Source organism: Pantoea sp. E956-1 (assembly GCF_982223955.1).
The window spans coordinates 1-57671 of record NZ_CEUYZP010000007.1 but is presented as its reverse complement, the minus strand read 5'-3'; the positions used below and the strand labels follow the sequence as shown (position 1 = coordinate 57671).

Here is a 57671-nt window from a genome sequence, read left to right as displayed (position 1 = left end):
CCTGAAGTTCCGCCTGTTCTATCTGGTTCGCCGGATAGCGCAGGGGTGTGTTGCACAGGTTTTTGCGACCCGTGGCGACCTGCATCACTACCAGCAGCGCCATCGGCGCGTACCCGGTTCCCTGCTCTATTTTCCCACCAGAATGCCCGCCGCAGCCGTTGAATCTGCGCCGTCGCAGCCTTTTACGCTGTTGCTGGGCAACTCGGGCGACCCGAGTAACCGGCATATCGAAGGTTTAAAAGCGATTCACGCGCAGTTTGGTGAGCAGGTGCGTATTGAGGTCCCATTGGGCTATCCGCCAGGCAATGAGGCTTACATCAGCCAGATTCAGGCTGCAGCCGATGCGCTGTTCCCGCAGGGGCAGGTAAATCTGATGCGTGAAAACCTGGCGTTTGATGATTACTTAGCCCTGCTGGCGCGCTGCCATGTCGGCTATTTTATGTTTGAACGTCAGCAAGGGGTGGGAACACTCTGTCTGCTGATCCAGGCCAACGTGCCGTTTGTCCTGACCCGCAAAAATCCATTCTGGCGTGATGTGGCAGAGCAGCAGCTTCCGGTATTGTTCAGCGAAGATACGCTGTCGCCTGCGGTGATCGCCGAGGCACGTCGTCAGCTGATGAGCTGTGATAAACAGGCTATCGCCTTTTTTGCGCCGGGTTATCTGGCGGGCTGGCGAGCCGCGTTACAGCTTAGCGAAGGGGAGTTGTCATGAGTCTTATGCAGTTTGGCGGCCTGCTGGTGGTCTATCTGCTGTCGCTGGTTTTTATTCTGACCCTGACCTGGCGGGAGTTTAAGCGCGTCCGTTTTAACTTCCATCTGTTCTTCACGTTGCTGTTCTTACTGACCTTTTACTTCGGCTTCCCGCTGACCTCCGTGCTGGTGTTTCGCTTTAATGTCGACGTGGTGCCGGTTGAGAACCTGCTGGAGGCGCTGCTGTCGGCCACGGCGTTTTACGCCATTTATTACGTCAGCTATAAAGTGCGGCTGAAACCCGCCAGTGCGTCTCCGGCGAAGCCCTGGCTGCAGATGAATCGCGTCGAAACCCATCTGACCTGCGTGATCCTGGCGCTGGTGGCGCTGGGTACGGTGACGGTGTTCTTTATTCATAACGGTTTTCTGCTGTTCCGCCTGACCGCCTATAACCAGATTTTCTCCAGTGAAGTGTCGGGTGTCGCGCTTAAGCGCTTCTTTTATTTCTTTATTCCGGCGATGCTGATCCCCTACTTTTTGCGTCCGACGCGCCGCAACTGGCTGCTGTTCCTGGTGGTGACCGTTGCCTTTGGTTTACTGACCTACGCGCTGGTGGGCGGCACCCGCGCCAATATCATTATTGCGTTTGCCCTGTTCCTGTTTATCGGGATTACGCGTGGCTGGATCACTTTGTGGATGCTGGCAACGGCGGGCGTGCTGGCGATTGCAGGAATGTTCTGGCTGGCACTGCGCCGCTATAACCTCGACGTGATGGGCGATGAAGCGTTTTATACCTTCCTTTATCTGACCCGTGATACCTTCTCGCCGTGGGAGAATCTCGCCTTGCTGCTGGATAATTACGCCAGAATTGAGTTTCAGGGGCTGGCGCCGCTGTGGCGTGATTTCTACGTTTTCATTCCGACCTGGCTCTGGCCGGATCGGCCGCTGGCGGTATTAAACAGTGCTAACTACTTTACCTGGGAAGTGCTGAACAACCATTCTGGCCTGGCGATTTCACCTACGCTGATAGGGTCGCTGGTAGTGATGGGTGGCGTCTGGGCGATTCCGATCGGTGCGGTCGCGGTAGGGATGATTATAAAAGCCTTTGATGCGATCTATCAGCGTGGCTGCCTTGAGACCAACCGGTACACCGGCGCCATCCTGCAAAGCTTCTGTTTTGGCGCGGTCTTTAACATGATCGTGCTGGCACGCGAAGGCCTTGATGCGTTCGGTTCACGCGTGGTGTTTTTCTGCATTATTTTTGCTGCCTGTCTGGGCATGGCTAAATTACTTTTCTGGTTACTGGATCGCGCAGGTTTAATTCGCGACCGCAGCAGGCGGGTGTTGCACAGCTCCCTCTGATTAACCTCTGGGATTGACGGAAGATATGACAAAGTTAACTGAGACGCCGCAGTACCGGATTCGCGGCGTTGAGTTGTATGGCTTCGAAAACATGCCGTCGGCGGTGAATTTTCTGATGCCGCCGCAGAGCGTTCGCAGCGGTATTTTAGTAGCGATCAATGCGGAGAAGATCCTGACCGCTGAGCGGGATGAGGGATTACGCACGCTGTTAGCGCAGGCGGAATATGCGTACGCCGATGGCATCAGCATTGTGCGCTCGATTCGTAAAAAGTATCCACACGCTTCGGTGCAGCGCATTGCGGGTGCAGATTTATGGGAAGCGCTGATGGAACGCGCCGGGCGGGAAGGAACGCCAGTGTTTCTTATCGGTGGGCGTCAGCAGGTGCTGGATGAAACCTGCGATAAGCTACGTCGTCAGTGGAATGTGAATATTGTCGGGGCGCAGGATGGCTATTTTGCGCCAGCCGATCAGGATGCGCTGTTTGCCCGGATTGCTGCCAGCGGCGCGAAGCTGGTGACTGTAGCGCTGGGGTCGCCGCGTCAGGAGCTATTGATGCTGGCGTGCCGTGCGCACTGGCCTGATGCGCTCTATATGGGCGTGGGTGGAACCTACGATGTTTTCACCGGCCATGTGAAGCGAGCGCCTGAGATCTGGCAGCGGCTGGGGCTGGAGTGGCTCTACCGTCTGATTCGGCAACCAGGCCGCCTGCGCAGGCAATTAAAACTGCTTAAATATTTGCGCTATCACTGGCGTGGCGATCTCTGATATTGCTGATAAATGCCGCATTTTTACGCGTTGAGAGAGAGGAAATGCACTATTTGTCGACAAAATGCACAAAGCGTAATCAAACGCGTCTTTTTATTTAAAAAGCACTAGACACGATGGGCGCTTATCTCTAGTATGCACATCCGCAACGGCGCTACGCGCCCGTAGCTCAGCTGGATAGAGCGCTGCCCTCCGGAGGCAGAGGTCTCAGGTTCGAATCCTGTCGGGCGCGCCATATCGTTTGTGCGCATGAGCTTCGGTGGTTGATTTACCGCGGTTGGCAGTAGAGATTTAAATGCTGCAGGTTTTTAACTTGTGACATTAAGTATTGTGGTGGCTATAGCTCAGTTGGTAGAGCCCTGGATTGTGATTCCAGTTGTCGTGGGTTCGAGTCCCATTAGCCACCCCAGATTTTGCTGGGAAACGCGAAGGTGGCGGAATTGGTAGACGCGCTAGCTTCAGGTGTTAGTGTCTTAACGGACGTGAGGGTTCAAGTCCCTCTCTTCGCACCAGGCAAAACAGTTAAAAAAATCGGCGAGTAGCGCAGCTTGGTAGCGCAACTGGTTTGGGACCAGTGGGTCGGAGGTTCGAATCCTCTCTCGCCGACCATTTTAGAAACCTGTCTGAAAAGACAGGTTTTTTTTCGTCTGTAGAAAGAGGATGAGGACCTCCGAAGGAGGTTTGAGCCGAGCGCAGCGAGACAACGTTGCTTCAGCAACGGCCCGAAGGGCGCTGCTCGCAGAGCAGAGTCATCCTCTCTCGCCGACCATTTTAGAAACCTGTCTGAAAAGACAGGTTTTTTTTCGTCTGCAGAAAAGAGGATGAGGATCTTTGCAGAAGGTTTAAGCCGGGGCGCATGCTGTGGAACAACGTAGCGGTGAGTTCGAGCCTCCGAAGGGAATACGGTCAGATCGGAAAGGCGCTAATGCCATCCATGGCCGCTCGGCCCACGCGATTACGCACCTCATCCCTGAGGTGCGCCCGTAAACGGGCCAACGCTTTGCGTTGTTCAAAAACGCTCCCGGCGTTTTTGTCCCTGGCGTGGGACGCTTTCCTCCTCTGACCGTATTCCCTGCGCATTGAGCATCTTCATTGCTGTAAACCCTAGCCCGCACAGCGCTGAGAGCAGGCAGCGTATGAGCTTATCCGTTGCAACCAGAGTTACTATGCTTTGATTCCGTTCGCAATATAAGCAGGAGCAACAGCGTCGTGAATTGCCGACAAATAAGTCATTGTTATTGTTGAATTCACAAAGAGATTGACCTTGCTGTCTCCATTCAGAGACAGAGAAAATGCCAGCTGTCGCCTGATACCGACATTTCCCGGCAGGCCTGTTGGATGAAGCTTTGGGCTAATTCTTTAACCTGCTGATTTATTGTGATTTTAAAGATAATTATAAACCTGGCACGGCTTGTGCAATACTTCTGCTGTAGATGCTCATTCCACCTCTTATGTCTGCTAATGCTACATAAACCTGGGAATGATGCAGAGCCAATTTTAGGTACCTGTTGTCTGCCTGCCTGTATCGCGTAAGCCTTACAGGGTTAACAGACACCACGTTGAGTCAGGTACCTCCCGGTTGTCTTACCGACCTGATCTTACACCTGCCAGTGGCAGGTGTTTTTTTTGCCTGCGGAAACGTGCTGGCAGATTGCGGGCACAAAAAAGCCGGGCAAGCCCGGCTTTATCAGGTATCAAAAGAGGATCAGGCGTTGGGATTGTTCTTCAATGTGAGTAACAACCCTTCACGACGCATCTTCGCTGCTTCTTCCGGGCGACGCAGGCGATCATAAACATCCGCCAGCCATGCATAATCAAACGCGTCAGGACGCTGTGCCAGCGCCTGCTGCAGTGCCTCAGCAGCCTGTTGCCATTCACCATGACGCATCAGCAGCTGTCCCAGCGTACTGTGCAGCAATGGCGTTGCGCCATGCTGTTTGATCTGCTGGCGTAATGCCTTCTCCAGCGCTTCCGGATTACCGCTTTTGATGCGAGGCATCAGCAGTACCAGACGATCGTCATAATGACGCTTGAGGCCCTCCAGCACAATCGACTGCGCGGTGTCGTGATCGTTGCATTCAATCAGATGATCCGCCATGGCCACCTGCAGGGTTGTGTCCTGACGAGTTTTGCGGCTCAGATTGTTCCACCAGCGCTTCAGCCCATCGCTGCCCTGGTCGGCCATTGCCTGATTCATCAGACCCAGCCAGGCCTGCTGCTGTAACGCATCACGATGCAGTTCATCGCCAACCTGCGCCTTCTGCATGGCGGGCAGAATATCCAGCAATGCACTCCAGGCACCAGTACGGACATACGCCTGTTCGGCCAGGCGCAGCACTTCAGGATGACGCGGTGCCACTTCCAGCAGACGGTCAATGCTATGACGCGCAGCATGATCTTCGTTACGTGCCAGCTGAATACGGGCGCGGGCAATTTCTACCGGAATAGTGTTGTTTTCCGACAGCTCTGCAGCACGTTCAAGATGCTGATTGGCTCGGATTTCATCACCACGCTGTTGCGCAGCTTCTGCTGCCAGCAGGTAGTTCGCCACCGGCACATCAGCATGATCGGCATCTTTAGAAAGCAGTTTTTCCACCTGACGGTGGTCGCCTTCTGCCAGCTTCATCAGCGCCGACTGGGTATGACGCTGGGCGCGACGGCGTTTACGTCCGGTAAACCAGCCACGGGTTCGCGCCCCGGTGTGCAGCACGCGGCGCAGCAGCCATTCCACGGCCAGAATCACCAGCAGGCTGAGGATGAGAATAATGACCAGGCCGGTGACGCTGGTTTCGATATTCCAGTTATCTGTCTGAATCAGCACGTAGCCCTGATGACCGGCAATCATCGGTCCCAGCACTACGCCAGCAATCAGCAGGATAAAGAGGATAAATACCTTAAGCATGCTTAGCCTCCCTGCTGATTAGCAGCGGCAGAAGGTTGTGCTAACAGATTCCGAACGCGGGTCTGCATCAGCTGTTCCAGCAACGGCTGACTTTCCAGGTTATCCGGCAGATCCATATTGATGTTCTGCTGGCTCAGCTCATCCAGCTGGGCAAGGAAGGCTTTAGTCGCGGCATCGTTGGTGTCGTACCAGGCCCGAACCCACGCGGACACGGTGTCGATAGATTGTTTATAAATCTCATCCTGATGGCGCGGTACTGCCTGAGCAGCAATCAGCAGACGCGAACGGATATTCTCACGCAGGTAAACATCCTGATTAGGTGCCAGCAACGGCTGTGCAGTGTTATCGCGGCGACGGATGGTTATAAAGTCATCCATGAAGTTATGCCAGCTTTTCACCAGATTCTGACGCCATTCGCGCACGGAACCGGAGAGTTCACCGCCGTCGCTGTCCATCGGCGCATCATCGCTGTCGTTATCGGCCAGGCGCAGATTATCGACGTTGTTTGACAGCTGATTCAGTTTGAGGATGACGCCATCATAATCGACCTGCGTAACAGAAGAGAGGTTACTGATATCCTGGGTCAGCGCACGACGCACATTCATGACGCTGGGATCGTTCATGTCGGCCAGACTGGCGTCGGCGCTTTTCAGCAGTGCAGCGGCGGTGGTAACATCCTGGTCACTCCAGAGTTTGCGACCAGCCAGTTTCACCAGATAGTCCGCCTGTGCCAGCAACCAGCTGCGCACGTCGTTACCAGAAATCACGGCCACTTTTTCACGCAGGGTTTCCAGCTCTTTTGCTGACGCGTTCTGCTGTGTCTGGGCTGTCTGCAGCGCGGTTTCAGCACCGCTCAGTTGCTGAGTCAGCTGCTGTTTGTCGCTGCTGGCCTGCTGTTGCAGCGCGCTTAATTGTTCGCTCAGCTTCTGATTGGTTTGTGCCTGTAAATCAGCCTGATGTTTCCCGTTAAGGTATAAACCCGCACCAATCGCCAGCGCAATGACAATCGCAACTGCACCCAACACCATGCCACCATTTTTCGCATTACGCGGTGGTGTGCTGTTGCTGGAAGGAGAGCGATCGACCGCTGGGGTGGTTTCTTCAACCATGGCGGAGGAGTCTTTTTGTTCCGTCATATGTGGCACATCCCATTGTTAAAGTTCAGCGTAACGCGCGCAGCAGCGCATCGTTATCGGCACCATCGGCTACCTGAATATCCTGCCAACCCAATCCTGCGGCCAGGGTAGCCAAACGTTCACTGACGACAACCAGTCGGCAGTTGAGCAGCCATTCCTCGCGATCAACTGCGGGGAACAGCGAAAAAAGCTGTTGTAACATTTCACCGCTGGTCACCACCAGCACGGAGACACCGCGATCGCGCCAGCGGCGTCCTTCAACGGGTCCATCATAATACTTCTGGCAGCGCTGATAACAGGCTGCAAACGATACCTCAGCACCTCGCCGGGTTAACGTCTGAGCCAGCAACTCGCGTCCGGGATCGCCACGCAGGATCAGCGCACGTTTACCGGTAACCTGCTGAAGGGTATTCAGCTGGATCAATTCTTCACTGGTTTCATGCGCATGAGGCCAGGTCACCTGCTGTCCGCTGGCGGTATGAAAGGCCAGTGCAGTGCTGCGACCAATTGCATAATAGTCCAGCTCAGCGGGCCATGCTGTGACGGTATGTTGTGCGTAATGTATAACCTGCTGAGAAAGGATAAAAACCAGGTCGCCAGGGCGAAGCGCAGCGAGCTTTTGTGGCAGAGAGGCGAGGTCAGCGCCCGGCGCAAATTCGATCAGCGGCAGGCTCCACGCCTGTTTACCAAGGGCATGCAGGCGTGACACCAGCTCTGCCGCTGCGGGTTCCGGGCGCGTCACCAGAATGGTCATGCCGGCGGCTGCCCCTGGTAAACTTCTTGCAGGATTTCACGCGCGCCGCCATTCAGCAGTTCATCGGCCAGTGAAATGCCCATCTGTTCAGCCTGAGCGCGGGGCCCCCGGCGTTCACCGCTGACCATGACCCGGCCATCCGGTGCGCCGACCATGCCGCGCAGCCAGAGGTCATCGCCTTCCAGTACCGCGAAACTGCCGATTGGCACCTGGCAGCCGCCTTCTAAACGGGTGTTCATGGCGCGCTCCGCACGGACACAGACTTCGGTGTCATCGTGATTCAGCGCCTGCAACAGGCTGATTAAGGTGGTGTCGTCCAGACGGCATTCAATGCCGACCGCACCCTGACCCACGGCGGGCAGGGAAACTTCGGCAGGCATCGCCTGACGAATGCGATCTTCCAGTCCCAGGCGTTTCAGCCCGGCGACAGCAAGAATAATCGCGTCATACTCTCCGGCATCGAGCTTGCCGAGGCGGGTACCGACATTGCCACGCAGCGAGCGGATTACCAGATCCGGACGGCGCGCACTAATCTGGCACTGACGGCGCAAGCTGGACGTGCCGACAATGGCGCCCTGTGGCAGCGCGTCGATGGAGTCATAATGATGAGAAACGAACGCATCGCGCGGATCGTCGCGCTCGCAGATGGTTACCAGGCCCAGACCTTCCGGGAAACTGACCGGCACATCCTTCATCGAGTGCACCGCCATATCGGCACGGCCATCCTGCATCGCCAGCTCAAGTTCTTTGACAAACAACCCTTTGCCACCCACTTTTGCCAGCGGCGTATCAAGGATAATGTCACCTTTCGTGACCATAGGCACCAGCTCAACGCGCAGTCCCGGATGGGCACTCATGAGGCGTTGCTGTACATAATGTGCCTGCCATAATGCGAGCGGGCTTTGTCTTGTAGCAATTCTGAAAATTTTGTCTAACATGCTGTTAACCATTTTTATCGTTCACTGAATATCCTATCATCTCTGGGTGAATACTGTCAGTTTCAACGGATTGAAAACGGCCTGTGCGCGGTTTCAGGCACGGTTTATCACGCCACAACGTGGGAACCAGTGCTGAAAAGGCGGGAAGCTGGTAAGAACGTGCTAAACTGTCAGGTAGCGCAACTTTCTTTACGGTCAATCTGGCGAGTGTTAGATTGATCACGTTTCCAGCAATTATCTGCCCATTTTTTACTCTATAAGCGGCAGAGTGTGGAAACAGGGTGCTTAAACACTGGGACAATCAGGCGAAACGTCTTGTACCTCTACATTGAGACACTGAAACAGAGACTGGATGCAATCAACCAGCTGCGCGTTGATCGTGCGCTGGCTGCCATGGGACCCGCTTTTCAGCGCGTCTACAGTCTGCTGCCAACCTTATTACATTATCAACATCCGCAGATGCCGGGTTACCTTGAAGGTAGCGTTCCACATGGCATCAGCTTCTTCACGCCTGATGAAAATCAGCGCCAGCTGCTGGCCGATCTCACCGGCGACAGCGACCTGCGCCATGCCGATGCGCCGAAAGGCGAAATGCCGATCACGGCGATCTATTCTATGGGCAGCACCTCATCTGTCGGCCAGAACAGCGTCTCGGATCTCGATATCTGGGTGTGTCATCAATCCTGGCTCGATAATGAAGAGCGTCTGAATCTGCAGCGCAAATGTACGCTGCTGCAGAAGTGGTGCGTTTCGATGGGCGTGGAGGTGAGTTTCTTTCTGATTGATGAGAACCGCTTCCGCCACAACGAAAGCGGCAGTCTGGGCGGGGAAGATTGCGGTTCAACACAACACATTTTACTGCTGGATGAGTTTTACCGTACCGCGGTTCGTATGGCGGGCAAACGCATCCTGTGGAATATGGTGCCGGGCGAAGAAGAGCACAACTACGACGACTACGTCATGTCGCTCTACGCCAAAGGCGTTCTGACCCCCAATGAGTGGCTTGATCTTGGCGGTCTCGGCACGCTGTCGGCAGAAGAGTATTTCGGTGCCAGCCTGTGGCAGCTCTATAAAAGCATCGACTCCCCGTATAAAGCTGTACTGAAAACGCTGCTGCTGGAAGCCTACAGCTGGGAATACCCGAACACGCAACTGCTGGCGATGGATATCAAACAGCGGCTGCACGACGGTGAAATCATCTGCTTCGGACTTGATCCTTACTGCATGATGCTGGAGCGCGTCACGCACTATCTGACCAGCGTTGATGATCAGCCGCGTCTTGACCTGGTGCGTCGCTGCTTCTACCTCAAAGTGTGTGAAAAGCTCAGCACCGAAGATCATCAGCACCGCACTGGCTGGCGTCGCGAAATTTTATCGCAGCTGGTCAAAGAGTGGGGCTGGAACGAAGATAAGATCGCCATTCTGGACAATCGCGCTGAGTGGAAAATCGAGCGGGTGCGCGAAGCCCATAATGAATTGCTGGATGCGATGATGCAGAGTTATCGCAACCTGATCCGCTTTGCCCGCCGCAATAACTTAAGCGTCAGCGCCAGCCCGCAGGATATCGGTGTGTTGACCCGTAAACTGTATGCCGCGTTTGAAGCGCTGCCGGGCAAAGTGACGCTGGTGAATCCGCAGATTTCGCCCGATCTCTCCGAACCCAATCTGACCTTTATTCATGTGCCGCCTGGCCGCGCCAACCGTTCCGGCTGGTATCTCTATAACCAGGCACCGGACATGGATTCGATCATCAGCCATCAGCCGCTGGAATATAATCGCTACCTGAATAAGCTGGTGGCGTGGGCGTGGTTCAATGGACTGCTGACCCGTAAAACCCGGCTGCATATTAAAGGCAATGAGGTTTGCGATCTGGCGCGTCTGCAGGAGCTGGTTAACGATGTTTCCAGCCACTTCCCGCTGCGTCTGCCTTCGCCGACGCCAAAAGCACTCTACAGTCCGTGCGAAATCCGGCACCTCGCGATTATTGTTAACCTTGAACACGATCCGACGGCGGCCTTTCGTAATCAGGTGGTGCACTTTGACTTCCGCAAGCTGGATGTCTTTAGCTTTGGTCAGCAGCAGCAGTGCCTGATTGGCAGCATCGATCTGCTCTATCGCAACTCCTGGAATGAGGTGCGTACGCTGCACTTCAGTGGCGAGCAGGCGATGATCGAAGGGCTGAAAACCATTCTCGGCAAGATGCATCAGGATGCTGCGCCGCCCGATACGGTGGAGGTGTTCTGCTACAGCCAGCACCTGCGCGGTCTGATTCGGACGCGGGTACAGCAACTGGTCTCAGAATGCATTGAGCTGCGCCTCTCCAGCACGCGTCAGGAGCCGGGCCGCTTTAAAGCGCTGCGTATGGCGGGTGAGACCTGGGGCCTGTTCTTTGAACGCATGAGCGTTTCGGTGCAGAAGCTGGAAAACGCGGTTGAGTTTTATGGCGCGATCTCCAACAACAAGCTGCACGGGCTCTCTATCAAAGTCGAAACGAATCAGACGCCGCTGCCACCCGTGGTCAACGGTTATGCCAGTGAAGGCATCATTCAGTTCTTCTTTGAAAACACGACCGATGAGCGTGGCTTTAATATCTACATCCTCGATGAGACTAATCGGGTTGAGGTCTATCATCACTGTGAAGGCAGCAAAGAGGAGCTGGTACGCGACGTCAGCCGCTTCTACTCTTCATCGCACGATCGCTTTACCTATGGCTCAAGTTTTATCAACTTCAACCTGCCGCAGTTCTACCAGATTGTGAACACCGGTGAGCGATTCCAGGTGATTCCGTTTCGTAGCCAGACGCTGACACAGCTGTGTACGTCGCAGCCTGACAACGACAACAGCGACTATCAACCGCGCTATCAGGTGCATTGATGCTGACGGGCTGTCTGCGCTCTGCAGGTAGCCGCTATCTTCCTGGCTTGTCACCCGGTTCACGCTATTTGCGGGGATTTCCTGTTGCTTTTCCACCTTCAACTGCGATGATAAGCATCCTGATAAAGGACATGAAGAGCATAAAGAATGAAGAAAGTAATAAGCCTGTTGACCATGACACTGGCAGTAATCAGCCTTGCAGGTTGTGGTCTGAAAGGACCGCTCTACTTCCCGCCGAAGGACCAGCCGAAGAAACAACAAGCGCCGACTGAACGCCAGAAAGCGGATGCCACTAAAGCCGATGTCGGCGGTCTGGTTACCGGCAATTCAGGCGCACTAGCGAACTAATCTGATGGCTTATCCGGCGGAGCAAAAAATGCAGTTCTCCAAAATGCACGGTCTCGGCAACGATTTTATGGTTGTGGATGCGGTGACACAAAACGTCTTCTTTTCGCCGGAATTGATCCGCCGGCTGGCCGATCGTCATCTGGGGATCGGTTTTGACCAACTGCTCATTGTTGAACCGCCTTACGATCCCGATCTCGATTTCCACTATCGCATTTTCAACGCCGATGGCAGTGAAGTGGCACAGTGCGGCAACGGTGCGCGCTGCTTTGCCCGTTTTGTTCAGCTGAAAGGGCTGACCAACAAAAGCGACATCCGGGTCAGTACGCAGAATGGCCGTATGGTGTTGACCGTCACGCCTGACGACCAGGTGCGCGTGAACATGGGCGAGCCAAACTTTGAGCCTCAGCAGGTGCCGTTCCGTGCCAACAAAACCGAAAATCTCTATCTGCTACGTGTGGCCGAGCAGACGGTGATGCTGGGTGCGGTGTCGATGGGTAATCCGCACTGCGTTATTCAGGTTGAAAGTGTCAAAACTGCGCAGGTTGAACTGCTGGGCCCGATTCTGGAGAGTCATGAACGCTTCCCGGATCGCGTCAATGTCGGTTTTATGGAGATCATCAATCCCGAACATATCCGCCTGCGCGTCTACGAACGCGGAGCGGGTGAAACGCAGGCATGCGGCAGCGGCGCCTGTGCTGCCGTTGCATGCGGCATTCAGCAGGGCATTCTGGCACCGAAAGTGCGTGTCGATCTGCCTGGCGGAACGCTGCATATCTCCTGGAAAGGCGCCGGTCAGCCGCTCTACATGACCGGGCCTGCGACACACGTCTACGATGGGTTTATTCATCTATGAAAAATATCGAAGAGCAGGCTGACAGTTCGGTTCTGCTGGACGATCAGGCCGTCAGTGATTATCTGCGGCAGAATCCCGATTTCTTTATCCGCAATGCCCGTGCAGTTGAACAGATGGCCGTGCCGCATCCGGTGCGTGGCAGCGTCTCGCTGGTCGAATGGCATATGGCGCGGCAACGCAACCATATCCAGCGGCTGGAAGAAGAGATCACGCTACTGATGGAGCAGGCCAGCGCTAACCACGAACTGTTTGACCGTCTGCTGTCGCTGGAAAGTCATCTGGCCGCGGCTGACTCGCTGCAGGATATGCTTAACCGTCTGCATCGCTGGGCGCGTGAGCTGGGCCTGGCGGGTGCCAATGTGCGGCTGTTCAGTGATAAATGGCTGCTGGGCGCGCCCTCCGATTTCTTTCAGCTGAGCCTCTCGCGTCAGGCGTTTGAACCGCTGCGTATTCAGCGCTTTGGTAACCAGCATCACTATCTTGGCAATATCAATGGGCCGGAACTGCTGCTGCTGCTGCCGCAGGCCAAAGCGATCGGGTCGGTTGCGATGTCGCTGATGGGTGAGGAGGGCGATCTCGGCGTGCTGGTGTTCAGCAGTCGTGACAGCCAGCACTATCAATCGGGCATGGGGACACTGCTGTTGCAGCATCTGTCGCAGATGATGCCTGATCTGCTCTCCCGCTGGGTTGAACGCACATGAGCAGCGCGCTGCAGGAGGCCGTCGACGGATTTCTGCGCTACCTGAAAGTGGAGCGCCAGCTCAGTCCGTTAACTCAGAGTAGCTATGCGCGCCAGCTTGCCGCGCTGGTGGCGATTGCGGATGAGATTAAGCTCAGCAGCTGGGCACAGCTTGAACCGGCGCAGGTGCGCAGCATGGCGGCACGCAGCCGTCGTGCCGGACTGGCCGCCAGCAGCCTCGCGCTGCGGCTCTCCGCTCTGCGCAGTTTTCTCGACTGGCAGGTGAGCCAGGGTTTGCTCTCTGCTAATCCGGCCAAAGGGGTGATGACGCCGCGTAAAGCGCGCCATCTGCCTAAAAACATTGATGTTGATGAAGTGAATCAGCTGCTGGAGATCGACCTTAGCGATCCGCTGGCGGTGCGCGACCGGGCGATGCTGGAAGTGATGTATGGCGGCGGTTTGCGTCTCTCTGAACTGGTGAATATGGATTGTCGCCACGTCGATCTCGATTCAGGTGAAGTGTGGGTCGTCGGTAAGGGCAGCAAAGAGCGCCGGATACCGATTGGTCGCACGGCGGTCACCTGGATCCAGCACTGGCTGCCGCTGCGTGAAACCTTTGGCGCCCAGGATGATGCGCTGTTTCTTTCGACGCGCGGCAACCGCATCTCGCCACGTAACGTGCAGAAACGCTTTGCCGAATGGGGCATCCGACAGGGCGTGGCCAGCCATATCCATCCGCATAAGCTGCGACACTCTTTTGCCACGCATCTGCTGGAATCCAGTGGTGACCTGCGCGCCGTACAGGAATTGCTGGGTCATGCAAATCTGTCGACGACCCAGATCTATACCCATCTCGACTTCCAGCATCTGGCTTCGGTGTATGACGCTGCGCATCCCCGCGCCAAACGAGGAAAGAACGAATGAAGTTTTATCGTCCGCTGTCGGCCATAAAAGCCATGACCTTCGACCTTGATGACACACTCTACGATAACTACCCGGTCATCCGTCGCACCACCCTGGAATCCCATGCCGCGTTGCAGGCTTTTCATCCGGCGCTGCGTGACTTCACGCCGCAGGATTATCAGCAGTTGCGCGATGAACTGCTGCAGCGCGAACCTGATATCTATCATGATGTTTCGGAGTGGCGACGCCGTTCGGTTGAGCTGGCGATGCTGAATATCGGCCTCTCTGCCGCTGAAGCTACAGCGGGCGCTGCAGAAGTGATGGCGGTCTTCCATCAGTGGCGGAGTCAGGTCGAGATGCCGGATGAGACGCACCAGACGCTGAAAGCGCTGGCGGAAAAAATCCCGCTGGTGGCAGTCACCAACGGCAACGCCTGCCCGGAAAAAATGGGCATTGCCGAATACTTCCGCTTCACACTGCGGGCCGGCCCGGACGGGCGCGCCAAGCCGTGGCAGGATATGTATCAGCTTGCCGCACAACGCCTGGATATCGCGCCACACCATATTCTGCATGTGGGTGATGACCTGACCACCGACGTGGCGGGCTCACTGCGCTGCGGGCTGCAGGCCTGCTGGATTAACCTCCGGCAGGGCAACCTGATGCATATCCCGGATGCGCGCCTGTTGCCGCATGTCGAAATTTCGCGGTTGGCATCACTCACCTCACTGCTATAATGGCTGTAAATTTATCCAGTCGTCTCCTCTTTTCTGTTTTGCCGCCGTCCCTTATCCGGCATCTGTATCGCAGCCTGACTGGCAGCGATAATGCCTTGCGGCAGGCGGAATAATCAGTGTGACGACGGCGTTTTTTCTTTGGTAATCGGTGCTTATGGACGTTTCTGAACTGCTCGATGGTTTGAATGACAATCAGCGCGCTGCCGTTGCGGCACCGCGCAGTAACCTGCTGGTGCTGGCAGGCGCGGGCAGTGGTAAAACGCGGGTGCTGGTGCATCGCATTGCCTGGCTGATGTCGGTGGAGAACTGCTCGCCCTATTCAATTATGGCGGTGACCTTTACCAATAAAGCGGCAGCGGAGATGCGTCACCGTATCGAGCATCTGATCGGCACCAGTCAGGGCGGGATGTGGATCGGAACCTTCCACGGTCTGGCGCACCGCTTACTGCGCGCCCATCATCTTGACGCCGGTCTGCCACAGGATTTTCAGATCCTCGACAGCGAAGATCAGCTACGTCTGCTCAAGCGCCTGATCAAATCAATGAACCTTGATGACAAACAGTGGCCTGCGCGTCAGGGCATGTGGTACATCAACGGCAAAAAAGATGAAGGCCTGCGGCCAAAGCATATCGAAAGCTACGGCAACCCGATTGAGCAGACCTGGCTGCGCATCTATCAGGCCTATCAGGAAGCCTGTGACCGCGCCGGTTTAGTCGACTTTGCCGAGCTGTTGCTGCGCGCCCATGAGTTATGGCTCAACAAGCCACACATTCTTAATCATTACCGCGAACGCTTTACCAATGTGCTGGTGGATGAGTTCCAGGATACCAACAACATTCAGTATGCCTGGATTCGGATGCTGGCGGGGGACAGCGGCCGGGTGATCATCGTGGGCGATGATGACCAGTCGATCTACGGCTGGCGCGGCGCACAGGTCGAGAATATTCAGCGCTTCCTGCAGGATTTCCCCGGCGCGGAAACGATCCGTCTGGAGCAGAACTACCGTTCAACCAATAACATCCTGAAAGCCGCCAACGCCCTGATCGCTAACAACAATGGTCGTCTGGGTAAAGAGCTCTGGACCGAAGGCAGCGATGGCGAACCGATCTCGATCTACTGCGCCTTTAATGAGCTGGATGAAGCGCGCTTCGTGGTTAACCGCATTAAGGTCTGGATGGAGAACGGCGGCGCGCTCAACGACTGCGCGATTCTCTATCGCAGCAACGCCCAGTCGCGTGTGCTGGAAGAGGCGCTGCTGCAAAGCAGCATGCCGTACCGTATTTATGGCGGCATGCGCTTCTTCGAACGTCAGGAGATTAAAGATGCGCTCTCCTATCTGCGTCTGATGGCGAACCGCAATGACGACGCGGCATTTGAACGCGTGGTGAATACCCCGACACGCGGCGTGGGTGATCGCACGCTCGACGTGGTGCGGCAGACCGCCCGTGAACGTCAGATGACGCTGTGGCAGGCAACGCGTGAACTGCTGCAAAGCCGTGCGCTGGCCGGTCGGGCTGCATCTGCGCTGCAACGCTTCTGTGAACTGGTTGATTCACTGGCAACCGAAACCGCCGAATTACCGCTGCATGTTCAGACCGACCGGGTCATCAAAGACTCTGGCCTGTGGCTGATGTATGAGCAGGAAAAAGGTGAGAAGGGTCAGGCGCGTATCGAAAACCTTGAGGAGCTGGTGACCGCTACGCGGCAGTTCAGCTATCAGGATGAAGATGAAGATCTGATGCCACTGCAGGCCTTTTTATCCCACGCGGCGCTGGAAGCGGGCGAAGGTCAGGCAGACAAATGGCAGGATGCAGTTCAGCTGATGACGCTCCACTCGGCAAAAGGGCTGGAGTTCAGCCAGGTGTTTATCGTCGGCATGGAAGAGGGCATGTTTCCGAGCCAGATGTCACTGGATGAAGGTGGCCGGCTGGAGGAGGAGCGTCGTCTGGCTTATGTCGGCGTGACCCGTGCGATGCTCAAGCTGACACTGACCTACGCCGAAACCCGGCGACTCTATGGTAAGGAAGTGTATCACCGGCCGTCCCGTTTTATCGGTGAACTGCCCGAAGCGTGCATAGAAGAAGTGCGTCTGCGCGCCAGCGTCAGCCGTCCGGTAAACCATCAGCGGATGGGTGCCCCGGTGACCAAAAATGACAGTGGATTCGCGCTGGGTCAGCGTGTTCATCACGCAAAATTTGGCGAAGGCACCATCATTAATCTGGAAGGCAGCGGTGAGCATAGCCGACTTCAGGTGGCGTTTCAGGGGCAGGGAATCAAGTGGCTGGTGGCGGCTTACGCGAAGCTGGAAACGCTTTAGCGTGCGGTTGACGGCTTTTTCGTCTCAGCGTAACATGCGCCCACTATTATCATGAGAGGACAATGCCTTGGACACGCCCAGTCGATGCTGGCTCAATGACCTGGATTCCAGGAATAACATCTAAGGCTACCTCTTTACGCGGGTAGCCTTAGCGGTTATCAGCGACCTCCCTTTTTGATTCCGTCGCGAGTCAGCACTGATTTATCTCTGAAACTCTGTTTCCGTGTTCAGGCTGCCCGTTCCATGTTGAGGAACGGCGGACTGCCTTGTCCCATTTAGTCTGCAATGGGGAGTATTGCTATGCTGAGCGCATTTAAACTGGATCACAGCCGCCTGACGCGACTGGAGCTGGAAGACGAAAACGACAAACTGACGACCTCTGTCTGGGTCGATCTGATCGAGCCGGAAGAGGGCGAACGTGATCGCGTGCAATCTGAGCTGGGCCAGAGTCTGGCAACACGGCCTGAGCTGGAAGATATCGAGGCCTCGGCACGCTTCTTCGAAGATGAAGATGGCCTGCATATCCACTCCTTCTTCTTCTATGAAGATGCTGACGATCACGCCGGTAACTCCACCGTGGCGTTCACCATCCGTGAAGGCCGCCTCTACACGCTGCGCGAACGTGAGCTGCCTGCTTTCCGTCTCTATCGCATGCGCGCCCGAAACCAGACCCTGATCGATGGCAATGCCTTTGAGCTACTGCTTGACCTGTTTGAAACCAAAATCGAGCAGCTGGCGGACGAAATCGAGAACATCTACAGCGCACTGGAGAAACTCAGCCGGGTGATCATGGAAGGTCAGCAGGGTGAAGAGTACGATCAGGCGCTGTCGCGATTAGCGGAACTGGAAGATATCGGCTGGAAGGTGCGCCTCTGTCTGATGGATACCCAGCGCGCCCTGAACTTCCTGGTACGCAAAGCACGTTTGCCGGGTAATCAGCTGGAGCAGGCGCGTGAAATTCTGCGCGATATCGAATCGCTGTTGCCGCATAACGAATCACTGTTTCAGAAGGTTAACTTCCTGATGCAGGCGGCTATGGGTTTCATCAACATCGAGCAGAACCGCATCATCAAGATCTTCTCGGTGGTCTCCGTGGTGTTTCTGCCGCCGACGCTGGTGGCCTCCAGCTACGGGATGAACTTTGAGTTTATGCCGGAACTGAAGTGGAGCTTTGGTTATCCGGCGGCGATAGGACTGATGATTCTGGCCGGACTGGCGCCTTATCTCTATTTCAAACGTAAAAACTGGCTGTAAAATAAGAACGGGCCATCTGAGATGGCCCGTTCTGCTGGCTCTCATCCCCGTTTCTGCGTACTCTGACCCTCCTGTTTTTACAAATTATTAACTTCTTATGGACGCTTTTTCGTTGCGCGCGCAGTGGACACTGCTGCTGCTGATCTCGGTATTACTGGGCGCGGTGCTGCACTATTTTCATGTGCCTGCCGCGCTGTTACTGGGACCAATGATTGTGGGTGTGGTGATGGGGCTGTCGGGTGCCACGCTGCGAATTGATAAACGGCTGTTCCTGCTCGCTCAGGCCGTGCTGGGCTGCATGATTGCGCAGAGCCTGTCGCCCTCGATTCTGACACCGCTGATTCAGGATTGGCCGATCGTGCTGGCAGTGCTGCTGCTGACGCTGGCGGCCAGCGGCCTGTCAGGTTTTCTGCTGGTGCGTTTCAGTCATCTGCCTGGCCCGACGGGCGCATGGGGATCGTCGCCTGGCGGTGCATCGGCCATGGTGGCGATGGCGGGTGACTTTGGCGCTGACGTGCGGCTGGTCGCATTCATGCAGTATCTGCGGGTGCTGTTTGTCGCCTCGGCGGCTGCACTGGTAGCGCGCATCGGGCTGGGCGATGAGGCGCACAGCGTCTCGCTGCTCTGGTTTCCACCGCTGAATCAGGGTTTTGCCATCACCCTGGTGGTGATGCTGACGGGCGCGTGGCTGGGCACCCGGCTGCGCATCCCTTCTGGCGCGCTGCTGCTGCCTGCGCTGGCGGGTGCGGCACTGAACAGCAGCGACATCGCGGTGTTACAGGTGCCGGAATGGCTGCTGGCCGTGGCCTATGCACTGATTGGCTGGAGCGTGGGATTACGGTTCACCCGCCCGATTTTTCTGCTGGCACTGCGCACGCTGCCGCAGATGCTGGCTTCGATCTTCGGACTGATGCTGTTGTGTGGCGGACTGGCGTGGATGCTGACGCAAATGCTGGATATCGATCTGATGACGGCCTATCTCGCCACCAGTCCAGGCGGGCTGGACACGGTGGCGATCATTGCCGCGGGGACTCAGGTCAACATGGCGTTTGTGATGGCGTTGCAGACGTTGCGTCTGTTTACCATCCTGCTGACCGGCCCGGCTTTAGCGCGCTTTATTTCACGCTATGCGCGAACGGGAACGGAATGAAAACGCCACCGCATCGCAGACAAATACCAGCAGCGCCAGCCAGATGAAACCAAAGGTCACCATCTTGTCTGGCGTGATGGTCTCACCGTAAAACGCGACCGCCAGCACAAACATCAGCGTCGGGCCGAGATACTGAAAGAAGCCTACGGTGGAAAGTCGCAGACGACTGCAGGCCGCCGCAAACAGCATCAGCGGAATGGTGGTCACAATGCCCGCCGCTATCAGCTTCAGGTTGAGACTCAGCGGGTTGGCAGATAAGTGGCTGGTGGCGCTGTCGGCAAAGCCAAACAGGTAAATCGCCGCCAGCGGAAACAGCCACAGGGTTTCAATCAGCATGCCGCTCTGCGCATCGACCTGAATCTTTTTACGCACCAGGCCATACAGGGCAAAACTCAGCGCCAGGCCCAGCGCGATAATCGGTAACGACCCAAACTGCCACAGTTGCACCAGCACGCCGACGGTGGCCAGCAGCACGGCGAGCCACTGCAGACGGCGAAACCGTTCGCGTAAAAACAGCATGCCGAACACCACGTTGATCAGCGGGTTAATAAAGTAGCCCAGGCTGGCTTCCAGCATATGCTGATTGTTGACTGCCCAGATAAACAGCAGCCAGTTGCCGCCGATAGTCACGGCCGTCAGCGCCAGCAGCAGCACTTTTTTAGGCTGGCGTAACACGCTGCGAACGCCGGGCCAGCTGCGGCTCAGGGTAATCAGTAACAGCATAAAAAGTGCAGACCAGATAACCCGGTGTGTCATGATTTCTGTCGCGGGAACCTGTTTTACCAGCTTGAAATAAGCGGGCGCAATGCCCCAGATAAAGTAAGCGCCCAGTGCAAAGCCAACGCCCTGGCGGGTTTGTTGCGTATCCATATGCGATCCATTCAATAGCGTATTTAGCCGATAAGATAGGTGGCGGTAGCCGTAGCGATATAGTCGCCCTGCTGATTGTGCAACTCCACGCGTGCCACGGCGACTTTGTTACCGGCGCGCAGCAGGCTGCTGGTGGCGGTGAAGCGTTCGCCGCGTCCGGGACGCAGATAGTCGACGCGCATATCAATAGTGCCCATGCGTGACAGACGCTGGCGCAGGTCCGCTTCACTGATGCTTTCCTGTCGGGTTAACGCATTACTGACGCAGACCATACCTGCAGCCACGTCCAGTACGGATGCGATAACGCCGCCGTGCAGAATCTGCTGCGCCTGGTTGCCTACCAGCATGGTTTTGTTAGCGAAGCTGATCTCAGCGTAGTCTGCGTCCAGGCGCACCAGTTCCAGGCCTAACGCCTGATTAAATGGCATGTGGTAAACGAAAATTTCGCCGACCAGCTGGCGAGCGTCCTGCTGTGTCAGCACGGGTGATGACATGATGATGTGTCCTGAAAAAATCGGGCCAGAGGGGCGCGGAACATGAACGAGTTGTGTATTCTATGCCGCCTGCGAGGGTGTTTCCAGTTTAAGAAATCAGCACTCATGCTCATTGCTGTTTGCGTGTAGAATGGCCTGCTTTTTACGACACCCTTTCAGTTATTCTGATACGCAGCTGCTCACCGGAGAATTATATGCGTAAGCATCGCGCCTTGCTGGCGGCAATGTTGATATTTCCTGCGCTGGCGCAGGCGGATGAAGCCCATATTAAAGAGGTTCATGACGCACCACAGGTTCAGGGCAGCATTATTGCTAACCTGCTGGAGAAGCATGATAACCCGTTTGTTCTCTATCCTTACGAGAACAACTACCTGCTCTACACCTATACCAGCGACCTCAATAAAGAGGCGATCTCCTCCTATAACTGGGGTGAGAATGCCCGCAAAGATGAAGTGAAATTCCAGCTCAGCCTGGCATTTCCGCTATGGCGCGGTATTCTGGGCGACAACTCGGTGCTGGCAGCCTCTTACACCCAGCGTTCCTGGTGGCAGCTGTCGAATAGCGCGGAGTCATCGCCATTCCGTGAGACCAACTATGAGCCGCAGATTTTCCTGGGCTGGGCGACCGACTATTCGCTGGCGGGCTGGACACTGCGTGATGTCGAAGTGGGTCTGAATCACCAATCCAACGGACGAAGCGATCCCACCTCGCGCAGCTGGAACCGCGTCTATGCGCGTCTGATGGCAGAGAATGGTAACTTCCTGGCGGAAATCAAACCCTGGTATCGTATCCCTGAAGGGGCGAACAGCGATGATAATCCTGATATCACCAAATACATGGGTTACTACCGCACCCGTCTGGGCTATAAGCTCGGCGACAATATCTTCAGCGTAGAGGGCAACTATAACTGGAACAGCGGTTATGGCGGCGCTACCCTGGGCTGGAGCTACCCTATCACTGAGCACGTTCGCTTCTATACTCAGGTGTTTAGCGGTTACGGTGAATCACTGATCGACTACAACCATCGCCAGACGCGTCTGGGTGTGGGTGTAACACTTAACGACTTGTTCTAATCCCTAACGAAAGACAGGAATCGCGTGGCAACCTCGGCAGTTCTTAATCAGGAAGCGCTGGCGCAGCAGGTATTGCAGGATACCTTCGGCTACCAGCATTTTCGTCCCGGTCAGCAGACGATCATTAATCAGGCGCTGAGCGGGCGCGATTGTCTGGTGGTGATGCCCACCGGCGGTGGTAAATCGCTCTGTTATCAGATCCCGGCGCTGGTGCGCGAGGGGCTGACACTGGTGGTGTCGCCGCTGATCTCGCTGATGAAAGATCAGGTCGATCAACTGCTGGCGAACGGTGTGGCGGCTGCCTATCTCAACTCCACCATGACGCGCGATCAGCAGCAGACGGTGATGGCCGATTGCCGCACCGGTCGGGTTAAGCTGCTCTATATCGCCCCTGAACGCCTGATGATGGATAACTTCCTGGAAAATCTGGCGCACTGGCAACCGGCGATGCTGGCGGTGGATGAAGCACACTGTATTTCCCAGTGGGGCCACGATTTCCGCCCGGAATATGGCGCACTCGGCAAGATGCGTCAGCGCTTCCCGGAATTACCGGTAATGGCGCTGACCGCTACCGCGGATGAAACCACCCGCAACGACATCGTTAACCTGCTGCACATGCAGGATCCGCTGATCCAGATCAGCAGTTTTGATCGCCCTAATATCCGCTACACGCTGGTGGAGAAATTCAAACCCACCGATCAGCTGCTGCGTTACGTTCAGGATCAGCGCGGCAAGTGCGGCATTATCTACTGCAACAGCCGGGCGAAGGTGGAAGACACCGCCGCACGACTGCAAAGCCGGGGCTTCAGCGTCGGGGCCTACCACGCCGGGATCGACAGCGAGCAGCGTGGCCGGGTGCAGGAAGCGTTCCAGCGTGACGATCTGCAAATCGTGGTGGCGACGGTGGCCTTTGGCATGGGCATCAACAAGCCCAATGTCCGTTTTGTGGTCCACTTCGATATCCCGCGCAATATTGAGTCCTATTATCAGGAAACCGGGCGTGCCGGACGAGATGGTCTGCCCGCAGAGGCGATGATGCTTTACGATCCGGCCGATATGGCCTGGCTGCGTAAATGTCTGGAAGAGAAAGTGCCAGGGCCGCTGCAGGATATTGAGCGTCACAAACTCAACGCCATGGGCGCGTTTGCGGAAGCACAGACCTGCCGCCGTCTGGTACTGCTGAACTATTTTGGCGAGGGTCGCCAGCAGCCGTGCGATAACTGCGACATCTGTCTCGATCCGCCTAAGCGTTATGACGGTCTGGTTGAAGCACAAAAAGCGCTCTCCGGCATCTACCGCGTGGGACAACGCTTCGGTATGGGCTATATCGTTGAGGTGCTGCGCGGGTCCAACAATCAGCGTATCCGTGAACAGGGCCATGACAAGCTGCCGATCTATGGATTGGGCAAAGATCAGAGCCACGAACACTGGGTCAGCGTGTTACGTCAGTTAATCCATCTGGGGCTGGTGACGCAGAACATCGCTATGCATTCGGCACTGCAGCTCACCGAAGCGGCGCGCCCCGTGCTGCGCGGTGAAGTGCCACTGATGCTGGCGGTGCCGCGACTGATTACTGCAAAAACAAAGAGCAGCAGTCCGGCGAAGTTTCACGGTGGCAACTACGATCGCAAACTGTTCGCCAAGCTGCGTAAGCTGCGAAAAGCGATCGCCGATGAAGAGAATATCCCGCCTTATGTGGTGTTCAATGACGCCACACTGATAGAGATGGCAGAACAGATGCCGGTCAGCGCGTCCGAGATGCTCAGCGTCAATGGCGTGGGTCACCGCAAACTGGAGCGCTTTGGCAAACCTTTCCTGGTGATGATCAAAGAGCATCTTGATGATGAAGAGTAAAGGACACTGATTATGCTGATGTTATTCGCTACTGTAGCGCTGGTGCATCTGGTGGCGCTGATGAGCCCCGGCCCCGATTTCTTTTTCGTATCACAAACCGCCGCCAGCCGTTCACGCAAAGAGGCGATGATGGGTGTACTGGGCATTACGCTGGGCATTGTGGTCTGGGCGGGTGTGGCGCTGATGGGGCTGCATCTGATTCTGGAAAAAATGGCCTGGCTGCATCAGATCATTATGGTCGGCGGTGGACTTTATCTGCTGTGGATGGGCTGGCAACTGATGTGTTCGGCACGTCAGCGCCATAAACAGCCGCAGCAGGATGAGCCGGTGGTTGCGCTGCCGAAACGCGGCATGAGCTTTCTCAAAGGCCTGCTGACGAACCTGTCGAATCCTAAAGCGATTATCTACTTCGGCAGCGTCTTCTCGCTGTTTGTTGGCGACGATGTCGGTTCGGCAGAGCGCTGGGGTCTGTTCCTGCTGATTGTCGGTGAAACCTTTGCCTGGTTTACCCTGGTGGCGGCGATTTTTGCGCTGCCGTGGATCCGCACCAGGTATCAGCGACTGGCTAAGTGGGTCGATGGCATGGCAGGCGTTCTGTTTGCCGGTTTCGGTATCCACCTGATTATCTCGCGTTAAGTCCTGCTATCGCCCTTATGCCGGAGAGCGCGTTGCGCTTCCGGCATAAACGTCACTTCTCACTCCTCTGACATGTCGCCTGAGTGACAGTTATCACCCTCTGCACCTGCTGATGATGCTCTGCTACAACTGCGGCTAAATAGTCACCATTCGTTAATAAATGAAACGATTACCTCCGGTATGGTTGTGTCGACGGACTATTTTTCATGGAGATGATGATGAGAGTAAAACCCCTGTTATTGCTGTTAATCGCGTCCTGCATCAGCGCCTGCGCCTCGCCTGATGCTGCCCATAACCGCGCCCCTAATCCGGCTAAAGGGGATAGCGTGTCGGCTATTCTGGCGCAGATACCCCCGGCGTCAGAGCAGCAGCAGGGCGAAAGGATTAGCCGGATCTCTGAGACGTTTCTCGGGACACCCTATGAAGCGGATACGCTGATCGGTTCTCCCACGCGTCCGGAAGCGCTGGTGATCAATTTCAACGGTGTGGATTGCTTCACGCTGCTTGATTATGTACAGGCGCTGAGCCGCAGCCACGATCGCGCCAGCTTTGAGGCCAGCCTGATTCGGACCCGCTACGCTGATGGTGAAGTCAGCTACCTTAAGCGCCGCCATTTTTTCACCGACTGGTTCGCTGAAAATCCGCGCAATGCTGATGACATAACACGCACCCTTAGTCCGGATGCGGTGACGGTGGTGAAGCACCTGAATCTTCAGGCCAGCGGAAAAGAACGGCTACCCGGTCTGGGTGTGATCCCACGCCGCATAACTTACCTTCCGGGCCGCGCGATCACACCGCAGGTGCTGAAGCAGATCCAGACCGGCGATTACATTGGGGTTTACACTCCCCGTCAGGAGCTGGATGTCTCCCATGCAGGGATTGCTGTCTGGCATGATGGGCAGCTATGGTTCAGGAACGCCTCTTCGCTGGCCGCTAATCGTAAAGTTGTCGATGCGCCGTTCAGAGAATATATGCGCTCGAAGCCGGGCATCATTGTGCTGCGTGCGGTTCCACTGACAGCGCCGTAGCGGGGATAGAGAAGAAGGGAGACTCTTTCGCGCCGACCTTAGTGCGTCGGCGCGTCGGGGCTTAAGCGATCTTTCTGGCACTGGCCAGCAGTGCGCCTACCGCCATAAACAGCCCGCCAAAAATGCGGTTCATTAATTTCATCTGTTTTGGACCCTTAATCCAGCCCGCAATCCGTGTTGCCAGCGTGGCGTAGCCAATCATCACGATGATATCGACCACAACGGTGGTGACGCCCAGCACCAGATACTGCATAAATAGCGGCTGATGCGGCTGGATAAATTGCGGGAACAGAGCAGCAAGAAAAACGATACTTTTCGGGTTAGTCAGGTTAACCAGCACGGCGCGTTTGAACAGGCGCCGACGCGGCATCGCTTTGGCGACCGCATCCAGATCAATACCGCCCGCTGAACGCCACTGCTGAATACCCAGCCAGACCAGATAAGCCGCACCGGCCCATTTCAGAATCTCAAACGCCAGCAGCGACTGAGAAAACAGCGCGCCCAGACCGATGCCGACCAGCACGATATGCAGCGCCAGGCCGACCTGCAGACCGGAGATAGAGGCCACCGTGCCGCGATAGCCGTGGCTGATACCGGTGCTCATGGTGTTAATTGCGCCGGAACCGGGCGACAGGCTGAGAATTGTCGTGGTAAGCAGATAGGTCAGCCACCATTCGATGGTCATGGGTCAGGCTCTCTTTAGTAGCGGAATTGTGACACAATACGCCAGAAATAAGCGCGGCGCTACAGCCTGCGCATGGCATTCAGGACTCTGTATCCGGTCATCAGGAGGGCGAATGAATCAACACAAAGCCAGTTGGCTGCGACGAGAAAAAGCCTTTGCTGCCTTCGCCACCGGGCCACTGCTCGATTTCTGGCACAGTCGTGAAGAACTTGAGTTTACCGGCGTGGGCAACCTGACGCTGCGCTACGTCCGTTTCACATCACCGCAACACAAGCGTGTGATTCTGATTGTGCCGGGACGCATCGAGAGTTACATAAAATATCCTGAACTGGCGTACGATCTGTTTCATTGCGGATTTGATGTGGTGATACTGGACCATCGCGGTCAGGGGCGCTCCGATCGGCTGCTGGAAGATTCACATCGCGGTCACGTGGCGGAATTTACCCATTATGTCGACGACCTTGAAACGCTCTATCTGAAAGAGATTATCAGCGGTCACTATCAGCAGCGCTATGCGCTGGCTCACTCCATGGGCGGCGCAATCTTAACGCTGTTTCTGGCGCGTCAGCCGCAGGCGTTTCATGCGGCCGCGCTGGTGGCGCCGATGTTTGGCATTGCGTTACCGTTGCCCTCTTTTCTGGCTCATCGGATTCTGGACTGGGCGGAAAAGCGTCCGGCCATGCGCGATGGCTATGCGCTCGGCACCGGCCGCTGGCGCGCGCATCCGTTTGGCATTAACCGGCTGACGCACAGCACCGAGCGTTACCGGCGAAACCTGCGTTTTTATGCGGACGATCCGGCGATTCGCGTGGGCGGGCCAACCTACCATTGGGTACGTGAAGGCATCCATGCGGGTCGCAATATCATCAGTCAGGTCGATAAAATCACCACGCCACTGCTGCTGTTACAGGCCAGCGATGATCGGGTGGTCGACAATCGTTCGCAGGACCTGTTTTGTGCCGCGATGGCGGCGGCGGGTCATCCGTGTGAAGGCAATAAGCCACGGGTGATCGACGGTGCGCGACATGAGATCCTGTTTGAAAAGGATGAGATGCGTGCCGAAGCACTCAATGCAGTGGTCGACTTCTTTTCATCGCACCACTGACGTTATTTATCCGACCGGTTAAACCGGCAGAACCAGATACCCGAGGTTTTCATGTACCACATCGTTGCATCCGATCTGGATGGCACGCTGCTTTCTCCCGAACATCGCCTGACTCCTTTTGCGCGTGAAACGCTGCAGCAGCTGGTCGCGAAAGATATTCACTTTGTATTCGCCACTGGCCGTCATCATATCGATGTCGGACAGATGCGCGACAGTCTGGCGATTCCGGCCTATATGATCACCTCAAACGGTGCGCGCGTGCACAACGCAGAGGGCGAGCTGGTGTTCAGTCATAATCTGGATGAGGATATCGCCAGCGATCTCTTTGGCCTGCAATATCATCACAGCGATATTCTGACTCACGTTTACCGCGACGATGAGTGGTTTGTCAGCCGTTCAAGTCCGGCTGAGCAGGATTATTTCCGCGAGTCTGTGTTCAACTATCAGGTCTATGAGCCGGGTCTGCTGCCAACCGATAACATCAGCAAAGTCTTCTTCACCTGCGAAAATCCCGAGCATCTGATCCCGATGGAGCAGGCGATTGAAGCGCGCTGGGGCGATCGGGTTAACGTCAGTTTCTCGCTGCCTACCTGTCTGGAAGTCATGGCGGGCGGCGTGTCGAAAGGGCATGCACTGGAAGCGGTTGCGAAAACGCTGGGCCATTCGCTGGACAGCTGTATCGCCTTTGGCGACGGCATGAATGATGTGGAGATGCTGAGCATGGCGGGTAAAGGCTATATCATGCAGAACGCCCATCAGCGGTTGAAAGATACGCTGCCGGAGCTGGATGTGATCGGTTCAAATGCCGATGATGCCGTGCCGCAGACGCTGCGCACGCTCTATCTTGCCTAAGGCGTCTGCGAAAAAAAGGGCCGGATATCCGGCCCTTTTTTTATTGCCGTCAGGCAAGGGTCTTTTTGTGTTTGTGTTCGCTGACCATGGTCAGTAATAGCAGGATAACCGCCAGCACACAGCCAGCAATCATCACCATGAAGCCGCCGTCCCAGCCGAAGTAATCGACGGTGTAACCGACAATGGCGCTGGCCGCCACCGAGCCACCCAGGTAGCCGAACAGGCCGGTGAAGCCCGCCGCTGTCCCCGCCGCTTTTTTCGGGGCCAGTTCGAGCGCATGCAGACCAATCAGCATCACCGGACCGTAGATCAGGAAGCCAATTACGATCATACAGGCCATGTCGACGCCAGGATTGCCCGCCGGGTTGAGCCAGTAGATCACGGTCGCGATGGTCACCAGCGTCATAAAGAACACCCCGGTCGCACCGCGATTACCGCGGAACACTTTGTCCGACATCCAGCCGCACAACAGCGTCCCTGGAATCCCCGCATATTCATACAGGAAGTAAGCCCACGACGATTTATCCAGCGTGAAGTGTTTTACTTCTCTGAGATAGGTCGGCGACCAGTCGAGGATGCCGTAGCGCAGCAGATAGACAAACACGTTGGCCAGTGCGATGTACCACAGTAGCTTGTTCGGCAGCACATATTTCATGAAGATCTGTTTTGCCGTCAGCTCCTCTTCATGGCTGGCATCGTAGTCAGGAGGATAGTCGTTTTTATACTCTTCAATCGGCGGCAGACCGCAGGATTGCGGGGTATCGCGCATCAGGGCAAAAGCCAGAATCGCTATGGCAATCGCGCCAAACGCCGGCATATAGAGTGCCGCTTTCCAGTCGTTAAACCACGCCATACCGAGCAGGAACAGCAGAGGCGGAATACCGCCGCCCACGTTATGGGCGCAGTTCCAGATCGAGACGATCCTGCCGCGCTCCTTTTGCGACCACCAGTGAACCATGGTACGTCCACAGGGTGGCCAGCCCATGCCCTGGAACCAGCCGCAGATAAACAGCAGCACGAACATCACCATAATGCTGGAGGTGGCCCAGGGGACGAATCCCATGATCAGCATTACTGTCGCGGCCAGAATCAGACCTGCCGGTAAAAAGACGCGCGGGTTTGATCGGTCAGAGACCGAGCCCATGATGAATTTTGAAAAGCCGTAGGCAATGGAGATGCCGGATAGGGCAAAACCGAGATCGCCTCGTGAAAAACCCTGCTCCACCAGATAGGGCATGGCGAGGGCGAAGTTTTTTCTGACCAGATAGTAGGCCGCGTAACCAAAGAAGATCCCGATGAAAATTTGCCAGCGCAGACGACGGTAGAGCGGATCAACGTGATCCTCCGCCACCTGCGGCTGACGTGGTGCAGGTTTAAAAATGCTCAGCATCAGTGAGGCCCTCCAGGGCACATTATGGTTTTTAATTCCCAGCAGGTTGGGGCAGGAAAAGAGCAGAAGAAAATGGACGCAGAATGTTCCATTTCGCGCAAAGAATAGTGTTAGTTGCAGAACGTTACTGTGATGAATGACACATTTGTTACAGTTTTATTACAACTTAGAGCGGAAGTGATCATGCGATGGATCATTTCGCGCATTTTATCTGGCTGAAAGATCTTTCTGTAGGCAGTTATATCAGGAGGCAAAAGCCCTTTTCCGATGGACATGCTGATCGCCTGGTTTGTAATCAGATGTCAACCAGATTTCACAGCCTGATGGCAGCACATTGTTTACACTGACGGCCTGTTAATTTCGGGATCGTCGCCGTGTTTTTATTGATTATTACCACCATCCTGTGGGCCTTTTCGTTCAGCCTGATTGGCGAATACCTTGCCGGGCAGGTGGACAGCTGGTTCTCTGTACTGATGCGACTGGCGCTGGCTGCACTGGTTTTTTTACCTTTCCTGCGCTGGCGTGGTCATCGCCCTTCAACGCTGTTGCTTTACATGCTGGTCGGGATGCTGCAGCTGGGCGTGATGTATCTGCTGAGTTTCGAAGCCTATCTCTACCTTAGCGTGTCGGAATTCCTGCTGTTTACGGTGATGACGCCGCTTTATGTGACGCTGATTTACGATCTGATCAGCCGTCGTCCACTGCGCATCGGCTATATCTTCAGTGCACTTCTGGCTGTGGCAGGTGCGGCGATTATTCGCTATGACAAAGTCAGCGATCATTTCTGGTTTGGTCTGCTGTTAGTGCAACTGGCAAACATCTGCTTCGCGGCGGGAATGGTGGGCTATAAGCGTCTGCAGGAGACCCGCCCGATGCCGCAGCACGCGGCCTTCTCCTGGTTCTATCTGGGTGCGGTGTTGATTGCGGTGATCGCCTGGTGTGCCTGGGGCAATCCGCAGAAGTTGCCAACCACCCCATTGCAGTGGGGCATTCTGGTCTGGCTGGGCATTGCGGCTTCCGGTCTCGGCTATTTTATGTGGAATTATGGTGCGACCCAGGTCGATGCCGGCACGCTGGGCATTATGAATAACATGCACGTTCCTGCCGGGCTGCTGGTGAATCTGGCTATCTGGCAGGAGAAACCGCACTGGCCAGGCTTTATTGCGGGCGCACTGGTGATCCTCGCCTCGCTGTGGGTGCACAAGCGCTGGGTGGTGGGGCGCAGTGAACGATCATAAACAGGGCGGCAACAGTGGTGCGGCCTCCCGGGCTGGCGCGTCCGATCGCGAAGGAATCTTACAGGATGGTTCAGAAACGCGCCCGGCGCTTTTTTCCCCCTGCGACGAATGCTCCACCGATGACCCGCTTTCACTCCCAGGGCTGGCCTGGTGTTGCTGATTAAAAAGCCATTAAGAAGCTTGAGGGAAGAGGTGGCGCAACTGAGGAGCAAAGCGTCCGAGCCAGGGATGGCGAGGCCGTGCTGCATGGATGCAGGCTTTCTTTGCGATCAGATGCGCCACTTCTGACCACGCAGGTACCCGAAGCGATCAGCAACAGACGTTAAGCGGGCTTCTCACTCTTAGGACGCTGAATCATCGCCAGCCCTTTCAGGAAGTTACGCAGAATCTGATCGCCGCATTCGCGGTAGTTCTTATGATCAGGTTTGCGGAAAATCGCACCAATCTCAGCCTGTGAAACGGTAAAATTCACGCGCTTCAGTACATCAGGAATGTCGGTGGTTTTCAGATCAAAAGCGATGCGCAGCTTTCTCATGAAGATGTTGTTGGTCATCTTGCGCTCAATCGACGGTGCGGGCGCATCTTCACTTTTACCGCGACGGTAGAAGATCAGGCCATTCAGGAAATAACCCATCAGCACATCGGGGCAGGGACGGAACGCAGCATCGTCATCTTTTTTCAGCCACGCCTGAATATCCGCCAGCGGCACGTCACATTGCGCCAGCGCAAAAATCTCCACCATTTTGGCATCGCTCAGGTTGAGCATGTAGCGCACGCTGCGCAGAATATCATTGTTAGTCATGGTGAAATCTTCTCGTGGTCAGTCGACAGGCTGCGCATTATAGGGGATTTTGCCCGCCTTCGCGCAGGTTTGTGCCCGCCAGATTACCGCTGCAACACCGCACCGGGCAGCGCGGCGTCGCGCACGAAAGGCAGATGCTCACAGGCATGCTGACGGGCAAAGCGGATAAACGCTTCCAGCACCGGCTGACGTTGCTCCCCTTCGCGCACGGCCGCATAAAGACGGCTCCACAAGCCATCGCCCAGCGTGCGGGTGACCACCAGACCCTGCTTCTCAAAACTCTCCACCACCCAATGCGGCAGCGCGGCAATCCCCATACGTGCAGAGACCATCTGAATCATCAGCAGGGTGTTATCCACACTTTTCAGTGCCGGACTGACGCCTGCGGGCTGCAGGAAGTGACGCCAGATATCCAGGCGCTGACGCTGCACCGGATAGATCATTAACACCTCATCGGCTAAATCTTCCGGCGAAATCTGCTCAACCTGCGCCAGCGGGTGATCCGTCGCCAGCACCAGCCGCACTTCATAATCAAACATTGGTGAGTAGAACAGACCCGAGCGCGCCAGGATATCGGAGGTCAGCACCACATCCAGCTCACCCTGTTGCAGGGCGGGTTGAGGATCAAAGGTCACGCCCGATTTGAAATCCATCACCACCTGCGGCCAGCTCTGGCGGAATTTATCCAGCGCGGGAGTCAGCCACTGGATGCAGCTATGGCACTCTATCGCCACCCGCAGCGTGGTCTGATGCGGCTCATGGCAGGCCTGCAATGCCTGCTGAATCTGCGGCAGCACCTGCTCTGCCAGTTGCAGCAGAATATCGCCCTGCGGCGTAAAACGTAGCGGCTGACTTTTACGCACGAACAGACGGAATCCCAGCCGCTGCTCCAGATCGCTGAACTGATGAGACAACGCCGATTGTGTCTGATGAAGCTGGGCCGCCGCCGCCGCCAGCGATCCCGTATTGCGCAGAGCCTGAAGCGTCCGCAGGTGCTTGAGTTCGATCATGAGAGTCCTTCACATCGAAAATGAACATATTGCGCTTGAGCAACATACATTACCCGCAGAGTATAGCAGTGTAAACATCTGGACGGCTAAACATCTTTGGCTGCCCATTTAAGCCAAAGTGAAAGATTATCTGGAGAACAGTACATGACTATCCTCAACCATACCCTGGGCTTTCCCCGAATTGGCCTGCGCCGTGAACTGAAAAAAGCACTAGAGAGTTACTGGGCTGGCGACAGCACACAGCAGGCGTTACTGACGACGGGGCGAGAGCTGCGCACGCGACACTGGCAACAACAGAAAGAGGCGGGCGTCGATCTGCTGCCGGTCGGCGATTTCGCCTGGTATGACCATGTGCTGACCACCAGTCTGATGCTGGGCAACGTGCCCGCGCGTCATCAGAACAAAGCCGGCACCGTGGACCTCGACACCCTGTTCCGCCTGGGACGCGGTCGTGCGCCGACCGGCGAGCCTGCGGCGGCGGCAGAAATGACCAAATGGTTTAACACCAACTATCACTACATGGTGCCGGAATTTACCCAAGGTCAGACGTTTAAACTGACCTGGACCCAACTGCTGGACGAGGTGGATGAGGCACTGGCGCTGGGACACAACATCAAGCCAGTGCTGCTGGGGCCGGTGACGTATCTGTGGCTGGGTAAAGTGAAGGGCGAGCCGTTTGAACGTCTGTCGCTGCTGGAGGGGATTCTGCCGGTCTATCAGCAGGTGCTGGCGGAACTGGCAAAGCGCGGCATCGAATGGGTACAGATTGATGAACCCGCCCTGGCACTGGAGCTGCCGCAGACCTGGCGTGAAGCCTTCCAGCCGGCGTATGACGCACTGCAGGGTCACAGCAAACTGCTGCTGACCACCTATTTTGACAGCATCGGCCAGAACATTGATGTGATTCGTGCGCTGCCGGTGCAGGGGCTGCATGTCGATCTGGTCCATGGTCGTGATGATATTCATCAGCTGAATCAGCAACTGCCCGCCAGCTGGCTGCTGTCACTCGGCGTGATCAACGGACGCAACGTCTGGCGCGCCGATCTGAGCAACTGGTTCAGCCGTTTGCAACCGCTGACGAAAGCGCGTGAACAGGTGTGGATCGGCTCCTCCTGCTCGCTGCTGCATAGCCCTATCGACCTGAGCGTCGAGACCCGTCTGGATGATGAAGTCAAAAGCTGGTTCGCCTTTGCACTGCAGAAATGTGCCGAGCTCTCGCTGCTGAGTCAGGCACTCAGCAACAACGATGCAACGGCGCTGGAAGCCTGGAGCGCACCGGTACACGCCCGTGCTCACTCCCGCCGCGTGCATAATGCGGCGGTGGGCCGGCGTCTGCAGGCCATTACTTCACAGCACAGTGAACGCCAGAGCGCTTATCCGGTGCGGGCGGTCCTGCAGCGTCAGCGATTCAATCTGCCAGCCTGGCCCACCACCACCATCGGCTCTTTTCCGCAGACCACGGAAATTCGCGGCCTGCGCCTCGACTTTAAACAAGGCCGGCTCGACAGCAACCATTACCGCACCGGCATCGCGGAGCACATTAAGCAGGCGATTCTCGAACAGGAGCGGCTGGGGCTGGATGTGCTGGTTCACGGTGAAGCGGAACGTAACGACATGGTTGAGTACTTCGGCGAACATCTGGAGGGGTTTGTCTTCACACAGAATGGCTGGGTTCAGAGCTACGGTTCACGCTGTGTGAAACCGCCTGTCATCATCGGCGATATCAGTCGTCCTGAGGCGATCACCGTCGAGTGGGCCAGATATGCCCAGTCGCTGACCGATAAACCGGTAAAAGGGATGCTAACGGGCCCGGTAACCATCCTCTGCTGGTCATTCCCGCGAGAAGATGTGTCACGTGAAACCATCGCGAAACAGATCGCGCTGGCGCTGCGTGATGAAGTCGAAGATCTGGAAAATGCGGGCATCGGGATTATCCAGATTGATGAGCCTGCACTGCGTGAAGGTCTGCCGCTGCATCAGTCTGAATGGGCTGCCTACCTGAACTGGGCGGTGGAGGCCTTCCGACTGAATGCGGCGGTGGCGCGGGATGAAACCCAGATTCACACCCATATGTGTTACTGCGAGTTCAACGACATTATGGACGCTATCGCGGCGCTGGATGCCGATGTGATCACCATTGAAACCTCGCGATCCGACATGGATCTGCTGGAGGCGTTTGAAAACTTCGACTACCCGAATGAAATCGGCCCCGGCGTCTACGACATCCATTCGCCTAACGTCCCCAGCGTAGAGTGGATAGAAGCACTGTTGCTGAAGGCGGCGAAACGTATTCCGGAAGCGCGTCTGTGGGTGAACCCGGACTGCGGTTTGAAAACTCGGGGCTGGACGGAAACGCGTCAGGCGCTGGCGAACATGGTGACGGCGGCGAAGAAATTGCGTGGCGAAACGGCGTAGGGAATCGGGTCTGGTGGGTGAAAAAATCAGGGGTGCATAAGCGTAATGCCAGTCAGTTAAGCGACAGGTGATAACGCAGTCTGGTGCCGGCCAGGGAGGGCCGATCCCCGAACGGTTCGTCGGCACGACGTCAAAGCCGAAGGAACCGCGTGAGCGGCGCGAGGACGGGCCGGCAGCAGCAGCGGTGCGCTGGCCCGCACTGCGGCTCGCTCGCCCGGAAAAAAAGCTGCCACGTTTGACCGTGACAGCCTTTACAAATCTGATCTTAACTGATCAGCATTAGGGCGCAGACGCGCCCCTTTTTCATTTACTGCGATGCAACACCATACTGCCTGAACCAGGCCAGCATCCGCTGCCAGCCATCATTGGCAGATTCAGCATGGTAGCTTGCACGATAGTCAGCATTAAAGGCATGACCCGCTTCGGGATAGACGATGATCTCTGCGGTCGCATTGGCGGCATGCAGTGCCTGACGCATCTGCTCGACGCTCTCCAGCGGAATGCCCTCATCCTGGCCACCATACAACCCTAATACTGGCGCATTCAGATCGACCGCAATATCAATAGGATGCTTCTGCTGCTTCAGCGTGCGCTCACCGGTCAGGCGTCCATACCACGCCACGGCGGCGCGCAGTTGCGGGTTATGCGCGGCGTAGAGCCAGCTGATGCGACCACCCCAGCAAAAACCGGTGATGCCCATGCGACGAATATCGCCGCCGTTGCGTGCGGCCCAGTTGGCGGCATGATCGAGATCGGCCAGCACCTGGCTGTCAGGCACTTTGCTGACCAGCTCGCTGAACAGCGTCGGGATATCGTTATACTCAGCGGGATCGCCCTCGCGGAAATAGAGCTCAGGCGCGATAGCCAGATAGCCTTCCAGCGCCAGACGGCGGCAGATATCCCGGATGTGTTCATGCACACCAAAGATCTCCTGCACCACCAGCACGACTGGCCACGGGCCCTCCGCTGACTGGGGTTTTGCAAAGAATGCCGGCATGTTTTCGCCCTGGCTGGGCACTGAGGTTTCACCCGCGTGAATCGCCGGGCTGTCGGTAATGATGGTGGTGGAGGCGGTGGGCTGCACGGCAGGGGCAAAGCCGCCCGTCGCCGGTTTTTGTGCCATATTTTCACTGGGTTTCATTATTCTCTCCGTGCAAGCATTTGCGCAATCACGTAACTATAGCCTGGCCGGAAAGCGTATGCGCCAGGTGTCGGGTCACAGAATCAGCAGCGAATTAAATCATCCTCCTCTTTAACATTGCGCTGACCCTGACACAGCCCCGCCGAGAGCTATCCGCACCAGGAAGATGCGATTGTGTGATTGTTATCACAATTTATCTTCCGGGAAATGTAACTTTCATTTTCTTAAGTGAATGTTGTCACATATTTATCGGGCGTGCTGGCGTAGAGTGGCGCGCTACCTTCCCTTAACAGGAGTCTGAAAATGACACAGTCTGACGTTTTCCATCTTGGCCTGACTAAAGCCGATCTGCAGGGCGCCACCCTGGCGATTGTGCCGGGCGATCCGGAGCGCGTGAAGAAAATTGCCGGACTGATGGAAGATGCCACGCATCTCGCCTCACACCGTGAATTTACCTCCTGGCTGGCAAAAATTGATGGTAAGCCGGTCGTGGTCTGCTCAACCGGCATTGGCGGTCCGTCTACCTCGATTGCGGTCGAAGAGCTGGCACAGCTTGGCGTGCGTACCTTCCTGCGTGTCGGTACCACCGGCGCTATCCAGCCGCATATCAATGTCGGCGATGTGCTGGTGACTACCGCGTCTGTTCGCCTGGACGGGGCCAGCCTGCATTTTGCGCCGATGGAGTTCCCGGCAGTGGCTGATTTCGCCTGCACCACCGCGCTGGTTGCCGCCGCAGAAGCCTGTGGCGCGAAAACGCATATCGGCATCACCGCCTCTTCTGACACCTTCTATCCGGGTCAGGAGCGCTACGACACCGTTTCGGGCCGCGTAGTCAGTCGCTTCAGGGGATCGATGAAAGAGTGGCAGGAGATGGGCGTTCTCAACTATGAGATGGAATCCGCTACACTGTTAACCATGTGCGCCAGCCAGGGTCTGCGAGCCGGCATGGTGGCGGGCGTGATTGTGAACCGCACTCAGAAAGAGATCCCGGATGCGGTCACCATGAAACAGACAGAAAGCGACGCAGTGAAGATTGTGGTCGAAGCGGCGCGTCGCTTACTATAACGACCGCGTCTGGCAGCAGGTTTTTTGTCCAGACTCAAAATCTGCTGCCGGTAGTTAACGGCGCGTAATTTCAGTGAAACCTGAGAGTTTTTATGCGCAATACTATTCCCGTCCGACGTCCTGCCCCTGGTGCTAATCCGGCCGCACTCCAAGCCATGCTGGAACGCAGTGCCGAACGTTTCCGTGCCGCCATGCAACAGGGCGACTATGCGCTGGCCGCTCAATGCTGCGAAGAGGTGCTGCGCTCAATGCCCAATCAGATGCAGGTGCTGAGCGACTACGCGCTCTGTCTGCTGCGTCTGGGTCAGCACAATAAGTCGTACAAAATCTACCAGAAGATTTATCAGTCGCCGCCCGCAGTGCAGGCTACCGCCTCTGAAACCTGGCTGGATGGCTTAACCGAAGTGTGTGGCTGGCTGGATAAAAAGGACGAGGTGGCGCGTCATGGCCTGGCCTCGCTGATGCGCGCTGATGCGCGTTTCAGTCAGGGGCAGCGCGCCGCGTTTCCTGCTCCGCAACCGGAGCCTGTCGATCTCACTCATCCGCACCAGAATGTCATCGCTTTCTGCCTCTATGGCGATCAGCCGCGCTACTGTGAAACCTTAATCAAAAACGTTGAAGTGGCGCCTGAACTCTATCCCGGCTGGGTCTGCCGCATCTACCTGGATGACAGCGTGCCGCAGCATGTCTGGCAGCGCCTTGACCAGCCGCACGTCCAGCTGATCGATATGTCCCACGAGAAAACCCTGTTTCCGACCCTGTGGCGTTTCCTGGTGATGGACGATCCTGATGTGAAACGCTTTATTGTACGCGATGCCGACTCGCTGCTTTCAGAGCGCGAAGCGGCGGCGGTAAACGCCTGGCTGGCGTCGCCTTACTGGTTCCACCATATGCGTGACTACTTCTCCCATACTGAGCTGCTGCTGGCAGGGATGTGGGGCGGCTGTCACGGCGTTTTCCGTGATGTGGAACAGGCGATGCGCGATTTCATTGCGCACTATCAGGGCAGCCAGCGTTTCACCGATCAATATTTCCTCAAAGTGGCGTTGTGGCCGACGGTGCGTGAAAGCCTCCTGAGCCACGATGCGCTGTTTCATTTTCATCAGGCCCAGCCGTGGCCTGAGCATGCGCCTGTGCGCTGGCAGACGCCGCATTTCCACGTGGGCAGCAATGCCGGATTTGCCAGTATGACCGGCAAATCCAGCGCCGCGGAGGGAAGCAGACAGCGCGTCGCGATCACCTCGGGCGGGACGACCTGGCACTATCTTGCGCAGGTTAAAAAGGGTGAATGGCTATTGCCCATGCCGTTTTTTCTGATTGATGAGTGGCAGGCTGGCAAGCTCACGGTGGCGGCGCTGTAAGGCGCTGAATCCTGCTAAAATTATCTGGACATTCATACAGTGCGACTCTACCTTTCCCTCAGCAGCCTGAGTCGCGGGGGAAATCATGGATCAGCACATCATTATCAGCGCCTGTCTGGCGCTTGCCGGGTTAGGGATTGGCTGGATGCTGGCACAGTTACGTGCCGGCCATCAGGTCGCCAGTTTCCAGACCGAGCGCCGTCTGCAGGAAGAGGCGCAACAGCGTCAGCAGCAGCAAATCGAACAGCTTCAGCAGCAGACGCAGCAGCAGACGCAGCAGCGTGAGCAGGAACTTCGTCAGCTGCACGGCGCGCTGAGCGGCGCCAATGAGCGGCTGCAACAGCTCGATTACTGGCGCAATGAAAGTGAGCAGCTTAATCGTGAACTGCGCAATCAGCTGGAGGTCAACAGCGCGCAGGAAGCGGAGCTGCGTGAGGTGACCATTCGCCTTGAAGAGACCCGTTTCGCCGCGGAAGAGAAACAGCGGCTGCTGACCAACAGCGAACAACGCCTTAGCGCCCAGTTTGAAAACCTCGCCAACCGTATTTTCGAAAACAGCGGCCGTCGCGTCGATGAGCAGAACCGGCAAAGTCTGGACGGGCTGATTGGCCCGTTACGTGAACAGCTTGATGGCTTTCGTCGCCAGGTTCATGAAAGCTTTGGTGCAGAGGCGCGTGAACGGCATACCCTGACCCATGAAATCCGGCAGTTACAGCAGCTGAATGCGCAGATGGCGCAGGAGGCGCTTAACCTGACCAAAGCGCTGAAGGGCGATAATAAGATCCAGGGTAACTGGGGGGAAGTGGTGCTGAGCCGGGTACTGGAGGCCTCCGGACTGCGTGAAGGCTACGAATATGAAACCCAGGTGAGCATCCAGTCAGAACAGCAGGGCAGGATGCAGCCGGATGTGATTGTGCGCCTGCCGCAGGGCAAAGATGTGGTGGTGGACGCCAAAATGACGCTGGTGGCCTATGAACGCTACTTCAATGCGGATGATGAGATCGAACGTGAGCAGGCTATCCAGGAACATGTCGCCGCCATGCGGGCGCACATCCGCCTGCTGGGACGAAAAGATTATCAACAATTGCCCGGCTTACGATCGCTGGATTATGTATTAATGTTCATTCCGGTGGAGCCCGCCTTTTTGCTGGCCATTGACCGCCAGCCTGAGCTGATCGGCGAGGCGCTGCAGCAGAACATCATGCTGGTCAGCCCCACCACGCTGCTGGTGGCATTGCGAACCATTAATAACCTGTGGCGCTATGAGCATCAGAGCCGCAATGCGCAGCGTATTGCCGATCGGGCAACGCGGCTCTATGACAAGATGCGGCTGTTTGTCGATGACATGAGCGGCATTGGTCACAGCCTGGATAAGGCGCAGAACAGCTATCGTGAGGCGATGAAAAAGCTGTCGGAAGGGCGCGGCAACCTGATTGCGCAGACTGAAGGATTTCGTGCGCTGGGCGTGGAGATCAAACGACCAATTAATCCTCAGCTGGCCGAACGAGCCATGCCGGAAAACCGGGCGGCTGATGACGCAGATGATGACAGTGATGCGGATGAAAGTGAGATGCGTGTGAGGCGCCTCCACGAATAGTATGGGCGCAGCGTGCCTGACTTCCGTGACTCTGATACACTTCGGGAAGTATTGTTTGTGGAGCAGGTAAAACCGATGGCAGATGAATCACAGCAGGAAACTACCCATTTTGGCTTTCAGACGGTCGCCAAAAGCGAAAAAGCTGACAAAGTCGCGGACGTGTTTCACTCCGTAGCGGCAAAATATGACCTGATGAACGATTTGATGTCGTTTGGCGTCCATCGTATCTGGAAGCGTTTTACCATTGACAGCAGCGGCGTACGTCGCGGTCAGCGCGTGTTGGATCTCGCGGGTGGTACCGGCGATCTGACAGCAAAATTTTCTCGCCTGGTGGGCGAAACGGGTCAGGTTGTACTGGCCGATATCAACAGTTCCATGCTGAAGATGGGCCGCGAAAAGCTGCGCAATCAGGGCGTGGTCGGCAACGTGAGTTATGTACAGGCCAACGCCGAAGCCCTGCCTTTCCCCGATAACTATTTCGACTGCATCACCATCTCTTTTGGCCTGCGCAACGTTACGGAAAAAGAGAAGGCGCTGGCCTCTATGTTCCGCGTACTGAAGCCGGGCGGACGCCTGCTGGTGCTGGAGTTCTCTAAGCCCGTGCTGGATCCGCTGAGCAAAGCGTATGACGCTTATTCGTTCCACATTCTGCCGCGCATCGGACAGCTGGTGGCGCAGGATGCAGAGAGCTACCGCTATCTGGCCGAATCGATCCGCATGCATCCCGATCAGGAGACCCTGAAAGCGATGATGAACGATGTCGGTTTTGAAAATACCACTTACTCCAATATGACCGGCGGCATTGTGGCGCTGCATCGTGGATTTAAGTTCTGAGTGAGATGGTAATGAACCTGACGCCCTTGATTACCGCGGGCCTGGAAACGGCGCTGAACCGTATTCTCTATCGCGATCGTGGCCTGAAACCGGCGCGGCAACGCCTGAATGGCAAAGTGCTGACGCTGCGCCTGAATGAGTTCTCTCATCCGCTGGTGCTGGTCTTTAGTGAACAGCAGATGGATGTGCTGGCTGACTGGCAGGATCGCAGTGATTGCACGGTGATCACCTCGCTGAAAACCCTGCCGAAGCTGCGCGATCGCCAGCAACTGACGCCGCTGATCCGCAGCGGTGAACTGCAGGTTGAAGGTGATCTGCAGGTGGTGCAGCAGTTCTCCGCGCTGATGGACCTGGCTGAGCTGGATCCGGCAGAATATCTGGCTCCCTGGGTCGGCGATATCGCCGCACAGGGGATCAGTCAGCGATCACAACAGGCATTTCGCTTTTTCAAAGGTGAAGTGCAGCGTCGCCAGGATTATCTCGGCCAGGCCATAACCGAAGAGTGGCGTGTTGCGCCTGGCTCGCTGGAATTAGCCTGGTTTTCTGAAGAGGTCGACGCGATGGAACGTTCGCTTGACGCGCTTGATGCGCGTCTGGCGCAGCTGGAGGCAAAATGAGTTTTGGAGAGATCCGCCGCTTATACCTGATCATGAAGGTGTTTCTGACCTATGGCCTTGATGAACTGATTCCTCAGACACGCCTCACTTTCCTGTTTCGTCTGTGGCGTCGCTCTGTTTTCTGGATCCCTAATCTGCATCAGCATGAACCGATCGGCGCACGTATGCGCATGGCGATGGAGCAGCTGGGTCCGGTCTGGATCAAGTTTGGCCAGATGCTGTCGACCCGTCGTGATCTCTTCCCGCCGCTGATTGCTGATCAACTGGCGATCCTGCAGGACCGTGTTGCGCCATTCGATGGCGTTAAAGCCAAAGCGCAGATTGAAGCTTCAATGGGTGCGCCGATTGAAACCTGGTTTGATGATTTTGATATCAAGCCACTGGCTTCGGCATCCATTGCGCAGGTGCACACCGCCACGCTGAAATCAAACGGCAAGAAAGTGGTGATCAAAGTGATTCGCCCCGATATTTTGCCGGTGATTCGGGCGGACATGAAGCTGATCTATCGCCTGGCCCGCTGGGTCCCGCGTCTGCTGCCGGATGGCCGTCGTCTGCGTCCGGTCGAAGTGGTGCGAGATTATGAGAAAACCCTGCTTGATGAGCTGAATCTGTTACGTGAAGCGGCCAACGCCATTCAGCTGCGCCGGAATTTTGAAGATAGCCGCATGCTCTATGTGCCGGAAGTCTATTCCGACTACTGCAGCGAAACCATGATGGTGATGGAACGCATCTACGGCATTCCGATTTCAGACGTTGCCACGCTGGAGCGTCATGGCGTTAATATGAAGCTGCTGGCAGAACGTGGCGTGCAGGTCTTTTTCACCCAGGTCTTCCGCGACAGCTTCTTCCATGCGGATATGCATCCTGGCAATATTTTTGTCAGCTATGAACATCCGGAAGATCCACAATATATCGGCATCGACTGCGGTATCGTGGGTTCACTGAATAAAGAAGATAAGCGCTATCTGGCTGAAAACTTTATCGCCTTCTTCAACCGTGACTACCGTAAAGTCGCGGAGTTGCACGTTGACTCAGGCTGGGTGCCGCCCGATACCAACGTTGAAGATTTCGAGTTTGCGATTCGCACAGTCTGCGAGCCGATTTTTGAAAAACCGCTGGCTGAAATCTCCTTCGGGCATGTGCTGCTGAACCTGTTCAACACCGCACGCCGTTTTAATATGGAAGTGCAGCCGCAGCTGGTGCTGCTGCAAAAAACGCTGCTCTATGTTGAAGGCATCGGCCGTCAGCTCTATCCGCAGCTCGACCTGTGGAAGACAGCCAAGCCCTTCCTGGAAGAGTGGATTAAAGATCAGGTGGGATTACCGGCTATTATCCGTGCGGTAAAAGAGAAAGCGCCATTCTGGGCTGAGAAGCTCCCTGAGCTGCCGGAGCTGTTTTATGACAGCATGCGCCAGCACAAACTTTTGCGGCACAGCGTCGATAAATTAGTGGGTGATATGAATGCGCAGCGCGTCCGGCACCATCAGGCGCGTTACCTGTTTGGCGTCGGTGCAACGTTGCTGTTAAGCGGAACGGCTGTGCTGCTTACCCGACCAGATTGGGACTTTTTCCCGGCGGTGTTAATGGCAGCAGGAATCGTCTCCTGGTTAATCGGCTGGCGTAAGACAAACTGATTGTCACGTCCGTCTAAAAAAAGGTAATGTCGCTGGCTCAGGCCCGGTTGAAAAGGGCTCTCTGTGGTGCATTACCTCATCGTTTTCACAGAATATTAGAGGCTATCTCATGGGCGGTATCAGTATCTGGCAATTGGTAATCATTGCCGTGATTGTTGTACTTCTGTTCGGTACTAACAAATTACGTAATATGGGTTCAGATTTGGGTTCTTCGATTCGTGGCTTCAAAAAAGCCATGAGTGACGAGGACGACAAAAAGGATCAACCGAAAGAGCAGGACGCTGACTTCGCTGCCAAAACGCTGGCAGACAAACAGCAAACTTCGGCTAACAAAGAAGAAGCCAAGAACGACAAGCAGGTGTAAACCGTGTTTGATATTGGTTTTAGTGAACTGGTATTGGTGTTCGTGATCGGGCTGATTGTACTCGGCCCGCAACGTTTACCGGTTGCGGTGAAAACCGTGGTCGGCTGGATCAGGGCGATTCGTTCGCTGGCAGCCAATGTACAACATGAACTGGCGCAGGAACTCAAGCTGCAGGAGTTACAGGATAGCCTGAAAAAGGTGGAAGAAGCGGGGCGTGGCACGCTCTCACCTGAGCTGAAAGAGTCGATGGAAGAGCTGCGTAAAACTGCGGATTCAATGAAACGCTCGGTCAGCCAGAGCATCGACATTGAAAAAGAGGAAGACGAGGCAAACACTATCCATTCGGCTCAGCACAGGCCCGCGCCTCATCCGGTATCTGAGCCTGCTCCGGCTGAGCCTTCGGCGACACCGGCTACTGCGGAACATCAGGCCAGTGCCCCGGTACAGACGCCCTCTGCGGTTTCAGACTCAGGCCCGGCTGTGCAATCCTCTGCTGCGCCTTCTGCCGTCGCCACTGCTCCGGCAGCGGCTTCTTCAGCGGTTTCAGGTACGGCGGTGCAATCCTCTGCCACACCAACCGCTGTGGCCAGCGCACCGGCACAGGCGCCCGCTGGCGACGTCGCCAGGCCGGCAGATCCTGCGCGTCATTCCGCTACCCCCTCTTCTGCAAGTGATGAACGATAATGGCCGTTGAAGATACCCAACCGCTCATCAGTCATCTGATTGAGCTGCGTAAGCGACTACTGAACTGCATCATCGCCGTATTAGCGATTTTCCTGGTGCTGGTTTATTTCGCCAACGACATCTACCAGCTGGTCGCGGCACCGCTAATCAGCCAGATGCCAGTGGGCTCCAGCATGATCGCGACCGATGTGGCTTCACCGTTTTTTACCCCGATAAAGCTGACCATTATTGTGTCGGTGTTTCTTGCGGTGCCGGTGATCCTCTATCAGGTCTGGGCATTTGTCGCCCCGGCGCTTTACCGGCATGAGCGCAGGCTGGTTATGCCGCTACTGTTTTCCAGCACCTTCCTGTTCTACTTCGGCGTGGCCTTTGCCTATTTCGTCGTTTTCCCGCTGGCATTTGGTTTTTTCACCAAGACAGCGCCGATCGGCGTTACTGTAGCAACGGACATCTCCAAATATCTCGATTTTGTCATGACGCTGTTTATGGCATTTGGCGTGGCGTTTGAGGTGCCGGTGGCGATTGTGTTGCTGTGCTGGACCGGGATCACCAGCCCGGAAGAGTTGAAGAAGAAACGTCCCTATATTCTGGTGGGCGCTTTCGTGGTCGGGATGTTGCTCACACCGCCGGATGTTTTTTCCCAAACTTTGCTCGCTATTCCGATGTACTGCCTGTTTGAAGTCGGCGTATTCTTTTCCCGTTACTATGTGGGTAAAGGCCGCCGCTTACAGGATGAGGAAGAGAATACCGACTCCTGATGCGGACAGCTTTACCCGCACTGGCGGGAAGCGATCAATCCAAACCGCCCTGATGGGCGGTTTTTGTTTATAAACTGTAGGAAAAATTATGTTTGATATCGGTGTAAACCTGACCAGCACGCAATTCGCCTCCGATCGGCAAAAGGTGGTTAAACGCGCGCGTGATGCGGGCGTCACCGGCATGCTTATTACCGGCACTAACGCGCTGGAGAGCCAGCAGGCTCAGCGACTGGCTGAGGATCAACCGGGCTTTTGTTGGTCTACCGCGGGCGTCCATCCTCATCATGCCAGCGAATGGTCAACGGACATTGCCAGCACCCTGCGTCGCCTGGCTGAAAAACCGGAAGTGGTTGCAATCGGTGAGTGCGGACTCGATTTCAATCGCAATCTGTCGGCTCATGAGCAGCAGGAGTATGCGTTTGATGCGCAGCTGGCTCTGGCGGCGGAACTCAATATGCCGGTCTTTCTGCACTGCCGCGAAGCCCATGCGCGTTTCGCCGCAGTGCTGGCGCCCTGGCTGCCAAAATTGCCTGGCGCGGTGATCCACTGCTTTACCGGCACGCGTGACGAACTGGAAGCCTGTCTGGCCATGGGATTATCGGTAGGAATTACAGGCTGGGTATGCGATGAGCGCCGTGGTCTGGAGTTGCGCGAGTTGCTGCCACTGATTCCGGCCGATCGCCTGCTGCTGGAAACGGATGCCCCATATCTGCTACCGCGCGACATGCGTCCACGCCCGACTTCGCGCCGTAATGAACCCTGCTTTTTACCGCATATTGTGCATCAGGTGGCGACATGGCGTGGTGAGAGTGCTGAGGAACTGGCGACCCGCATCGACCATAATGCGCGGACGTTATTCAGACTGGCTTAAATCTTGCGGAACTGCTTGTTGTCGACGCTGCGCATCACCTGCTTGTTCAGCAAATTAAGCAACAGAATCGAGCGCGTTTCACCATCCGGCTCGGCAAAGATGGCGCGCAGCCCTTCAAACGTCCCGTCGGTGATGACCACTTCATCGCCGCTTTGGGGCGTTTCAGGGTCAAGCAGGATTTGCGGAACGTCAGTTTCCAGCGCTTCGATCACGGCTGAAGGCACGGTCGCGGGCGTCGTGCCAAAGCGCACGAAGTGGCTGACACCACGTGTGCTGCTGATCGTCGTGGTGTGAATGGCTTCCGGATCAAACTCGATAAACAGATAATTCGGGAACAGTGGCTCACTCACGGTGGTACGTTTACCGCGCACGATCTTTTCCAGAGCGATCATCGGGCTGAGGCAATGCACTTCCTGCCGCTCCAGATGCTCCTTCGCGCGCAGTAGCTGTCCACGTTTGCAATAGAGTAAGTACCAGGATTCCATAACTGCTCCCATTGAATGGACGCTAAGAATAGCAAAACTGCTGCCAGAGTTATAGCGCAGGGGCAGGGTAAAGCGTCCCGCAAAGAAAATAAACTGAGACTTTTCTTAAGATGCTCAATGGCAGCAGAAAAGGTGACTGAAAATTGACGTCTGCTATTGCTCTGTATCAGACTCAATGACCATCACATCTTCAAAAGGATCCTCTGATGGAACTCTTTCTGTTGAGCAACGGCAAGCTGGCAGATGATGCGCCGCTGCTGAGCTATGCGCAGCCGCAGCTGCACGCCATGATCGCCCGACGCGCTATCCGCTCGGCGGTACTGATCCCCTACGCGATTATTCGTGGCGATCAGCAGCAACGCGCTGCCGAACTCAGTGCCTCTCTGGGCATTCAGGTAGAGCGGGTTCAGGCATTCGCCTCACCGGCTGAAGCGATTGCGCAGGCAGAGCTGATTTTAGTTAGCGGCGGCAACACCTGGTTCCTGAATCAGATGCTGCATGAGCAGGGTCTGATCGGGGCGATTCAGCGCGCGGTGCGGGAGCGGCAGGTACCTTATGTCGGCTGGAGCGCAGGCTGCAACGTGGCGACGCCCTCAATCCGTACCACGAATGATATGCCGGTGCGCAGCAGCGTGGTGCTGCCTGCGCTGGGACTCTTTCCGGTGCAGATTAATCCCCACTATCTGGATGCCAGCGTCAGCGGGCATATGGGCGAAACCCGCGACGAACGGCTGGCAGAGTTCTGTGCTGTGAATCCGACTGAGTCGGTGATTGCACTGCGTGAAGGCAGTTTTCTGCACGTTCACGACAATCAGCTGCGCTATCACAGCGTGCGAAACGAAGATTTTAAACTGTTTCGCCACGGCGAGCCGATTCAGGGGTATCACGATGCCCGCGCGTTACAACCGCTGGTTCCCTTTCAGTGCGTATGACGCTGTCATATAAACCTCAGCATAACCGCTTAATCAGACCTATAATGGCCGATTCACTCTGGCCGGAAAGCTAAAGCCGCATGAAATATCACGATTTAAGAGACTTTCTCGCGCTGCTCGAACAGCGCGGTGAGCTAAAGCGCATTACCCAGTCGATCGATCCTGAACTGGAAATGACCGAAATTGCCGACCGCACCCTGCGTGCCGGTGGCCCGGCTCTGCTGTTTGAAAACCCGAAAGGGTACGACATGCCGGTGCTGTGCAATCTGTTCGGCACGCCAAAGCGTGTGGCAATGGGCATGGGCCAGGAGGAAGTCAGCGCACTGCGTGAAGTGGGTAAACTGCTGGCCTTCCTGAAAGAGCCGGAGCCGCCAAAAGGCTTCCGCGATCTGTTCGATAAGATGCCGCAGTTTAAGCAGGTCCTGAATATGCCGACCAAACGCCTGCGCAATGCACCCTGTCAGGAAGAGGTGTTCAGCGGCGATGACGTCGATCTGACGCGCATTCCGGTGATGAAGTGCTGGCCGGGCGATGCGGCACCGCTGATTACCTGGGGGCTGACCGTGACGCGCGGCCCGCACAAAGAGCGGCAGAATCTCGGTATCTACCGGCAGCAGGTGATCGGCAAAAATCGGCTGATTATGCGCTGGCTGTCGCACCGTGGCGGCGCGCTCGATTATCTGGAATGGACGAAAGCGCATCCGGGTGAGCGTTTTCCGGTCTCGGTGGCGCTGGGTGCCGATCCCGCCACTATCCTTGGTGCAGTGACACCGGTGCCTGACACGCTGTCAGAATATGCATTCGCCGGGTTGCTGCGCGGCAATAAAACCGAAGTAGTGAAATGCCTCTCGAACGATCTCGAAGTGCCGGCCAGTGCGGAAATCGTGCTGGAAGGGTATATCGAAGCGGGCGATATGGCGCCGGAAGGACCTTACGGCGACCACACCGGCTACTACAATGAAGTAGATAGTTTCCCGGTGTTTACCGTTACGCATATTACGCAGCGCCATAAGCCTATCTATCACTCCACCTACACCGGCCGTCCGCCGGATGAACCTGCGGTGCTGGGCGTGGCGCTGAATGAAGTACTGGTGCCGATTCTGGTGAAGCAGTTCCCGGAGATCGTGGACTTCTATCTGCCACCAGAAGGGTGTTCATACCGGCTGGCGGTCGTGACGATTAAAAAGCAGTACGCGGGGCATGCCAAACGTGTCATGTTTGGCGTCTGGTCGTTTCTGCGGCAGTTCATGTACACCAAATTTGTTATTGTGTGTGACGATGACGTTAATGCGCGTGACTGGAATGATGTGATCTGGGCGATCACCACGCGTATGGATCCGGCCCGCGATACGGTATTAGTGGAAAATACCCCAATCGATTATCTCGACTTCGCGTCGCCCGTTTCGGGGCTGGGGTCGAAGATGGGGATGGATGCGACCAATAAGTGGCCAGGTGAAACGCAGCGCGAATGGGGTACACCTATCGTCAAAGATCCTGCGGTCACCGCGCGCATTGATGCTATCTGGGATGAGCTAGGTATTTTTGATCAGCCGCCACAGCGTTGATGGCGAGCACAACCATAAAGACGACCCGACAGAGGGAACGCATGACAACGTTAAGCTGTAAAGTAACTTCGGTTGAGGCGATTACCGACACGGTCTATCGCGTTCGCCTGATCCCTGAAGCGGAATTCAGTTTTCGCGCGGGACAGTATCTGATGGTGGTGATGGACGAGCGTGACAAGCGTCCGTTCTCACTGGCCTCAACGCCAATGGAAAAAGATATCATTGAGCTGCATATCGGCGCGTCCGATCTGAATCTCTATGCCATGGCCGTCATGGATCGCATCCGTAACGATCGCCAGATCACGGTTGATATACCGCACGGCGATGCCTGGCTGCGTGAAGAGAGCAGCAAGCCGCTGATCCTGATTGCAGGCGGCACCGGTTTCTCCTATGCCCGTTCGATTCTGCTCACTGCACTGGCGGAACAGCCAGAGCGCGATATCGCCATTTACTGGGGCGGACGTGAGCTCAAGCATCTGTACGATCTGGAAGAGCTGGATGCGCTGGCGGTGAAGCACCCGAACCTGAAGGTGATCCCGGTTGTCGAGCAACCTGAAGCGGGCTGGCAGGGCCGCTCAGGCACGGTACTGACGGCAGTGATGCAGGACTTCAGTACGCTGAGCGAGCATGAGATCTACATCGCCGGACGTTTTGAGATGGCGAAGATTGCCCGCGATCGTTTCTGTGCCGAGCGTGGCGCAGTGGAGTCACAGATGTACGGCGATGCGTTTGCCTTTATCTGATCCCCTGTAGCAGCCTGTAGCAGACAGAAAAAACCCGCCGGTTTACGGCGGGTAAATCTGACAAAGTATGACTCAACGTATTACAGACGCTCGAATACGGTCGCAATGCCCTGACCCAGTCCGATGCACATGGTGGCGAGGCCAAAACGGGCGTCGCGTCGCTCCATAATATTCAGCAACGTCGTGCTGATGCGTGCGCCAGAGCAGCCCAGCGGATGGCCTAACGCAATCGCGCCGCCATTCAGATTGACCTTGTCATCCATCCGTTCCAGCAAACCTAAATCCTTGATGCACGGCAGCGTCTGCGCGGCAAAGGCTTCGTTCAGCTCAAATACATCGATATCACTGATACTCAGTCCCGCCCGTTTTAATGCCAGTTTGCTGGCCGGTACCGGTCCATAGCCCATTATCGACGGGTCACAGCCTACCACCGCCATACTGCGGATGCGCGCGCGCGGTGTCAGCCCCAGTTCACGGGCGCGTGATTCACTCATGACCAGCATGGCGGCCGCGCCATCTGACAACGCCGACGACGTGCCCGCCGTGACGGTGCCGTTAGCTGGATCGAAGGCGGGTTTGAGTGCCGCCAGTCCTTCGGCGCTGGTCTCCTCGCGAATCACCTCATCGAAGTCATAGCGTTTAAGAATGCCGTCGCTGTCGTGACCATAGGTGGCGACAATCTCTGTTGCAAAGTCCCCGCGCTGGGTAGCCTGCCAGGCCCGCTGGTGCGAACGCAGGGCAAATGCATCCTGCTGCTCACGGCTGATATGATGCATCCGCGCCAGCATTTCAGCCGTTAAGCCCATCATGCCTGCTGCTTTTGCCACGGTACGGCCCAGACCGGGATGAAAGTCGACGCCGTGATTCATCGGCACATGTCCCATATGCTCCACGCCACCGATCAGACAGCACTGCGCATCACCGACCATAATGGCGCGGGCCGCATCATGCAGGGCCTGCATTGAAGAGCCACACAGCCGGTTGACGGTGGTGGCCGGCACTGAGTGCGGGATTTCGGCCAGCAGCGCGGCATTACGCGCGATATTAAATCCCTGCTCCAGTGTCTGCTGCACGCAGCCCCAGACGATATCGTCCAGTGATGTCGGGTTCACCGCCGGGTTGCGGCTCAGGAGTTCGCGCATCAGGTGCGCAGAGAGATCTTCAGCGCGTACGTGACGAAAGGCGCCGCCTTTTGAACGTCCCATTGGCGTGCGCACCGCATCAATAATCACCACATTTTCCATCTTTTTGCCCTCAGGCGCTTTTCAGCGCGGCTTCATCAATCGGTTTGGCGGCGGGATACCAGCTTTCATGCTGATGGGCTTTCTGCACCAGCAGCGCAGGCAGGGCATATAAGCCTCCGAGCGCGCTATAACGCCGGGCCTGATCCACCACGTTGCTGTTGCCCAGGGTATCGAGATAGCGGAAAGCGCCGCCACGGAAAGGTGGGAAGCCGAGACCATAGACCAGCGCCATATCCGCTTCCGCTGGCGAGGCGATAATCTTCTCTTCCAGACAGCGCACTACTTCATTCAGCATTGGCAGCATCATGCGATTCAGGATCTCTTCGTCGCTGAAGACCCGCTTAGGCTGACAGACCTGCTCCAGCAGCGTATCTACTTCGGTATCAGCCACTTTTGTCAGCTTGCCCTTTTTATCTTCTTCCCAGCGCCAGAAGCCTTTGCCATTTTTCTGGCCAAAACGACCGGCATCGAACAGCAGATCGATCGCATCACGATAGTCATGCTTCATACGATCCGGGAAACCGTCAGCCATGACGCTTTGCGCGTGGTGCGCGGTATCGATGCCCACCACATCCAGCAGCCAGGAGGGGCCCATCGGCCAGCCAAACTGTTTTTCCATCACTTTATCGATCTGACGGAAATCGGCGCCGTCGCGCAGCAGCAGGCTGAAAGCGGCGAAGTAAGGGAACAGCACCCGGTTAACAAAGAAGCCCGGACAGTCATTCACCACGATCGGGGTTTTGCCCATTTTGCTGGCCCATGCCACCACTTTACTCAGGGTCGCTTCACTGGTTTTCTCGCCACGAACCACTTCAACCAGCGGCATACGCGGCACCGGATTGAAGAAGTGCATGCCACAGAAGTTTGCCGGGCGCTGCAGCGCCTGCGCCAGCTGGCTGATAGGAATGGTCGAGGTATTGGAGGCCAGAATCGCATCTTCACGCAGATGCTGTTCGGTTTCCGCCAGCACTCTGGCCTTGATCAGCGGATTCTCTACGACCGCTTCAACCACCACATCAGCCTGGTCAAAACCGGCGTAATCCAGCGTGGGCTGGATAGTAGCGATCACACTGGCGAGTTTATTGCCGTCGATTTTGCCGCGTTCCAGCAGCTTATTGAGCAGTTTGCTGGCTTCGTTCATCCCCAGCGTTAACGCCTGTGGGTTAATGTCTTTCATTCTGACCGGCACGCCTTTCCACGCAGACTGGTAGCTGATGCCGCCACCCATGATGCCTGCGCCCAATACGGCCGCCTGAGCGGGTGCGCCGCTTTCGCTGCCGCGTTTTTTCGCCAGACTTTTGACGTACTGGTCATTAAGGAAGATACCGACCAGCGCGCGTGCTTCATCAGACTGTGCCAGTGGCACAAACGCTGCGGTTTCAAGTTTCAACGCGTCATCGCGACCAAGGCTGGCTGCAGCTTCAATAGTTTTTACTGCCATCAGCGGAGCGGGATAATGCTTGCCTGCGGTTTGCAGCACCATCGCTTTCGCGATAGTGAAACTCATGGCTGCTTCAATCGGGCTGAGTTTCAGTGGCGCCAGTTTAGGGGCCCGGCGCGCGCGCCAGCTGCCATCAGTGGCAGCGGCTTTAAGCATGATGATCCCCGCCTCACGCAGTTTCTCCCGGGCAACTACTGCATCGACCAGACCGAGTTTAAGAGCGGCATTGCCATCGACATCTTTGCCCGCCGCAATAATTTCCAGCGCACTGTCGGCGCCCAGCAGGCGCGGCAATCGCACGCTGCCGCCAAATCCCGGCATGATGCCGAGTTTCGTTTCCGGCAGGCCAATACGGGCGTTCGCAGTAGCGATACGCAGATCGGTTGCCAGAACGCATTCACATCCGCCGCCCAGCGCGTAGCCATCAATGGCGGCCAGGGTCGGAACCGGCAAATCTTCCAGCCGGTTGAAGATGCTGTTGGCGTAGCTCAGCCACTGACTCAGTTTTTCGGTGGGTGCATCAAACAGGGAAAGGAATTCGGTGATATCTGCACCCACAATAAATGCAGGTTTAGCGGAGCTCAGCAGCAGGCCGCGCAGTTCTGGCTGCTGCTCCAGCACAGCTATTGCCTCGCCCAGACTGGCGACAGTTTGCGTATCGAGCTTGTTGACCGAGCCTGTAGCGTCAAAAACCAGCTCGGCGATGCCATCGTCCAGCCAGTGAAGAGTAAGGTTAGCGCCTTGGTAGAGCATGTGCGTCTCCTGAAACCGCGAAAGGTGATCTGGTCATACCAGATGATCGTGAGTGTGGGAGCGATGTTAATTTTTTGCAAACTGCTCTTTGCTTATTTGCTAACAAGATCACAGCCGCGTCGACTTCGGCATCTGCGCAAGGGGTATGCTAAACTTGCGGCCATTTCGCGACACTGGAGAGACGTCAATGGATTCACTGAAAACCTTGTATCACGCGCACATCGCCACGTTGCAACAACGGGCGCAGCAGGTGCTGGCACGCAACAAACTGGATGCGATGTTGATCCATTCCGGTGAGTTGTTGACGGTGTTTCTGGATGACCACACCTATCCGTTTAAGGTGAATCCGCAGTTCAAGGCCTGGGTGCCGGTGACGCAGGTGCCCAACTGCTGGCTGTGGATTGATGGGGTGAACAAACCGAAACTGTGGTTCTACTCTCCGGTGGATTACTGGCATAACGTTGAACCGCTGCCGGATAGCTTCTGGACCGGGGATGTCGAGGTAATCGGCCTGAAAAATGCGGATGAGATTGCGCAGTTGCTGCCTGCACAGCGTGATAACGTCGCCTATATCGGCCCGGTTAACGCGCGCGCGTCTCAGCTCGGTATCGCTTCCGGCAATATCAATCCCAAAGCGGTGATCGACTTCCTGCATTTCCATCGCAGCATCAAAACTGATTATGAACTTGCCTGTCTGCGCCAGGCGCAGAAGCTGGCGGTTGCCGGGCATCGCGCCGCGAAAGAGGCGTTCTCGGCGGGCTTAAGCGAGTTCGATATCAATCAGGCGTATCTGACCGCTACCGGTCATCGCGACACCGATGTGCCTTACGGCAATATCATTGCGCTGAATGAGCACGCTGCGGTGCTGCACTACACGCGACTGGATCATCAACCGCCAGCTAAGCGTCACAGCTTTTTAATTGATGCGGGTGCCGAGTATCTTGGCTATGCCGCTGATTTGACCCGCAGCTATGCGGCGCAGAGCAGTTCGCTCTATGCCAGAATGGTTGAGGCGATGAACGCGGAAGAGCTGGCCCTGATAGCCACGCTGAAACCGGGCGTACGCTACACCGATTATCATCTTCAGATGCATCAGCGTATTGCGAAGATGTTGCTGAAGTTTGAGCTGGTTCAGGGAATCAGCGAAGAAGCGCTGGTGGCTGAAGATCTGACCGGTCCGTTTATGCCACATGGCCTGGGGCATCCGCTGGGTCTGCAGGTCCATGACGTTGCCGGTTTTATGCAGGATGAGCAGGGCACCCATCTCGCCGCGCCAGCGCAATATCCTTATCTTCGCTGCACCCGTGTGCTGCAACCGGGCATGGTATTAACCATCGAGCCGGGCTTCTATATTATTGACTCGTTACTGACGCCGCTGCGTGAAGGCCGTTTCAGTCAGCACTTTAACTGGCAGGCCATTGATGCACTTCGGCCTTATGGCGGGATTCGTATCGAGGATAACGTGGTCATCCATGCGCATCGCGTTGAGAACATGACCCGCGATCTGCATCTGGCCTGATGGAGGCCTTTGATATTCCCGCTGTGCCAGTGAGTAGCAGTGAGGAGACGATAAAAAAGAGTCGCTTCATTACGCTACTGGCGCACACCGAGGGTGCAGAGGCGGCGCGCGCGTTTGTCCAGCAGGTTAAAAGCGAGCATCCCACTGCCCGGCATCACTGCTGGGCCTGGGTAGCGGGCGCACCGAATGATTCTCAGCAACTCGGTTTCTCTGATGATGGTGAACCTTCGGGCACGGCAGGGAAACCGATGCTGGCGCAACTGATGGGCGCGGATATTGGCGAGATTACCGCTGTGGTAGTGCGCTATTACGGTGGCATCATGCTGGGAACCGGCGGCTTAGTGAAAGCGTATGGCGGTGGCGTCCAGCAGGGTCTTAAGCAGCTGCCACGGCAGCGCAAAGTGCCGATGAAGCTGTTCACATTGCAATGTGACTATGCACAGCTCAGTGATATTGAACGGCTGGTACAGCGTTTTGACGGTAAGGTGACCGACAGCCAGTTTCAGGATCGTATTGCGCTGACGCTGGCTGTACCTTACGGACAGATCGACGGGTTCAATAAAAATCTGTCAGACTTTAGTCGGGGCGCGTTATCGCTGATCCCGCTCACACCATGATGTTCATCTCTTTTATTTAAAGGAACGGCTGAATGCACTTTCGCGCCATTACCCGCATAGTCGGTCTGCTGGTGATCCTCTTTTCAGTGACGATGATTTTGCCAGGCCTTGTCGCCTTGATTTATCGCGATGGCGCAGGGCGGGCGTTCAGCCAGACCTTTATGATGGCGCTGGTGATCGGCTCGCTGCTGTGGTGGCCGAATCGCAAAAAGAAAACCGAACTCAAACCGCGGGAAGGGTTTCTGATTGTCGTCCTGTTCTGGACGGTGCTGGGCAGCGTAGGGGCGATGCCCTTTATCTTTGCCGAGCAGCCGCATCTTTCGGTGACGGATGCGTTCTTTGAATCTTTCTCCGGCCTGACGACGACCGGTGCCACCACGCTGGTGGGACTGGACTCGTTGCCTAAGGCGATTCTCTTTTATCGGCAGATGCTGCAGTGGCTGGGCGGTATGGGGATCATCGTATTAGCCGTGGCGATACTGCCGATTCTGGGCGTCGGGGGCATGCAGCTCTATCGCGCTGAAATGCCGGGGCCGCTGAAAGATAATAAAATGCGACCCCGTATCGCCGAGACGGCCAAAACACTCTGGCTGATCTACGTTCTGCTGACGATAGCCTGTGCGCTGGCATTGTGGCTGGCGGGAATGCCAGCGTTTGATGCTATTGGCCACAGTTTCTCGACTATCGCCATTGGCGGCTTCTCAACCCATGATGCCAGTATCGGCTATTTTAACAGTGGCACTATCAATACCATCGTGGCGGTGTTTCTGCTGATCTCTGGCTGTAACTATGGCCTGCACTTTGCCATGTTAAGCGGGCGCAATCTGCGGGTGTACTGGCGCGACCCTGAGTTCCGCATGTTTATTGGGGTTCAGCTGACGCTGGTGTTGATCTGTACCCTGGTGCTCTGGTTCCATAATGTCTATGACAGTGGCTGGCAGACGCTGAACCAGGCCTTTTTCCAGGTGGTTTCCATGGCGACGACGGCGGGATTCACCACCGACAGCATCGCACGCTGGCCATTGTTCCTGCCGGTACTGCTGTTGTGTTCCGCCTTTATCGGCGGCTGTGCCGGTTCAACCGGTGGTGGTCTGAAGGTGATTCGCATACTGCTGTTATGCAAGCAGGGTAACCGTGAGCTTAAGCGTCTGGTTCACCCCAATGCGGTCTACACCATTAAGCTGGGCAACCGGGCGCTGCCGGAACGTATCCTTGAAGCCGTATGGGGGTTCTTCTCGGCTTATGCGCTGGTGTTCCTGATCAGCATGCTGGCGATCATCGCTACCGGTGTTGATGACTTCTCGGCTTTTGCTGCCGTTGCCGCGACGCTGAACAACCTCGGCCCTGGCCTGGGGGTTGTAGCTGATAACTTCACTTCAATGAATGACGTGGCGAAATGGATTCTTATTTCCACCATGTTGTTCGGGCGTCTCGAGGTATTCACCTTGCTGGTGCTGTTCACGCCTACTTTCTGGCGTGAATAATTAATAAGGATGCTGACATGAAAGCGCTGATTCTCTACTCCACTCGCGACGGACAAACAAAGAAGATTGCCTCTTCTATTGCTGAGGTAATCCGTCAGCAGCAACCCTGTGATGTGCTGAACATTCAGGATGCCACTCTGCCTGACTGGGCACAGTATGATCGCGTGTTAATGGGTGCCTCTATCCGCTACGGCCATTTTCAGCCGGTCGTCGATAAGTTCGTTAAACAACATCTTCATGAGTTGCAGCAGCGTACCAGCGGTTTCTTTTCGGTGAACCTGACGGCGCGCAAACCTGAGAAGCGTTCTCCTGAAACCAATGCCTATACGCAGAAGTTCCTGGCACACTCGCCGTGGCAGCCTGATTGCTGCGCCGTGTTCGCAGGCGCGCTCTATTATCCGCGCTATCGCTGGTTTGATCGCGTCATGATCCAGTTGATTATGCGCATGACCGGTGGTGAGACCGATTCGACGAAAGAAGTGGAGTACACGGACTGGCAGCAGGTAAGCACTTTTGCTAATGATTTTGCACAGTTACCAGGCAAATCGTAGCGAAATAGCGCGATTTGATGAAAATTACTGCGAACGATAATCTTTTCGTAATAAACACTTGTCAGCCTGCGCGAACTCCCTATAATGCGCCTCCATCGACACGGAACACCGGCAACGGAAAGCGGGTTGAGAGGCACAGGAGACTGCGCCGCCGGAGAAAAACTTCTGAAAAAGAGGTTGACTCTGCAGGAGGAAAGCGTAATATACGCCACCTCGCGACAGGACGCTAACGCACTGTTCGCGCTGCTCTTTAACAATTTATCAGACAATCTGTGTGGGCACTCGCAGGATTGATATCA

Annotated in this window: 52 protein-coding genes, 4 tRNA genes and 1 other RNA gene (1 of these 57 running past the window's edge); 43 read left to right on the top strand and 14 right to left on the bottom strand. The window is 56.0% G+C overall.

Annotation, left to right across the window (positions count from 1 at the left end):
• The 8 genes from wecF to AC0T7J_RS16920 all read left to right on the top strand — a co-directional run.
• Positions 1–712, top strand: partial view of a TDP-N-acetylfucosamine:lipid II N-acetylfucosaminyltransferase gene (wecF, locus tag AC0T7J_RS16955; RefSeq protein ID WP_473795425.1) — the 3' portion only. The gene continues 356 nt to the left of window position 1, outside the view; 712 of the gene's 1068 nt are visible here — the last part of the coding sequence; the start codon falls outside the window, past its left edge; the stop codon is at positions 710–712.
• Entirely contained in the window at positions 709–2052 is a 1344-nt protein-coding gene (wzyE, locus tag AC0T7J_RS16950) for an ECA oligosaccharide polymerase (RefSeq protein WP_473795423.1), read from the top strand. Before wecF ends, wzyE begins: the two co-directional genes overlap by 4 nt.
• 25 nt (positions 2053–2077) lie before the next feature.
• Positions 2078–2818: a lipopolysaccharide N-acetylmannosaminouronosyltransferase gene (gene wecG / locus AC0T7J_RS16945; RefSeq protein WP_031292610.1), complete on the top strand. Its 741-nt coding sequence runs from the start codon at positions 2078–2080 to the stop codon at positions 2816–2818.
• Between the two features lie 158 nt (positions 2819–2976).
• Positions 2977–3053: transfer RNA gene (locus tag AC0T7J_RS16940), tRNA-Arg, on the top strand.
• A 98-nt stretch (positions 3054–3151) separates the two neighbouring features.
• A tRNA-His gene (locus tag AC0T7J_RS16935) sits at positions 3152–3227 on the top strand.
• Positions 3228–3243: 16 nt separating this feature from the next.
• Positions 3244–3330: transfer RNA gene (locus AC0T7J_RS16930), tRNA-Leu, on the top strand.
• Positions 3331–3350: 20 nt separating this feature from the next.
• Positions 3351–3427, top strand: a tRNA-Pro gene (locus AC0T7J_RS16925).
• Positions 3428–3457: 30 nt separating this feature from the next.
• Positions 3458–3587, top strand: a non-coding RNA gene (locus tag AC0T7J_RS16920) — RtT sRNA.
• Between the two features lie 936 nt (positions 3588–4523).
• On the opposite strand, the gene hemY is transcribed toward AC0T7J_RS16920, so the two are convergent.
• From hemY to hemC, 4 genes are read right to left on the bottom strand one after another with little or no spacing between them, the layout of a single operon-like run.
• Positions 4524–5720, bottom strand: a complete 1197-nt coding sequence (gene hemY / locus AC0T7J_RS16915) for a protoheme IX biogenesis protein HemY (RefSeq protein ID WP_473795422.1) — start codon at positions 5718–5720, stop codon at positions 4524–4526.
• 2 nt (positions 5721–5722) lie between these two features.
• Positions 5723–6856 carry a uroporphyrinogen-III C-methyltransferase gene (gene hemX, locus AC0T7J_RS16910; protein WP_010257336.1) on the bottom strand — a complete coding sequence of 378 codons (1134 nt, stop codon included), beginning with the start codon at positions 6854–6856 and terminating at the stop codon, positions 5723–5725.
• Positions 6857–6881: 25 nt separating this feature from the next.
• Complete coding sequence (gene hemD / locus AC0T7J_RS16905; protein ID WP_473795420.1) at positions 6882–7610, bottom strand: uroporphyrinogen-III synthase; 729 nt, start codon at positions 7608–7610, stop codon at positions 6882–6884.
• Positions 7607–8548, bottom strand: a complete 942-nt coding sequence (hemC, locus tag AC0T7J_RS16900; protein WP_473795419.1) for a hydroxymethylbilane synthase — start codon at positions 8546–8548, stop codon at positions 7607–7609. Before hemC ends, hemD begins: the two co-directional genes overlap by 4 nt.
• Before the next feature lie 315 nt (positions 8549–8863).
• Between hemC and AC0T7J_RS16895 the strand changes: the two genes are divergently transcribed.
• From AC0T7J_RS16895 to AC0T7J_RS16850, 10 genes are all read left to right on the top strand, one after another.
• Entirely contained in the window at positions 8864–11422 is a 2559-nt protein-coding gene (locus AC0T7J_RS16895) for a class I adenylate cyclase (protein WP_473795417.1), read from the top strand.
• A gap of 147 nt (positions 11423–11569) precedes the next feature.
• The gene (gene lptM, locus AC0T7J_RS16890) at positions 11570–11770 is read left to right on the top strand and encodes an LPS translocon maturation chaperone LptM (protein WP_473795415.1); all 201 of its coding nucleotides are present in this window, start codon (positions 11570–11572) and stop codon (positions 11768–11770) included.
• A 28-nt stretch (positions 11771–11798) separates the two neighbouring features.
• On the top strand, positions 11799–12623 hold the full coding sequence (gene dapF, locus AC0T7J_RS16885) for a diaminopimelate epimerase (protein WP_473795414.1): 825 nt from the start codon (positions 11799–11801) through the stop codon (positions 12621–12623).
• Positions 12620–13324: a DUF484 domain-containing protein gene (locus AC0T7J_RS16880; RefSeq protein WP_473795412.1), complete on the top strand. Its 705-nt coding sequence runs from the start codon at positions 12620–12622 to the stop codon at positions 13322–13324. The genes dapF and AC0T7J_RS16880 overlap by 4 nt, the downstream gene beginning before the upstream one ends.
• On the top strand, positions 13321–14226 hold the full coding sequence (xerC, locus tag AC0T7J_RS16875) for a tyrosine recombinase XerC (protein ID WP_473795411.1): 906 nt from the start codon (positions 13321–13323) through the stop codon (positions 14224–14226). The genes AC0T7J_RS16880 and xerC overlap by 4 nt, the downstream gene beginning before the upstream one ends.
• Entirely contained in the window at positions 14223–14939 is a 717-nt protein-coding gene (gene yigB, locus AC0T7J_RS16870) for a 5-amino-6-(5-phospho-D-ribitylamino)uracil phosphatase YigB (protein ID WP_022624864.1), read from the top strand. The genes xerC and yigB overlap by 4 nt, the downstream gene beginning before the upstream one ends.
• Before the next feature lie 154 nt (positions 14940–15093).
• The gene (uvrD, locus tag AC0T7J_RS16865) at positions 15094–17256 is read left to right on the top strand and encodes a DNA helicase II (protein ID WP_010257313.1); all 2163 of its coding nucleotides are present in this window, start codon (positions 15094–15096) and stop codon (positions 17254–17256) included.
• Positions 17257–17323: 67 nt separating this feature from the next.
• Positions 17324–17380: a YsgD/CorL family protein gene (ysgD, locus tag AC0T7J_RS16860; RefSeq protein WP_353748370.1), complete on the top strand. Its 57-nt coding sequence runs from the start codon at positions 17324–17326 to the stop codon at positions 17378–17380.
• A 176-nt stretch (positions 17381–17556) separates the two neighbouring features.
• Positions 17557–18510 carry a magnesium/cobalt transporter CorA gene (corA, locus tag AC0T7J_RS16855; protein WP_003854370.1) on the top strand — a complete coding sequence of 318 codons (954 nt, stop codon included), beginning with the start codon at positions 17557–17559 and terminating at the stop codon, positions 18508–18510.
• A 97-nt stretch (positions 18511–18607) separates the two neighbouring features.
• The gene (locus tag AC0T7J_RS16850; protein ID WP_473795410.1) at positions 18608–19660 is read left to right on the top strand and encodes an AbrB family transcriptional regulator; all 1053 of its coding nucleotides are present in this window, start codon (positions 18608–18610) and stop codon (positions 19658–19660) included.
• Here the strand turns inward: AC0T7J_RS16850 and rarD are convergent.
• Both rarD and AC0T7J_RS16840 read right to left on the bottom strand, forming a co-directional pair.
• On the bottom strand, positions 19631–20530 hold the full coding sequence (gene rarD, locus AC0T7J_RS16845; protein WP_010257306.1) for an EamA family transporter RarD: 900 nt from the start codon (positions 20528–20530) through the stop codon (positions 19631–19633). The two genes, AC0T7J_RS16850 and rarD, sit on opposite strands and share 30 nt — an antisense overlap.
• Positions 20531–20553: 23 nt before the next feature.
• Positions 20554–21024, bottom strand: a complete 471-nt coding sequence (locus AC0T7J_RS16840; RefSeq protein ID WP_473795409.1) for a thioesterase family protein — start codon at positions 21022–21024, stop codon at positions 20554–20556.
• A 194-nt stretch (positions 21025–21218) separates the two neighbouring features.
• Here AC0T7J_RS16840 and pldA point away from each other — a divergent pair, with 194 nt between their 5' ends.
• From pldA to AC0T7J_RS16820, 4 genes are all read left to right on the top strand, one after another.
• Entirely contained in the window at positions 21219–22097 is an 879-nt protein-coding gene (gene pldA / locus AC0T7J_RS16835) for a phospholipase A (protein ID WP_010257301.1), read from the top strand.
• Between the two features lie 24 nt (positions 22098–22121).
• Positions 22122–23951, top strand: a complete 1830-nt coding sequence (gene recQ / locus AC0T7J_RS16830; protein WP_473795408.1) for an ATP-dependent DNA helicase RecQ — start codon at positions 22122–22124, stop codon at positions 23949–23951.
• 12 nt (positions 23952–23963) lie between these two features.
• Positions 23964–24587: a threonine export protein RhtC gene (gene rhtC, locus AC0T7J_RS16825; protein ID WP_473795406.1), complete on the top strand. Its 624-nt coding sequence runs from the start codon at positions 23964–23966 to the stop codon at positions 24585–24587.
• A 218-nt stretch (positions 24588–24805) separates the two neighbouring features.
• Positions 24806–25615 carry a DUF1460 domain-containing protein gene (locus AC0T7J_RS16820; RefSeq protein ID WP_473795405.1) on the top strand — a complete coding sequence of 270 codons (810 nt, stop codon included), beginning with the start codon at positions 24806–24808 and terminating at the stop codon, positions 25613–25615.
• Between the two features lie 61 nt (positions 25616–25676).
• Here AC0T7J_RS16820 and rhtB read toward each other — a convergent pair whose 3' ends face one another.
• Positions 25677–26300, bottom strand: coding sequence for a homoserine/homoserine lactone efflux protein (gene rhtB / locus AC0T7J_RS16815; RefSeq protein ID WP_003854387.1), 624 nt, complete (start codon positions 26298–26300; stop codon positions 25677–25679).
• A 112-nt stretch (positions 26301–26412) separates the two neighbouring features.
• Between rhtB and pldB the strand changes: the two genes are divergently transcribed.
• The gene (gene pldB / locus AC0T7J_RS16810) at positions 26413–27405 is read left to right on the top strand and encodes a lysophospholipase L2 (RefSeq protein ID WP_039390494.1); all 993 of its coding nucleotides are present in this window, start codon (positions 26413–26415) and stop codon (positions 27403–27405) included.
• Positions 27406–27456: 51 nt separating this feature from the next.
• On the top strand, positions 27457–28257 hold the full coding sequence (yigL, locus tag AC0T7J_RS16805; protein ID WP_473795403.1) for a sugar/pyridoxal phosphate phosphatase YigL: 801 nt from the start codon (positions 27457–27459) through the stop codon (positions 28255–28257).
• Between the two features lie 49 nt (positions 28258–28306).
• On the opposite strand, the gene glpT is transcribed toward yigL, so the two are convergent.
• The gene (gene glpT, locus AC0T7J_RS16800) at positions 28307–29647 is read right to left on the bottom strand and encodes a glycerol-3-phosphate transporter (RefSeq protein WP_473795402.1); all 1341 of its coding nucleotides are present in this window, start codon (positions 29645–29647) and stop codon (positions 28307–28309) included.
• 374 nt (positions 29648–30021) lie between these two features.
• Here glpT and AC0T7J_RS16795 point away from each other — a divergent pair, with 374 nt between their 5' ends.
• Positions 30022–30885: a carboxylate/amino acid/amine transporter gene (locus tag AC0T7J_RS16795; protein WP_473795401.1), complete on the top strand. Its 864-nt coding sequence runs from the start codon at positions 30022–30024 to the stop codon at positions 30883–30885.
• Positions 30886–31207: 322 nt separating this feature from the next.
• Here AC0T7J_RS16795 and AC0T7J_RS16790 read toward each other — a convergent pair whose 3' ends face one another.
• Together AC0T7J_RS16790 and metR are read right to left on the bottom strand one after the other, a co-directional pair.
• Positions 31208–31687: a YehS family protein gene (locus AC0T7J_RS16790; protein WP_010257278.1), complete on the bottom strand. Its 480-nt coding sequence runs from the start codon at positions 31685–31687 to the stop codon at positions 31208–31210.
• Between the two features lie 83 nt (positions 31688–31770).
• Positions 31771–32697, bottom strand: a complete 927-nt coding sequence (gene metR / locus AC0T7J_RS16785) for an HTH-type transcriptional regulator MetR (protein ID WP_003854400.1) — start codon at positions 32695–32697, stop codon at positions 31771–31773.
• A gap of 144 nt (positions 32698–32841) precedes the next feature.
• On the opposite strand from metR, the gene metE reads away from it, so the two are divergent.
• Positions 32842–35112 (top strand): 5-methyltetrahydropteroyltriglutamate--homocysteine S-methyltransferase, encoded by a 2271-nt coding sequence (gene metE / locus AC0T7J_RS16780; protein ID WP_473795398.1) that lies wholly within the window; start codon positions 32842–32844, stop codon positions 35110–35112.
• 307 nt (positions 35113–35419) lie between these two features.
• Here metE and AC0T7J_RS16775 read toward each other — a convergent pair whose 3' ends face one another.
• Positions 35420–36253, bottom strand: a complete 834-nt coding sequence (locus AC0T7J_RS16775; RefSeq protein WP_473795397.1) for a dienelactone hydrolase family protein — start codon at positions 36251–36253, stop codon at positions 35420–35422.
• A gap of 303 nt (positions 36254–36556) precedes the next feature.
• On the opposite strand from AC0T7J_RS16775, the gene udp reads away from it, so the two are divergent.
• The 10 genes from udp to tatD all read left to right on the top strand — a co-directional run bounded on the left by udp (position 36557) and on the right by tatD (position 46038).
• The gene (gene udp / locus AC0T7J_RS16770) at positions 36557–37318 is read left to right on the top strand and encodes a uridine phosphorylase (protein WP_010257266.1); all 762 of its coding nucleotides are present in this window, start codon (positions 36557–36559) and stop codon (positions 37316–37318) included.
• Positions 37319–37410: 92 nt separating this feature from the next.
• The gene (locus AC0T7J_RS16765) at positions 37411–38679 is read left to right on the top strand and encodes a tetratricopeptide repeat protein (protein WP_473795395.1); all 1269 of its coding nucleotides are present in this window, start codon (positions 37411–37413) and stop codon (positions 38677–38679) included.
• A gap of 85 nt (positions 38680–38764) precedes the next feature.
• Entirely contained in the window at positions 38765–40276 is a 1512-nt protein-coding gene (rmuC, locus tag AC0T7J_RS16760) for a DNA recombination protein RmuC (RefSeq protein WP_473795394.1), read from the top strand.
• Positions 40277–40351: 75 nt separating this feature from the next.
• Complete coding sequence (gene ubiE / locus AC0T7J_RS16755) at positions 40352–41110, top strand: bifunctional demethylmenaquinone methyltransferase/2-methoxy-6-polyprenyl-1,4-benzoquinol methylase UbiE (RefSeq protein ID WP_008926452.1); 759 nt, start codon at positions 40352–40354, stop codon at positions 41108–41110.
• A gap of 11 nt (positions 41111–41121) precedes the next feature.
• Positions 41122–41727 carry a ubiquinone biosynthesis protein UbiJ gene (gene ubiJ / locus AC0T7J_RS16750; RefSeq protein WP_473795393.1) on the top strand — a complete coding sequence of 202 codons (606 nt, stop codon included), beginning with the start codon at positions 41122–41124 and terminating at the stop codon, positions 41725–41727.
• Positions 41724–43361 carry a ubiquinone biosynthesis regulatory protein kinase UbiB gene (gene ubiB, locus AC0T7J_RS16745; protein ID WP_031590268.1) on the top strand — a complete coding sequence of 546 codons (1638 nt, stop codon included), beginning with the start codon at positions 41724–41726 and terminating at the stop codon, positions 43359–43361. Before ubiJ ends, ubiB begins: the two co-directional genes overlap by 4 nt.
• Before the next feature lie 109 nt (positions 43362–43470).
• Positions 43471–43725 carry a Sec-independent protein translocase subunit TatA gene (gene tatA, locus AC0T7J_RS16740; RefSeq protein WP_473795392.1) on the top strand — a complete coding sequence of 85 codons (255 nt, stop codon included), beginning with the start codon at positions 43471–43473 and terminating at the stop codon, positions 43723–43725.
• 3 nt (positions 43726–43728) lie between these two features.
• Entirely contained in the window at positions 43729–44409 is a 681-nt protein-coding gene (tatB, locus tag AC0T7J_RS16735; protein WP_473795391.1) for a Sec-independent protein translocase protein TatB, read from the top strand.
• Positions 44409–45167 carry a Sec-independent protein translocase subunit TatC gene (tatC, locus tag AC0T7J_RS16730; protein WP_010257238.1) on the top strand — a complete coding sequence of 253 codons (759 nt, stop codon included), beginning with the start codon at positions 44409–44411 and terminating at the stop codon, positions 45165–45167. Before tatB ends, tatC begins: the two co-directional genes overlap by 1 nt.
• Before the next feature lie 88 nt (positions 45168–45255).
• On the top strand, positions 45256–46038 hold the full coding sequence (gene tatD / locus AC0T7J_RS16725) for a 3'-5' ssDNA/RNA exonuclease TatD (RefSeq protein ID WP_473795390.1): 783 nt from the start codon (positions 45256–45258) through the stop codon (positions 46036–46038).
• Here the strand turns inward: tatD and rfaH are convergent.
• Positions 46035–46523: a transcription/translation regulatory transformer protein RfaH gene (rfaH, locus tag AC0T7J_RS16720; RefSeq protein ID WP_010257230.1), complete on the bottom strand. Its 489-nt coding sequence runs from the start codon at positions 46521–46523 to the stop codon at positions 46035–46037. The genes tatD and rfaH overlap by 4 nt on opposite strands.
• A gap of 206 nt (positions 46524–46729) precedes the next feature.
• Between rfaH and pepE the strand changes: the two genes are divergently transcribed.
• From pepE to fre, 3 genes are all read left to right on the top strand, one after another.
• The gene (pepE, locus tag AC0T7J_RS16715) at positions 46730–47455 is read left to right on the top strand and encodes a dipeptidase PepE (protein WP_473795389.1); all 726 of its coding nucleotides are present in this window, start codon (positions 46730–46732) and stop codon (positions 47453–47455) included.
• Between the two features lie 80 nt (positions 47456–47535).
• The gene (gene ubiD, locus AC0T7J_RS16710; RefSeq protein ID WP_473795388.1) at positions 47536–49020 is read left to right on the top strand and encodes a 4-hydroxy-3-polyprenylbenzoate decarboxylase; all 1485 of its coding nucleotides are present in this window, start codon (positions 47536–47538) and stop codon (positions 49018–49020) included.
• Between the two features lie 41 nt (positions 49021–49061).
• The gene (gene fre / locus AC0T7J_RS16705) at positions 49062–49763 is read left to right on the top strand and encodes an NAD(P)H-flavin reductase (protein WP_473795387.1); all 702 of its coding nucleotides are present in this window, start codon (positions 49062–49064) and stop codon (positions 49761–49763) included.
• 80 nt (positions 49764–49843) lie between these two features.
• Here the strand turns inward: fre and fadA are convergent, their stop codons facing one another.
• Together fadA and fadB are read right to left on the bottom strand one after the other, a co-directional pair.
• Positions 49844–51007, bottom strand: a complete 1164-nt coding sequence (fadA, locus tag AC0T7J_RS16700; protein ID WP_473795386.1) for an acetyl-CoA C-acyltransferase FadA — start codon at positions 51005–51007, stop codon at positions 49844–49846.
• A gap of 10 nt (positions 51008–51017) precedes the next feature.
• A complete protein-coding gene (fadB, locus tag AC0T7J_RS16695) occupies positions 51018–53201 on the bottom strand; it encodes a fatty acid oxidation complex subunit alpha FadB (protein WP_473795385.1) in 2184 nt (727 codons plus the stop codon).
• Positions 53202–53388: 187 nt separating this feature from the next.
• Between fadB and pepQ the strand changes: the two genes are divergently transcribed.
• From pepQ to hemG, 4 genes are read left to right on the top strand one after another with little or no spacing between them, the layout of a single operon-like run.
• The gene (pepQ, locus tag AC0T7J_RS16690) at positions 53389–54720 is read left to right on the top strand and encodes a Xaa-Pro dipeptidase (protein WP_473795384.1); all 1332 of its coding nucleotides are present in this window, start codon (positions 53389–53391) and stop codon (positions 54718–54720) included.
• Positions 54720–55337, top strand: a complete 618-nt coding sequence (locus AC0T7J_RS16685; protein WP_473795383.1) for an IMPACT family protein — start codon at positions 54720–54722, stop codon at positions 55335–55337. The genes pepQ and AC0T7J_RS16685 overlap by 1 nt, the downstream gene beginning before the upstream one ends.
• Before the next feature lie 32 nt (positions 55338–55369).
• Entirely contained in the window at positions 55370–56821 is a 1452-nt protein-coding gene (gene trkH / locus AC0T7J_RS16680) for a Trk system potassium transporter TrkH (protein WP_109652913.1), read from the top strand.
• 17 nt (positions 56822–56838) lie between these two features.
• Positions 56839–57372, top strand: a complete 534-nt coding sequence (hemG, locus tag AC0T7J_RS16675) for a menaquinone-dependent protoporphyrinogen IX dehydrogenase (RefSeq protein WP_473795382.1) — start codon at positions 56839–56841, stop codon at positions 57370–57372.
• The last annotated feature ends 299 nt before the right edge of the window (positions 57373–57671 follow it).

Coding starts and splice junctions, on each gene's coding strand:
- wzyE (WP_473795423.1), top strand. CDS start 709: ATGAGTCTTATGCAGTTTGGCGGCCTGCTGGTGGTCTATCTGCTGTCG.
- wecG (WP_031292610.1), top strand. CDS start 2,078: ATGACAAAGTTAACTGAGACGCCGCAGTACCGGATTCGCGGCGTTGAG.
- hemY (WP_473795422.1), bottom strand. CDS start 5,720: ATGCTTAAGGTATTTATCCTCTTTATCCTGCTGATTGCTGGCGTAGTG.
- hemX (WP_010257336.1), bottom strand. CDS start 6,856: ATGACGGAACAAAAAGACTCCTCCGCCATGGTTGAAGAAACCACCCCA.
- hemD (WP_473795420.1), bottom strand. CDS start 7,610: ATGACCATTCTGGTGACGCGCCCGGAACCCGCAGCGGCAGAGCTGGTG.
- hemC (WP_473795419.1), bottom strand. CDS start 8,548: ATGTTAGACAAAATTTTCAGAATTGCTACAAGACAAAGCCCGCTCGCA.
- lptM (WP_473795415.1), top strand. CDS start 11,570: ATGAAGAAAGTAATAAGCCTGTTGACCATGACACTGGCAGTAATCAGC.
- dapF (WP_473795414.1), top strand. CDS start 11,799: ATGCAGTTCTCCAAAATGCACGGTCTCGGCAACGATTTTATGGTTGTG.
- AC0T7J_RS16880 (WP_473795412.1), top strand. CDS start 12,620: ATGAAAAATATCGAAGAGCAGGCTGACAGTTCGGTTCTGCTGGACGAT.
- xerC (WP_473795411.1), top strand. CDS start 13,321: ATGAGCAGCGCGCTGCAGGAGGCCGTCGACGGATTTCTGCGCTACCTG.
- yigB (WP_022624864.1), top strand. CDS start 14,223: ATGAAGTTTTATCGTCCGCTGTCGGCCATAAAAGCCATGACCTTCGAC.
- uvrD (WP_010257313.1), top strand. CDS start 15,094: ATGGACGTTTCTGAACTGCTCGATGGTTTGAATGACAATCAGCGCGCT.
- corA (WP_003854370.1), top strand. CDS start 17,557: ATGCTGAGCGCATTTAAACTGGATCACAGCCGCCTGACGCGACTGGAG.
- AC0T7J_RS16850 (WP_473795410.1), top strand. CDS start 18,608: ATGGACGCTTTTTCGTTGCGCGCGCAGTGGACACTGCTGCTGCTGATC.
- rarD (WP_010257306.1), bottom strand. CDS start 20,530: ATGGATACGCAACAAACCCGCCAGGGCGTTGGCTTTGCACTGGGCGCT.
- AC0T7J_RS16840 (WP_473795409.1), bottom strand. CDS start 21,024: ATGTCATCACCCGTGCTGACACAGCAGGACGCTCGCCAGCTGGTCGGC.
- pldA (WP_010257301.1), top strand. CDS start 21,219: ATGCGTAAGCATCGCGCCTTGCTGGCGGCAATGTTGATATTTCCTGCG.
- rhtC (WP_473795406.1), top strand. CDS start 23,964: ATGCTGATGTTATTCGCTACTGTAGCGCTGGTGCATCTGGTGGCGCTG.
- AC0T7J_RS16820 (WP_473795405.1), top strand. CDS start 24,806: ATGAGAGTAAAACCCCTGTTATTGCTGTTAATCGCGTCCTGCATCAGC.
- rhtB (WP_003854387.1), bottom strand. CDS start 26,300: ATGACCATCGAATGGTGGCTGACCTATCTGCTTACCACGACAATTCTC.
- pldB (WP_039390494.1), top strand. CDS start 26,413: ATGAATCAACACAAAGCCAGTTGGCTGCGACGAGAAAAAGCCTTTGCT.
- yigL (WP_473795403.1), top strand. CDS start 27,457: ATGTACCACATCGTTGCATCCGATCTGGATGGCACGCTGCTTTCTCCC.
- glpT (WP_473795402.1), bottom strand. CDS start 29,647: ATGCTGAGCATTTTTAAACCTGCACCACGTCAGCCGCAGGTGGCGGAG.
- AC0T7J_RS16790 (WP_010257278.1), bottom strand. CDS start 31,687: ATGACTAACAATGATATTCTGCGCAGCGTGCGCTACATGCTCAACCTG.
- metR (WP_003854400.1), bottom strand. CDS start 32,697: ATGATCGAACTCAAGCACCTGCGGACGCTTCAGGCTCTGCGCAATACG.
- metE (WP_473795398.1), top strand. CDS start 32,842: ATGACTATCCTCAACCATACCCTGGGCTTTCCCCGAATTGGCCTGCGC.
- AC0T7J_RS16775 (WP_473795397.1), bottom strand. CDS start 36,253: ATGAAACCCAGTGAAAATATGGCACAAAAACCGGCGACGGGCGGCTTT.
- udp (WP_010257266.1), top strand. CDS start 36,557: ATGACACAGTCTGACGTTTTCCATCTTGGCCTGACTAAAGCCGATCTG.
- AC0T7J_RS16765 (WP_473795395.1), top strand. CDS start 37,411: ATGCGCAATACTATTCCCGTCCGACGTCCTGCCCCTGGTGCTAATCCG.
- rmuC (WP_473795394.1), top strand. CDS start 38,765: ATGGATCAGCACATCATTATCAGCGCCTGTCTGGCGCTTGCCGGGTTA.
- ubiE (WP_008926452.1), top strand. CDS start 40,352: ATGGCAGATGAATCACAGCAGGAAACTACCCATTTTGGCTTTCAGACG.
- ubiJ (WP_473795393.1), top strand. CDS start 41,122: ATGAACCTGACGCCCTTGATTACCGCGGGCCTGGAAACGGCGCTGAAC.
- ubiB (WP_031590268.1), top strand. CDS start 41,724: ATGAGTTTTGGAGAGATCCGCCGCTTATACCTGATCATGAAGGTGTTT.
- tatA (WP_473795392.1), top strand. CDS start 43,471: ATGGGCGGTATCAGTATCTGGCAATTGGTAATCATTGCCGTGATTGTT.
- tatC (WP_010257238.1), top strand. CDS start 44,409: ATGGCCGTTGAAGATACCCAACCGCTCATCAGTCATCTGATTGAGCTG.
- tatD (WP_473795390.1), top strand. CDS start 45,256: ATGTTTGATATCGGTGTAAACCTGACCAGCACGCAATTCGCCTCCGAT.
- rfaH (WP_010257230.1), bottom strand. CDS start 46,523: ATGGAATCCTGGTACTTACTCTATTGCAAACGTGGACAGCTACTGCGC.
- pepE (WP_473795389.1), top strand. CDS start 46,730: ATGGAACTCTTTCTGTTGAGCAACGGCAAGCTGGCAGATGATGCGCCG.
- ubiD (WP_473795388.1), top strand. CDS start 47,536: ATGAAATATCACGATTTAAGAGACTTTCTCGCGCTGCTCGAACAGCGC.
- fre (WP_473795387.1), top strand. CDS start 49,062: ATGACAACGTTAAGCTGTAAAGTAACTTCGGTTGAGGCGATTACCGAC.
- fadA (WP_473795386.1), bottom strand. CDS start 51,007: ATGGAAAATGTGGTGATTATTGATGCGGTGCGCACGCCAATGGGACGT.
- fadB (WP_473795385.1), bottom strand. CDS start 53,201: ATGCTCTACCAAGGCGCTAACCTTACTCTTCACTGGCTGGACGATGGC.
- pepQ (WP_473795384.1), top strand. CDS start 53,389: ATGGATTCACTGAAAACCTTGTATCACGCGCACATCGCCACGTTGCAA.
- AC0T7J_RS16685 (WP_473795383.1), top strand. CDS start 54,720: ATGGAGGCCTTTGATATTCCCGCTGTGCCAGTGAGTAGCAGTGAGGAG.
- trkH (WP_109652913.1), top strand. CDS start 55,370: ATGCACTTTCGCGCCATTACCCGCATAGTCGGTCTGCTGGTGATCCTC.
- hemG (WP_473795382.1), top strand. CDS start 56,839: ATGAAAGCGCTGATTCTCTACTCCACTCGCGACGGACAAACAAAGAAG.